The sequence below is a fragment of the Mesorhizobium robiniae genome (genome assembly GCF_040545535.1).
Taxonomy (GTDB): domain Bacteria; phylum Pseudomonadota; class Alphaproteobacteria; order Rhizobiales; family Rhizobiaceae; genus Mesorhizobium; species Mesorhizobium robiniae.
The window spans coordinates 727,027-784,697 of record NZ_JBEPMC010000001.1 but is presented as its reverse complement, the minus strand read 5'-3'; the positions used below and the strand labels follow the sequence as shown (position 1 = coordinate 784,697).

48 protein-coding genes (2 of these 48 only partly in view) are annotated in these 57,671 nt (G+C 63.4%); 25 read left to right on the top strand and 23 right to left on the bottom strand.

Annotation, left to right across the window (positions count from 1 at the left end; genetic code table 11):
• The 5 genes from ABID19_RS03845 to ABID19_RS03825 all read right to left on the bottom strand — a co-directional run.
• Positions 1 to 151, bottom strand: the 5' end (the start) of a protein-coding gene (locus ABID19_RS03845) for an ABC transporter permease (RefSeq protein WP_354488075.1). Its footprint begins 1,007 nt before the window's first position; 151 of the gene's 1,158 nt are visible here — the first part of the coding sequence; the start codon lies at positions 149 to 151; its stop codon lies beyond the left edge, outside the window.
• 12 nt (positions 152 to 163) lie between these two features.
• On the bottom strand, positions 164 to 1,198 hold the full coding sequence (locus tag ABID19_RS03840; protein WP_354488074.1) for an ABC transporter permease: 1,035 nt from the start codon (positions 1,196 to 1,198) through the stop codon (positions 164 to 166).
• A 225-nt stretch (positions 1,199 to 1,423) separates the two neighbouring features.
• On the bottom strand, positions 1,424 to 3,079 hold the full coding sequence (locus ABID19_RS03835; RefSeq protein WP_354488072.1) for an ABC transporter substrate-binding protein: 1,656 nt from the start codon (positions 3,077 to 3,079) through the stop codon (positions 1,424 to 1,426).
• Between the two features lie 352 nt (positions 3,080 to 3,431).
• Positions 3,432 to 9,479: a translocation/assembly module TamB domain-containing protein gene (locus ABID19_RS03830; protein ID WP_354488071.1), complete on the bottom strand. Its 6,048-nt coding sequence runs from the start codon at positions 9,477 to 9,479 to the stop codon at positions 3,432 to 3,434.
• Entirely contained in the window at positions 9,479 to 11,407 is a 1,929-nt protein-coding gene (locus ABID19_RS03825) for an autotransporter assembly complex protein TamA (protein ID WP_354488070.1), read from the bottom strand. Before ABID19_RS03825 ends, ABID19_RS03830 begins: the two co-directional genes overlap by 1 nt.
• Before the next feature lie 376 nt (positions 11,408 to 11,783).
• Here ABID19_RS03825 and ABID19_RS03820 point away from each other — a divergent pair, with 376 nt between their 5' ends.
• The 6 genes from ABID19_RS03820 (at position 11,784) to ABID19_RS03795 (ending at position 23,739) form a co-directional block, all read left to right on the top strand.
• Positions 11,784 to 17,273, top strand: coding sequence for an alpha-2-macroglobulin family protein (locus ABID19_RS03820; protein ID WP_354488068.1), 5,490 nt, complete (start codon positions 11,784 to 11,786; stop codon positions 17,271 to 17,273).
• Between the two features lie 19 nt (positions 17,274 to 17,292).
• Positions 17,293 to 19,383, top strand: coding sequence for a penicillin-binding protein 1C (pbpC, locus tag ABID19_RS03815; RefSeq protein ID WP_354488067.1), 2,091 nt, complete (start codon positions 17,293 to 17,295; stop codon positions 19,381 to 19,383).
• A 410-nt stretch (positions 19,384 to 19,793) separates the two neighbouring features.
• Entirely contained in the window at positions 19,794 to 20,822 is a 1,029-nt protein-coding gene (locus ABID19_RS03810; RefSeq protein WP_354488066.1) for a sulfate ABC transporter substrate-binding protein, read from the top strand.
• 23 nt (positions 20,823 to 20,845) lie between these two features.
• Complete coding sequence (cysT, locus tag ABID19_RS03805; protein ID WP_354488065.1) at positions 20,846 to 21,697, top strand: sulfate ABC transporter permease subunit CysT; 852 nt, start codon at positions 20,846 to 20,848, stop codon at positions 21,695 to 21,697.
• Positions 21,690 to 22,574 carry a sulfate ABC transporter permease subunit CysW gene (gene cysW / locus ABID19_RS03800; protein ID WP_354488063.1) on the top strand — a complete coding sequence of 295 codons (885 nt, stop codon included), beginning with the start codon at positions 21,690 to 21,692 and terminating at the stop codon, positions 22,572 to 22,574. Before cysT ends, cysW begins: the two co-directional genes overlap by 8 nt.
• A gap of 124 nt (positions 22,575 to 22,698) precedes the next feature.
• The gene (locus tag ABID19_RS03795; protein ID WP_354488062.1) at positions 22,699 to 23,739 is read left to right on the top strand and encodes a sulfate/molybdate ABC transporter ATP-binding protein; all 1,041 of its coding nucleotides are present in this window, start codon (positions 22,699 to 22,701) and stop codon (positions 23,737 to 23,739) included.
• An 11-nt stretch (positions 23,740 to 23,750) separates the two neighbouring features.
• Here ABID19_RS03795 and ABID19_RS03790 read toward each other — a convergent pair whose 3' ends face one another.
• Both ABID19_RS03790 and ABID19_RS03785 read right to left on the bottom strand, forming a co-directional pair.
• Positions 23,751 to 24,149 (bottom strand): type II toxin-antitoxin system VapC family toxin, encoded by a 399-nt coding sequence (locus ABID19_RS03790; protein ID WP_292394004.1) that lies wholly within the window; start codon positions 24,147 to 24,149, stop codon positions 23,751 to 23,753.
• Positions 24,150 to 24,422, bottom strand: a complete 273-nt coding sequence (locus ABID19_RS03785; protein ID WP_354488060.1) for an antitoxin — start codon at positions 24,420 to 24,422, stop codon at positions 24,150 to 24,152.
• 281 nt (positions 24,423 to 24,703) lie between these two features.
• On the opposite strand from ABID19_RS03785, the gene ABID19_RS03780 reads away from it, so the two are divergent.
• Positions 24,704 to 25,690 carry a sulfate ABC transporter substrate-binding protein gene (locus ABID19_RS03780; protein WP_354488059.1) on the top strand — a complete coding sequence of 329 codons (987 nt, stop codon included), beginning with the start codon at positions 24,704 to 24,706 and terminating at the stop codon, positions 25,688 to 25,690.
• 251 nt (positions 25,691 to 25,941) lie between these two features.
• Positions 25,942 to 26,391, top strand: coding sequence for an RrF2 family transcriptional regulator (locus ABID19_RS03775; RefSeq protein WP_006202816.1), 450 nt, complete (start codon positions 25,942 to 25,944; stop codon positions 26,389 to 26,391).
• A gap of 33 nt (positions 26,392 to 26,424) precedes the next feature.
• On the opposite strand, the gene ABID19_RS03770 is transcribed toward ABID19_RS03775, so the two are convergent.
• From ABID19_RS03770 to ABID19_RS03725, 10 genes are all read right to left on the bottom strand, one after another.
• Positions 26,425 to 26,952, bottom strand: coding sequence for a gluconokinase (locus ABID19_RS03770; protein WP_352936902.1), 528 nt, complete (start codon positions 26,950 to 26,952; stop codon positions 26,425 to 26,427).
• A gap of 29 nt (positions 26,953 to 26,981) precedes the next feature.
• On the bottom strand, positions 26,982 to 27,968 hold the full coding sequence (locus ABID19_RS03765) for an ABC transporter permease (RefSeq protein WP_352936903.1): 987 nt from the start codon (positions 27,966 to 27,968) through the stop codon (positions 26,982 to 26,984).
• Entirely contained in the window at positions 27,965 to 28,945 is a 981-nt protein-coding gene (locus ABID19_RS03760) for an ABC transporter permease (protein WP_354488058.1), read from the bottom strand. Before ABID19_RS03760 ends, ABID19_RS03765 begins: the two co-directional genes overlap by 4 nt.
• A gap of 13 nt (positions 28,946 to 28,958) precedes the next feature.
• A complete protein-coding gene (locus ABID19_RS03755) occupies positions 28,959 to 30,551 on the bottom strand; it encodes a sugar ABC transporter ATP-binding protein (RefSeq protein ID WP_354488057.1) in 1,593 nt (530 codons plus the stop codon).
• 69 nt (positions 30,552 to 30,620) lie between these two features.
• The gene (locus ABID19_RS03750) at positions 30,621 to 31,745 is read right to left on the bottom strand and encodes a sugar ABC transporter substrate-binding protein (RefSeq protein ID WP_354488056.1); all 1,125 of its coding nucleotides are present in this window, start codon (positions 31,743 to 31,745) and stop codon (positions 30,621 to 30,623) included.
• A gap of 312 nt (positions 31,746 to 32,057) precedes the next feature.
• A complete protein-coding gene (gene gntR, locus ABID19_RS03745) occupies positions 32,058 to 33,086 on the bottom strand; it encodes an HTH-type transcriptional regulator GntR (protein WP_354488054.1) in 1,029 nt (342 codons plus the stop codon).
• A gap of 264 nt (positions 33,087 to 33,350) precedes the next feature.
• Positions 33,351 to 33,671 carry a hypothetical protein gene (locus ABID19_RS03740; RefSeq protein ID WP_435528684.1) on the bottom strand — a complete coding sequence of 107 codons (321 nt, stop codon included), beginning with the start codon at positions 33,669 to 33,671 and terminating at the stop codon, positions 33,351 to 33,353.
• 38 nt (positions 33,672 to 33,709) lie between these two features.
• Positions 33,710 to 34,120, bottom strand: coding sequence for an SRPBCC family protein (locus ABID19_RS03735; RefSeq protein ID WP_354488053.1), 411 nt, complete (start codon positions 34,118 to 34,120; stop codon positions 33,710 to 33,712).
• Positions 34,117 to 34,440 carry an ArsR/SmtB family transcription factor gene (locus ABID19_RS03730; protein WP_354488052.1) on the bottom strand — a complete coding sequence of 108 codons (324 nt, stop codon included), beginning with the start codon at positions 34,438 to 34,440 and terminating at the stop codon, positions 34,117 to 34,119. The genes ABID19_RS03735 and ABID19_RS03730 overlap by 4 nt, the downstream gene beginning before the upstream one ends.
• Positions 34,441 to 34,710: 270 nt before the next feature.
• Positions 34,711 to 35,883: an MFS transporter gene (locus ABID19_RS03725; protein ID WP_354488300.1), complete on the bottom strand. Its 1,173-nt coding sequence runs from the start codon at positions 35,881 to 35,883 to the stop codon at positions 34,711 to 34,713.
• Positions 35,884 to 36,121: 238 nt separating this feature from the next.
• On the opposite strand from ABID19_RS03725, the gene ABID19_RS03720 reads away from it, so the two are divergent.
• Positions 36,122 to 36,409, top strand: coding sequence for a DUF3175 domain-containing protein (locus ABID19_RS03720; protein ID WP_354488051.1), 288 nt, complete (start codon positions 36,122 to 36,124; stop codon positions 36,407 to 36,409).
• 104 nt (positions 36,410 to 36,513) lie between these two features.
• Here ABID19_RS03720 and ABID19_RS03715 read toward each other — a convergent pair whose 3' ends face one another.
• Complete coding sequence (locus tag ABID19_RS03715) at positions 36,514 to 36,834, bottom strand: hypothetical protein (RefSeq protein WP_354488050.1); 321 nt, start codon at positions 36,832 to 36,834, stop codon at positions 36,514 to 36,516.
• Positions 36,835 to 37,028: 194 nt separating this feature from the next.
• Here ABID19_RS03715 and ABID19_RS03710 point away from each other — a divergent pair, with 194 nt between their 5' ends.
• Together ABID19_RS03710 and ABID19_RS03705 are read left to right on the top strand one after the other, a co-directional pair.
• Complete coding sequence (locus ABID19_RS03710) at positions 37,029 to 37,712, top strand: Crp/Fnr family transcriptional regulator (protein WP_354488049.1); 684 nt, start codon at positions 37,029 to 37,031, stop codon at positions 37,710 to 37,712.
• 2 nt (positions 37,713 to 37,714) lie between these two features.
• The gene (locus ABID19_RS03705) at positions 37,715 to 39,058 is read left to right on the top strand and encodes an adenylate/guanylate cyclase domain-containing protein (protein WP_354488048.1); all 1,344 of its coding nucleotides are present in this window, start codon (positions 37,715 to 37,717) and stop codon (positions 39,056 to 39,058) included.
• A 14-nt stretch (positions 39,059 to 39,072) separates the two neighbouring features.
• Here ABID19_RS03705 and ABID19_RS03700 read toward each other — a convergent pair whose 3' ends face one another.
• Positions 39,073 to 39,870: a FadR/GntR family transcriptional regulator gene (locus ABID19_RS03700; protein WP_354488047.1), complete on the bottom strand. Its 798-nt coding sequence runs from the start codon at positions 39,868 to 39,870 to the stop codon at positions 39,073 to 39,075.
• A gap of 96 nt (positions 39,871 to 39,966) precedes the next feature.
• Positions 39,967 to 40,863: an NAD-dependent epimerase/dehydratase family protein gene (locus ABID19_RS03695; protein WP_354488046.1), complete on the bottom strand. Its 897-nt coding sequence runs from the start codon at positions 40,861 to 40,863 to the stop codon at positions 39,967 to 39,969.
• 147 nt (positions 40,864 to 41,010) lie between these two features.
• On the opposite strand from ABID19_RS03695, the gene ABID19_RS03690 reads away from it, so the two are divergent.
• Positions 41,011 to 41,949 (top strand): NAD(P)-dependent oxidoreductase, encoded by a 939-nt coding sequence (locus ABID19_RS03690; protein WP_354488045.1) that lies wholly within the window; start codon positions 41,011 to 41,013, stop codon positions 41,947 to 41,949.
• Positions 41,950 to 41,957: 8 nt separating this feature from the next.
• Here ABID19_RS03690 and ABID19_RS03685 read toward each other — a convergent pair whose 3' ends face one another.
• Positions 41,958 to 42,755 carry a FadR/GntR family transcriptional regulator gene (locus ABID19_RS03685; RefSeq protein ID WP_354488044.1) on the bottom strand — a complete coding sequence of 266 codons (798 nt, stop codon included), beginning with the start codon at positions 42,753 to 42,755 and terminating at the stop codon, positions 41,958 to 41,960.
• A 135-nt stretch (positions 42,756 to 42,890) separates the two neighbouring features.
• Positions 42,891 to 43,880 (bottom strand): sugar-binding protein, encoded by a 990-nt coding sequence (locus tag ABID19_RS03680; RefSeq protein ID WP_292218363.1) that lies wholly within the window; start codon positions 43,878 to 43,880, stop codon positions 42,891 to 42,893.
• Between the two features lie 431 nt (positions 43,881 to 44,311).
• On the opposite strand from ABID19_RS03680, the gene ABID19_RS03675 reads away from it, so the two are divergent.
• From ABID19_RS03675 to ABID19_RS03620, 12 genes are all read left to right on the top strand, one after another.
• On the top strand, positions 44,312 to 45,052 hold the full coding sequence (locus ABID19_RS03675) for an ATP-binding cassette domain-containing protein (RefSeq protein ID WP_352687474.1): 741 nt from the start codon (positions 44,312 to 44,314) through the stop codon (positions 45,050 to 45,052).
• Positions 45,053 to 45,088: 36 nt separating this feature from the next.
• Positions 45,089 to 46,087, top strand: coding sequence for an ABC transporter permease (locus ABID19_RS03670; protein ID WP_126105818.1), 999 nt, complete (start codon positions 45,089 to 45,091; stop codon positions 46,085 to 46,087).
• 32 nt (positions 46,088 to 46,119) lie between these two features.
• Positions 46,120 to 46,887, top strand: coding sequence for an SDR family oxidoreductase (locus ABID19_RS03665; protein ID WP_354488043.1), 768 nt, complete (start codon positions 46,120 to 46,122; stop codon positions 46,885 to 46,887).
• Positions 46,888 to 47,060: 173 nt separating this feature from the next.
• Entirely contained in the window at positions 47,061 to 47,888 is an 828-nt protein-coding gene (locus tag ABID19_RS03660) for an AraC family transcriptional regulator (RefSeq protein WP_354488041.1), read from the top strand.
• A 135-nt stretch (positions 47,889 to 48,023) separates the two neighbouring features.
• The gene (locus ABID19_RS03655; protein WP_354488040.1) at positions 48,024 to 48,467 is read left to right on the top strand and encodes an SRPBCC family protein; all 444 of its coding nucleotides are present in this window, start codon (positions 48,024 to 48,026) and stop codon (positions 48,465 to 48,467) included.
• Positions 48,468 to 48,483: 16 nt separating this feature from the next.
• Positions 48,484 to 49,275 (top strand): FAD binding domain-containing protein, encoded by a 792-nt coding sequence (locus ABID19_RS03650; protein ID WP_354488039.1) that lies wholly within the window; start codon positions 48,484 to 48,486, stop codon positions 49,273 to 49,275.
• A gap of 50 nt (positions 49,276 to 49,325) precedes the next feature.
• A complete protein-coding gene (locus ABID19_RS03645) occupies positions 49,326 to 49,808 on the top strand; it encodes a (2Fe-2S)-binding protein (protein WP_354488038.1) in 483 nt (160 codons plus the stop codon).
• A 14-nt stretch (positions 49,809 to 49,822) separates the two neighbouring features.
• Positions 49,823 to 51,190, top strand: coding sequence for a xanthine dehydrogenase family protein molybdopterin-binding subunit (locus tag ABID19_RS03640; RefSeq protein ID WP_354488037.1), 1,368 nt, complete (start codon positions 49,823 to 49,825; stop codon positions 51,188 to 51,190).
• A gap of 1 nt (position 51,191) precedes the next feature.
• On the top strand, positions 51,192 to 52,202 hold the full coding sequence (locus tag ABID19_RS03635) for a xanthine dehydrogenase family protein molybdopterin-binding subunit (protein ID WP_354488036.1): 1,011 nt from the start codon (positions 51,192 to 51,194) through the stop codon (positions 52,200 to 52,202).
• Between the two features lie 9 nt (positions 52,203 to 52,211).
• On the top strand, positions 52,212 to 53,093 hold the full coding sequence (locus ABID19_RS03630; protein ID WP_354488035.1) for an AAA family ATPase: 882 nt from the start codon (positions 52,212 to 52,214) through the stop codon (positions 53,091 to 53,093).
• A 53-nt stretch (positions 53,094 to 53,146) separates the two neighbouring features.
• Entirely contained in the window at positions 53,147 to 54,223 is a 1,077-nt protein-coding gene (locus ABID19_RS03625; protein ID WP_354488298.1) for a vWA domain-containing protein, read from the top strand.
• Complete coding sequence (locus ABID19_RS03620) at positions 54,223 to 55,110, top strand: amidohydrolase family protein (protein ID WP_354488296.1); 888 nt, start codon at positions 54,223 to 54,225, stop codon at positions 55,108 to 55,110. The genes ABID19_RS03625 and ABID19_RS03620 overlap by 1 nt, the downstream gene beginning before the upstream one ends.
• Before the next feature lie 157 nt (positions 55,111 to 55,267).
• On the opposite strand, the gene ABID19_RS03615 is transcribed toward ABID19_RS03620, so the two are convergent.
• The gene (locus ABID19_RS03615) at positions 55,268 to 56,701 is read right to left on the bottom strand and encodes a DHA2 family efflux MFS transporter permease subunit (protein WP_354488034.1); all 1,434 of its coding nucleotides are present in this window, start codon (positions 56,699 to 56,701) and stop codon (positions 55,268 to 55,270) included.
• 218 nt (positions 56,702 to 56,919) lie between these two features.
• Between ABID19_RS03615 and ABID19_RS03610 the strand changes: the two genes are divergently transcribed.
• On the top strand, positions 56,920 to 57,671 hold the 5' portion of the coding sequence (locus ABID19_RS03610) for an ornithine cyclodeaminase family protein (protein WP_354488033.1). It continues 250 nt past the right edge of the window; 752 of the gene's 1,002 nt are visible here — the first part of the coding sequence; its start codon is at positions 56,920 to 56,922; its stop codon lies beyond the right edge, outside the window.

Here is a 57,671-nt window from a genome sequence, read left to right as displayed (position 1 = left end):
CGCTGCTGTCGAAGAGCTGACCATAGAGGCCAAGCCTCTTCTTGTACGCGAAACTCGCCCCCATCACTAGGACGAGAGCGATCCAGACCGGCCAGAAACGCGCAAGCACGCCAAGCACCACGTTGAAGGCGCCGATATATTCAAGCTGCATCCGCCCGATCCCCTATTGAACTCTGATACGCGGATTGAGAAACGCGTAGCCGACATCGGAAATGAGCTGCGTGATCAGGACGATGAACACCGAGACCAGGGAGCAGCCGAGCAAAAGATCGATGTCGTTGTTGCCGGCCGCCTCGACCAGCGTGTAGCCGAAGCCCTGATAGCGGAACATCACCTCGACGATGACGACGCCGGTGAGCAGCCAGGGGAATTGCAGCATGATGACGGTGAACGGCGCAATCAGCGCGTTGCGCAGCGCGTGCTTGACCACCACGCTTCCGAAGGAGAGGCCCTTCAACCGGGCGGTGCGGATATATTGCTGCGTCATCACCTCGACCATCGAGGCGCGGGTCATGCGGGCGATGTAGCCGATGCCGTAGATCGCCAGCGTCATGACAGGCAGCGTAAAGTTGTAGAAGGTGATGCCCCGGCTGGCCGAGGCCGCCGAACCGTTGAGCCAGCCGAGCCATGAGGCGAAAATGACCGTGAAGATGACACCCGAAACATATTCGGGCGTCGCCGTCGAGGCAATCGAGGCGACGGACAATGTCCGGTCGGTTCGAGAGCCCTCGCGCATGCCGGCGAGGATGCCGATCAGAAGCGAGATCGGCACCATCACCACAAGCACCCAGAACATCAGGATCCCGGTGGCACTGAGCGCCGGGAAAAGCTTCGACGCGACCGTCGTCTTGAATTTGGTCGAGCAGCCGAAATCGCCCTGCAACACGCCGGAGAACGTCGGCTCGACAGGATCGTTGCAGAAGGAAAAACGTCGCGTGGGTTTACCCGTTGCCGGATCTGTAACCGGCTGCTTGGGCACGATCCCCAGCCATTGGCCGTAGCGGGAGAAGAAATTCTGGCGGTAGCCATGGTTGACCAGCCAGCTTTCGAGCTGCTCGGCCGAGGTGTGCATTTCAGTCTGGCTGATGGCCAGCTTTTTCAGATTGGGATCGAGATTGATCAGGAAGAACACGACCATCGTCAGGCACAGCATCGTCAATGCCATGGTACCGAGGCGTCGAAGGATGAAAGAAAGCATGGCGGTCCCCTGCCGGTCTGGTTGGGGTTGGGATCGGCTTGCAACCAGCTCAGCCGCTGGCGGCAGAGCTGGCTGTCAAACGGACCTCAGAATGCGATCAACCCTGTCTTGTCGCACACCCCAATCCGAAGTGTTCGCGCCTTGTTTGCTGCGCCGACTTTCGGTTGCGGAATCATGCGTGGAGTGGATGGAAGGGGCGAACCGCCCCTTCCACGATCGATTCGATCAGGCCTCCTCGTCGAGCCAGACTTTGCCGTAGTCGCGCTCGAAGGTCGGGTGCATCTTGTAGTTTTTAACCGCGGCGACCGAATGGCTGTAGAGCTTGCGCCAATAAGGCTGAATGATGATACCGGAATCCTGCAGGATCTGCTCGATGTCCTTCATCATTTCCTTGCGTTTGGCGGGATCGGCAACGGCGAGCGCAGCGTTGAGCTTGGCATCCCACTCGGGATTCGACCAGCCCGTCTCGTTCCAGGCCTCGCCGGTGCGGTAGCCGATCGCCAGAACCTGGACGCCGAGCGGCCGCATGTTCCAGTTGGTCATCGACAGCGGATATTTGGTCCAGTCGTTCCAGAAGGTCGAACCCGGCAGCACCGTACGCTTGACCTTGATGCCGGCGTCGCGCATCTGCGCGGCGATCGCGTCGCCGGTGTTCTTGTGCCAGTCTTCGTCAACTGTGATCAGCTCGTGCTCGAAATCAGCCTGGCCGGCTTCCGCCATCAGCGCCTTTGCCTTGGCCGGGTCGCGAGCAACCTTTGCCAATTCGTAGTATTCCGGATGGATCGGGGCAACATGGTGGTTTTCGGCGACTGTGCCGGCATTGCCGTTGCCAAGCTGGAGGACGACAGCATTGTCGACCGCGAGCTGCAGCGCGTTGCGGACCTTCTGATCGTCATAAGGCTTGTTGGTCACATTGGTGCGGCAGACGATCGTCGAAGCGGTGACGACCTCGGACTTGACCAGATCGATACCGTCGAGGATCGACACGTAGTCGGCCGACGTCTCGAAATTGGTATGGACTTCGCCAGCTTCGAAAGCGCTGACCATGGCCGCCGGATCGGTGCCGTAGTCGATGAACTCGATGCCGTCGAGGAACACCTCGCCGTCCCACCACTTGTTGTCTTCGCGGCGCTTGTAGACGACCTTCTGGCCGACATCATAGGACACCAGTTCGAACGGGCCCGTGCCGATCGGGCAGGCTTTGAAATCGCCACCCTTTTCGTCAAACGTCTTGTGGACGACGAGGCCGGGGTAGTCGCACACGTTAGGGATGAGCGCGATGTCAGGCGTGCTGAGCTTTAGCTTGATCGTGTGGTCGTCGACCTTGGTGACTGCGCTCTCGTCCAGCTTGTCGTCCTTGACCAGAGAGCCGAGACGACCGGGCATGGAATTGCCTTCGGCTTTCTTGTCGCCCCAACGCTTTAGGTTGAAGATGACATCGTCCGCGGTGAAGGGATCGCCGTTGCTCCAGGTGACGCCCTTGCGCACATGCAAGGTGTACTCCGTGGCGTCGTCGTTGACGTCCCAGCTCTCCAGCAGATAGGGGCGGAACGTGTATTCGGTCGTGTACTTGACCAGCGGCTCGAGCGCCTGGCGCTCGGCATTGGCGATCTCCGACCAGTCGGCCTTGCGCGGATCCTTCGGATCCTTGATCCACTGGGCGACCTTGAGTATGCCGCCCTTCTTGCCCTGTACGTCCTGCGCTCTCGCCGGCGTTGGATCGGCGAGACCGAGCATTCCATAGGCCATGGCAGTGGATGCGCCGAAGACGCTGGCCAAAGCGAGAAACTCGCGGCGATCGACACGTCCCGCCCTGGCTTCTTCGGCCATTGCGTGGATGTGATCCGGAACGCGATCACCATTACTCCTAAAGATTGTCATCACGAACTCCCATTGTTGGCTTTCTGCCTTTTACCATTCCGCATCCGGGCCATGATGTCAAAAACGGCACGGATTGGGAACATCCCAAGGAATGTGCAACTTTGGAAGGGAAGCGGTTCGCGTGATAACGACAGTCTTGGCGCAAAATTGCTACTGCCCGGCAGATTTCGTCCGAATCTCCGGCATCGATTAAACTGAGACATTCGCCGCGGCGCCGAGCCTCGCTCGGCGCGGTAATCTTGGACACATCCTTTCGAAACCGATCCGGTGTTCTGGGTCATGGCCCAGGGCTTGCACAGCGCCAGCCAATCCCGACCATGGTGCCAAAACCGTGCCGCCTTGCCGGCTGGCTTTAATATTCGCGTTCGTAAAAAACGCCGCCCTTGGCTTCGCCGGCATCGGTGGCCTCGCCGCGCAATTTGACGCCGCGCCCGACATTGAAATCGATCGCCGCCCTGCCCGAACCCGGTTTATCGCCCTTCTGGATCGTCACATAGGTACGGTCGTTCAGATATTTGCCCGCCGAGACGGCGGTGCCGCCCTCCTCATCCGTGATGACGTCGAGATCGTCGACGCCGATCGCGCTGCGAAGGTTCTGAAGCAGCGAGGTCGAGCCGCCGACACCGGCCAGTTGCGCGGCGGCTTCGGCAAGCTGGGCAATCTGCAGCGGCGACAGGTTCGACATAGAGCGGCCGAAGATCAGCTGCGCCAGAACCTCGTCTTCCGGCAGCGCCGGCACCGACGAGAAGTTGAATTTCGGATTGGTCGCCTCGCCAGACACCACGATAGTGACGGTGGCGCTGTTCGTCGTCGATGTCGCTGTGAGATTGAGATAAGGCACCAGCGACCCTGAAAAGCCGACCGTGCCCTCGGTGAAGGTCAGCCGCTTGGCGAGGATCGTCAGCCGCCCGCGCTGCAAATCAAAGGTGCCGACCGCTTGCGGCGACGATGCCGGGCCGGTCAGCCGCAGCGAACCACCAAGCTCGGCATCGACACCCCTGCCCTGGATGAAGATCTGGCTCGGCGCGTTGACGGTGACGTCGAGGTTGAGGCCGGTGCCGCCACTGCCGCCGCTCGCCGTCGCCGGGCGCAACGCCTTGTCCTGCGCGCGTACTGCGGCCGGCGCGTTCCTGTGCTTGACATCGAGCGCGGCCAGCGAGCCCGGCAGCTTTTCGGGAACGGTGATCACGGTCTTGGCTAGGTTGATCGTGCCCGAAATTACCGGCGCCGACGCGAGCGGCCCTTTGATCGTCAGGTCGCCGCCGAGATTGGCGGTGACCACCCTGCCGTCGGTGTAGCGGCCGTCGACGAGCTTGACCGACAGGTCGGCCGGAAAACCCTGCGCCGGAACGATGCCGACGGTGCCGCTGGCCGACAGGCTGCCGCGCGTCGACAGCGTGCCGGTCAGGCGGTTGATCCTGGCGACGCCACCGCCGATCGCGACATCGGCGGCGATATCGTTGACCGCAAGGCCCGAGCGTGCATCGATCAGGCGAGCGCCTGACGTGCGGACCGTGCCTGAGATCACCGGCGATGTCGCCGGGCCGCGCACCTGCAGATTGACGTCGGCCGCACCGCTCAACGACAGGCCTTGCGCGGCGAGCGTTCGGGTGAGGAAGGCGAACGGCACCTTGCCGGAAAAGTCGAGATCAAGAGTGGGCGTGCCTGATGTCGCCACCGTGCCGCCGCCCTTGAGGCCGAGGCCGGCGCCGTCGCTCATATTGGCGTCGAAGGCCAGTCTGTTGCCCGAATACGTGCCGGAGGACGAAACACCCATGCCGCCGAAACCGGCGCCGCGGGTCTGTGACGTCTGAACGCCTGCGGCGTCGATGTTGAAGGCAACGGCCGGATTGGCCGGCGCGCCCGTCACCTTCACCGTGCCCGAAATCGAGCCGGCGGCATCGAGGCCCGGCGAAAAACTATTGGCCAGCGAGATCGGCACCCGCGCCAGCGTCGCGTTCAGATCGAGCGCCTGCCCGGCCTTGCCCGAAACCGTTGCCGTGCCGCCGCCGAGGTTGAGCACGACCCTGTCCAGGCTGGTCGTGCCGTTGGCGATGGTTATGGTCGAGGCCTGGGCGATCGCCGCCTTGATGCCGCGCATGGTCGCCTCGCCCGAGGTGAGCTCGACCGTCGTCGTGCCCTCGGCGATCCTGACGCGGCCGGCGGCCCTGGCTGGAATGTCCTTGACGGTGGCGCCACCGGAAAAGCCGGTCCAGTCGCCGTCACGCTTGAGATCGACGTCGATGCCGCGAATGACGGTGCCGCCGGAAGTGACGCTGTCGGCACGAATTTTTCCGGAGATCACCGGTGCCGCGAGATAGTTGGCGATCTGCGCATCGATGTTGACCGTCTTTGCCGAGAGATCGCCGCGCGAAATCGAAGCCGTCGAAGCCCTGATGGTGACCTCAGGCGCATTGTTGGCTTTCGAGAAGACAATCGTGCCGCGCACGTCGCCTTCCGCCTTTTCCAGCGCAAGGGCTGCGAGCGGTCCGATGTCAGGCAGGTCGAGCGCCACGGTGCCATCGGGCACGAAGGCATTATCGAGTGCCAGGTCGCCTGATATCCGGTTCTTGCCGAGCGACAGCAGAAGCCCGTTGATGGCGCGCTTGCCGTCTGAGGTCGCCAGCACGGCACTGCCTTGCAGGGGCTGGCCCGCGACATTTCCGGTCAGTCGTACATCGGCCGCCGGGTTGGCGGCATCGGCTTTGCCGGTTGCGGTGAGCCTCAGCCCGGTGATTTCGCGTTCGGCCACCGAAAGCCGGTCGCTGTTTACCATCAGCGACAGGTCGGGCGCAGTGCTGGCGCCTTGCGCGTTCAGCGCGAAAGCGATGGCGCCCTTGGCATCCCTGGACAGAAGCGAGATGTCGGCCAGCGCGCCCTTGATGTCGGCGGCGAGTTTGTTGTCGGCAAGGCTGGCCTGCCCGTCGGCGGTCAGCGCGCCGGACACCAGCCGGATTGCGTTGGCGGTGACATTGCCATTGGCGTCGCGCTTCAGCGCGGCACTGAGTTCCGTCCGCTCGGCCAGCACTCCGCGGGCTGCCGCGGGTAGTGCTGCGGAGGCCGCATCCGCCCTGAGGTTGAGATCGATGGCGCCGTCCGCCAGCGAGACCCTTCCGTTGAAGGCGCTGTTCAGCGCGTCGCCGACCACCGAGCCGCTCTCGATGACAATGGTGTCAGTGGCGAGGCTTCCGGCAACCTTGGCGGTGACCTTGCCGGCAATCAGCGGCGCGATGGTCGGATTGTCCAGGCCGATCTTGTCCGCCGTCACCGTGCCGGAGATCGGCCCCGTCCGGCCTTTTACGTCGAAGGCGTCCGAGTGCAATGAAAGGGTGAGCCTCTCGACCTTGGCAAAATTCGTCGCGACCGAAGGCAGGACAGCGGAGATATCGAGCTTCGGCTGCGTGCCCTGCCCCGCAGCCTTTACCGAAAGCGCCTGCAGCTCGAGCTTGATCGGGCTTTCGGTGCTGCCAAGCGCCAGCGGCAGGTTCGGGCCGGTCGAGGCCAGGTCGAGCGCAAAATCGCTGATACCGTTTGGATTGATGGTGCCGGCGGCCTTGCCCGAAATTTTGTCGCCGGCGAGCGTCGCTCGATCTATGGCAATGCCGCCGGCGGAGGAGAAACTCCCTGCCGCATCGACATTGAGCGGACCGAGCCCTGCCCTGCGCGTCTGGCTGGTTTCGGCACCGTCGAGTTGCGCATTGAAACGAATGTCCGGGGCAGCCGACGGCCCCGTCACTTCAGCTGTTCCGCTGAGCGTGCCCGCGGCGTCGAGGCCGGGTGAAAAATCATTGGCAAGGGCGGCCGGCAATGCGGAAAACTCTGCCGCGAGGTCGAGCGTCTGTCCGGCGGTGCCGGACACATTGACCGATCCGCCGCCGACATCGAGCATCAGCTTCTCGATGCTGGCCGCGCCGTTGGCGATGCTCAAGCTCGACGGCTGCGCAATCGCTGCCTTGATGCCGCGGATGGTCGCTTCGCCCGAGGCGATCTCGACATTTGTCGTGCCGTCCGCGATCTTCACCCTGCCTTCGGCCGTCGCCGGAATCCCGGCCACGGTGGCGCCGCCTGTAAACCCGGTCCAGTCGCCGTCGCGCTTCAAATCGACTCCGATGCCGCTGATCACGGTGGCGCCTGATGTGACCGTATCGGCCTTGATCGTGCCGGAGATTGCCGGGCCCTTGAGATAGTTGGCGACCAGCGCATTGACGGCAATAGTCTTGGCCGCCAGGTCGCCGCGCGAAATAGATCCACTTGTCATGTCGATGGCAACTGCCGGCGCACCGCCATCATTCGAGAACCGGATACTGCCCCGCACGTCGCCCGCAGCCGTCTGCCCGGCAAGCGCGGCCAGCGGGCCGATATCGGGCGCTTCCAGGGCCAACGTCCCCAGCGGCAGCAAGCCGTCGCCGAGAGCGAGATCACCCGAGATCTTGTTGTCGGCCAGCGACAGGCTAAGCCCGCTGAGCGAACGCTTTCCGTCATTCGTGACCAATGATGCCCTGAGATCGAGCGGCTGGTCGTCGACAGACCCGGTAAGGGAGACATCGGCGGCAGGATTGGCGATGTCGGCCTTCCCTGTCGCCGTCAGCTTGATCGTCTTCACCGTACGACCGGACGCCGTCAGGCTGTCGCTGTCGGCCGAAACCGAGAAATCCGGCGCCGAGCGCGCGCCGCTCGCCGTCAGCGCGAAATCGACGGCCCCGCTGACGGGTACGCCGACCATGGGCGACAGCACCGAAACGTCGCCGAGCGTGCCTTTGATGTCGGCCTGAATGTCGGTGCCGATCGCGCTGGCGGTGCCGCTGGCGCTGAGCGAGCCCGAGGTAAATTGCAGCGCATTGGCGGCAAAGGAACCCTGCGGGTCACGCGTTGCTGTCGCCGAGAACGTCACGCGCTCGCCGAGAACCGAGCGGATCTGCGGCGGCAGCGCCGTCGAGACGGCATCGGCATTCATCTTGAGCGTCATCGCCAGATCGGCCAGCGTCACATTGGCCGTCACCGAGGCATTGAGCGCGGCACTGCGCAGCGTGCCTTGATCGAGGAGAATCTCCTCCTTGCTGACCGATCCGGCGAGATCCGCGGTCACCCTGCCGGTCACCAGCGGCGCCAGCGTCGCCACGTCGGTGTTCAGACCGCCCGCCGCAAGCTTGATCGTAACCGGTCCGCTGCGGTCCTGGATGTCGAAGCCGTCGGAATGGATTTCAGCCGCCAGATCGTCCACTCGCGTGCCGCCCGCCACCACCGAGACCAGAGACGCGCCGATATCGACGATCGGCGCCTTGCCGCCGCCGAACGCGCGGGCCGTGGCGCCGGTGATCGCGACGGTCACCGGCTGCGCCGCAGTACCGAGGCTGAGGACGATCGGCGGACCCTTGGCAGCGAGTTCCACCGAAAGATCGCTGGCGCCATTGGGATCGATGATGCCCGCGGCGGTGCCGTGCACGGCATCGCTGTCGATATTGGCGCGCTCGACTTCGACGCCGCCCGTCACGATCGCGGTTCCGGCGAGATCGAAGCTGGTTTTGCCGGTAAACAAGGGTTCCAGATTGTCGGGTATGAAGCGCTGGAAGTCGCCGTCGCCCTTGGCCTCGACATAGTTGCCCTTATCGGTGAGCTGGTGGCGGCCGGTGAGTTGGGTGACGATCTGGCCGTCGACGACGAAGGTACCGATGCCGCTCCAGTTGGCGACCGGCCCCGTGCCCGTGACGACGATGTCGATCGGAGGCGCATCCGGCAGCTTGAGCAGATTGGCGATGATGCCGCCGGCCGGCTCGGATGCTTTCAGATCAAGATCGAGCTTGTTGTCGGCGGGCGCGAAATGGATGTTGGCGTCGACCTTACCTTCCTTGCCATCGTGGCGGGTGATGTTGAGGCTCGTTTCGAGCGCCAATGGCGCAGCGTCCGCCTTGAACGAACCTTTGGCCGCGAGTTCTGCGATACCGCTGCCGGCCAGGGCCTGCCCAAGCGCGATTTCGGGCAGGTCGATCTGCTTGATGTCGAGCGACACCGGCAGCGTGGTGGCGCCTTGGCTCGGCTGTGTGCTCGCCACCGGCAACCGCGCCAGTTCGATCCGATCGGCGGCGATGCGGCCGGCGCTGAAGTTTTTCGACAGAAGGGCAAGCGGCGACCAGTCGACTGCCACCTTGCGCGCCACCAGCCAGGCGCCCTGGCGATCCTCCAGCACCACATGGTCGACAGTCAGCGCGCCGGACCAGATGCCGTCGATGCCGCTGACCGTGACCTTTCGGTCATCGGTCGACGCCATGGCCGAGATGATGCCGGCGAGATTGTCGCGGCCGCGCTCCGTCTTGGTCAGCACGACGAGCGCACCGACCACCGCCGCCACCACGACGAGCAGCGTGTAAAGGACAATGCGGAGGATGCGCTTGAACATTGCCATCAGAACGCCTGACCGATGCCGGCATAGATGCCGAAACGCGGGTCGTCGGGACCCCGATTGAGCGGCACCGCCGCATCGACGCGCAGCGGCCCGAACGGCGTAATATAGCGCAAGCCGACGCCGGCGCCGACCTTCATGTCGGAAAAATCCGGGAATTGCTCGGTCGAGACAGTGCCGGCATCGACGAACGGCACGACGCCGATCGTATCGGTGACGGCAATGCGCATCTCGAGCGAGGTTTCGAAGAAGGAGAGCCCGCCGATCGGCTGTCCGTCGATGTCCTTCGGACCGATGCCCTGATAGGCATAACCGCGCACCGAGCCGCCGCCACCGGAATAGAAGCGCCGGTCCGCCGGAACATCCTGAAGGCCGGCACCGATGATCGAGCCAATGGCGACGCGTTCGGCCAAGATGAATTTGGAGGCCGTGTCGAGCGACTGATAGGCCGATCCCTCGCCCCTCAGCTTGACGAAGGCCGCGCCGTTCAAAATATCGTAGCTCGGCTCGGCATAGGCCAGCAGCCTGAATCCGTTCGTCGGGTTCAGCCGGCTATCGCGGTTGTCATAGACATATCGCAGCGGAACGCTGGCGATCAGATAGGTGTGCTTGCCGAAAGAATCGGTGATCTTCGAATAGTCGAGCGCGACTTCCGCGGAAACCGTCTGCTGCTTGTCGAGTTCATAAGACAGGCCGGTATTGCCCTTGACCGAGAAACGGTCATACGCATCGGGATGCTCCAACACGGTGTTGACGCCGGCGAAGAACTTCGATGCCGGCCCGACCACACCCGGCTTTTCGAACATGATGCCGGCATTGTAGTTGAGCTCGGTCAGGTCGTTGCTGCCGATGCCGCTGATTGCACCCTCGATGCGCAGCTTTTCGGCACGGCCGAACAGATTGCGGTGGCCCCAATAGCCTTCGAGGCCGAGCCCCTCGGTGTTGGAGAAGGTGCCGCCAAGGCCAAAATAGCGCGGCTTGCGCTCGCTGACTTCGACGCCGATCGGGATGTTGCCGTCGGCGTCGAGACTGTCGGCCTCCTTCAGCGTCACGCTGTTGAAAACTTCCAGCCCGAGCAGCCGGTCGCGCGCCTCGTCGACCTCTTCCGGCGAATATTGGCGGCCGCGCTCCAGGCCGGTCATGTATTCGGTGAAATCGCGGTCGACCTTCTCGGTCCCCTCGACCGTGGTGTCGCCGTAACCGGCAACCGGCCCGGCCGCCACGGTCAGCGTCACGTCGAGCGTAGAGGTGGCGTGGTCGGCAATGATCTCGCGGTCCGTCACCTTGGCCAGCGGCCTGCCTTCCTCTTTGAGCGCCCGCACGATCGAGACCTCGGCCTTGAGCACGGCACCGGAACCGGCATCGCCGCCGGCGATCAGGCCGAAGTCGGCGCTCGCCAGTCCCGCCGCATCGCCCTCCAGCCTGATGTCGCCAAGCGTGAATTTCGGCCCGGTCGCAACGTTGATCACCACCGGGATAGGCTGCGGACCGGAAAATTCGGCGTCGGGCGGCAAATCGTCGAGCGGCTTGCCCTCGATCGTGATGGTGACGACGCCCTCGTAGCGGGCGTCCGCGTAAAGTGCGGCGATAAGCTGATCGCGGTCGCCGCGCGCCTTGGCCATCAGGCCGAGCGAACCGGAGACCGGACGTTCTTCGTCGGCCTTCAGCGCCGAGGCATTTTCGAGCTTCTTGACGAGATCCTCGTCGGCGTCGGGCGCCTCGATGGTCACCGCATAGCGCAGCGGATCGACGATGTCGGCGTCTTCATCCTCCGACGATCCCCACAGCTTGATGCCGAAGATCTCGAAAGCGGCCGCATTTCCGCTCGTGGAAACCAATGCAGTCGAGCACAGCAAGGCGAAAAGCAAGGCGTGCGAAAGCACGCGCCGTGGCGCTTTTCCTCCCGACATCTGCCTCTCGTACTCCAACATTACAACTCTACACTAGCTCCCAAAGCTAAAATTGGAATGAACTTCTGAATTGCTCGTAAAGGAGCCACAATCCAATTGTCTGAAATAGACAGGGCTTGGAATTCACACCTTCTGCGTCGCCGCAAGAAAGCGTGATCCCTGCCCTATGGAGGTACTACCGGCGATCGGCCGGAAAGGAAACCGTCGGCAGGCGGAACTTGCCGCGTCCTCGTGTTGACAAGCCTGATTGAAGCTTGAACATGTCTGGACGTTAGAGCGACGTGGGTCCATTCGGACGCACAAGGTACGCTCCAAGACTTTGAAGTGTCGCATCGTGCTTTCCGAAAACCGATTTCGATTTTCGGGCCGATGCGAAAACGGCGCCTGGAGGGGTGTTATGGCAATGCGCGCGGCTCGTGGTCTATCGATCCTTTTCCTGCTTTTTTTCGCCTGGGGCAGTGTCGCGCAAGCGGCCGAAGCACGCCGGGTGGTGACATCGGACAATTCCGATTATTTCGGTTTCGATCTCAGATCCGACCAGAATGTCAGTCTCGACCAGTGCAAGACGACATGTCTCGGCGATCCAGCCTGCCGCGCCTTCACCTACAACCCCAAGGCCAAATGGTGTTTTCTCAAATCCGACTATAATTTGCTGAAGCCCTTCAAAGGCGCCGTCGCCGGAAAGATCGTCAACATCGAAGGCGACCCCGATATCGGCGCGCCGCCGAACCTCGCCTTTTTCCCCGCCTGGATGGCCGACCAGGCCCAGCAATACCGCAACAGGCTCACAGGCCCGGCCTACACCAAGCCCACCGAAGGGCTGGCGGCGCTGAAGGCGGCGGCCGAACAGGCGTCGCTGACCGGCGACCACCGCTCGGCGATGCAAAAATACGAGGCTTTGGTTTCGGCATTGCCCGACGATGGCCAGCTCTGGTTCGAACTGGCGCAGGAAACGCTTGCCGTACAGCCGACCGCCAACAGCGCGGAGGCGTCTACCTTGCCTGCGAACGCCACCTCCGCCGGCTTCAACGCCTACAAATTGCTGCGCACCACCAAGACGCGCGCCGACGTGCTGGCCCTGCTCGCCGCCGGGCTCGATCGCCGCGATCTCTCCCGACCCGCCCTGCAGGCTTACGAAGCGAGCCTCGCGCTCGTCAATTCGCCGGCGGTCAAAGCCGACTATGAAGATTTGAAAGCGCGCAAGGGTTTCCGCGTCGTCGATCACACGGTCGAGGCCGACACCAGCGCACCGCGCATCTGCGCGCAGTTTTCCGAGGAATTGGTCAAGACCGGCGTCGACTATTCGCAATTCGTCACCGTCGACAACGCCGCCCCCAAAGGCGTCGAAGCCAAGGACAAGCAGATCTGCGTCGAAGGGCTCGAGCATGGCCAGCATTACGACGTGACCTTCCGCCCCGGCCTGCCGGCCGCCATCGGCGAGGTGATCACCGCCCCGGTGGTGCTGTCGATCTATGTGCAGGACCGCGCCCCGTCCGCCCGCTTCACCGGCGACAGCTTCGTGCTGCCCGCCGGCGCGCGCCGCGGCATTCCGGTCGTCACCGTCAACATGAACGCCGCCGAAATGAAGCTCTACCGCATCGGCGACCGCTCGCTGACTCAGCTTCTGTCCGGCTACCAGTTCCTGCGCCAGCTTGACGGCTACGACATCTCCAACATCTCCGGCCAGATGGGCGAGCCGGTCTGGCAAGGCCAGCTCGACATCGCCAACGACCTGAACAAGGAAGTCACCACGTCCTTCCCGGTCGACGAAGCGCTGCCGCAGCGCAAGCCCGGCGTCTATGTGCTGACCGCGCAACCGGTCGACGAGAATGACGATGACAACGAAGACTATGATTCGCGCGCCACGCAATGGTTCGTCGTCTCCGACATCGGCCTGTCGACCTATACCGGACAGGATGGGCTGAACGTCTTTGCCCGTTCGCTCGGAACCGCCAAGCCGATATCAGGTGCCGAACTGACGCTGCTCGCCAGAAACAACGAAATCCTCGGCACTGCGATCACGGATGCAGAAGGCCGCGCCGTCTTCAACCCCGGCCTGACGCGCGGCGACGGCGGCATGGTGCCGGCTGTACTGACAGCCAAGCAGGGCGACAGCGACTTCGTCTTTCTCGACATGGGCCGCGCCGGCTTCGACCTGTCCGACCGTGGCGTCACCGGGCGTCCGGCGCCGGGCGCGCTCGACGTCTATGCCTGGACCGAACGCGGCATTTACCGCGCCGGCGAAGACGTCCATGTTGCAGCGCTTGCCCGCGACAGCGCCGCCAAGGCGGTCGAGAACCTGCCGCTGACCTTCATCTTCACCCGTCCCGACGGCGTCGAGAACCGTCGCATCGTCAGCGATGGCGCATCGGCCGGCGGCCATGCCGTCGACCTGCCGCTCGAACCCAACGCAATGCGCGGCACCTGGACGGTGGCGATCCACACCGATCCCAAGCAGGCGGCGGTCGCCAGCCACATGTTCCTGGTCGAGGATTTCGTGCCTGATCGCATCGAGTTCGACCTCGCCTCCGACAAGCAGGAGATCGCGCAGGGCGAAACAGCCAACGTCACCGTCGACGGCCGCTTCCTTTATGGCGCGCCGGCCGCCGGGCTGGCGCTCGAAGGCGAGCTGACGCTGTCGACCACCCGCAACTGGGACCGTTTCAAGGGCTATTCCTTCGGCCTCGCCGACGAGCAGTCGGCGGAACCGTCGGTCACGCCGTTTGCCGGCCTGCCGGTGGTTGGCGAGGACGGCAAGGCGACCTTCCCGGTTTCCGTCGATCAGTTGCCCTCGACCACCAAGCTCGTCGATGCCAAGGTCACGGTCAGGATGCGCGAGACCGGCGGCCGCGCCGTCGAGCGCTCGCTCAACATCGGCATCCGGCCGCAAGGCCATATGATCGGCATCCGTCCGGATTTCGACGGCGACGAGGTGCCGCAAGGCGGCACCGCGAAATTCGGCCTGATCGCCGTCGATCCCGACGGCAAGCGCGAGGCGCTGCAGGGAGCGCAATGGTCGCTGGTCAAGGTCGAACGCAATTACCAATGGTACCGCTCGAGCAATTCCTGGAACTACGAGCCGGTCACCTTCACCAAGTCGGTAGCCAACGGCCAGGTCGACCTCACCGCCGACGGCGAGGCCACCGTTTCGCTGCCGGTCGACTGGGGCCGCTACCGGCTTGAGATTGAGACATCGGATCCGGAAGGCCCGGCGACCAGTTACGAGTTCGACGCCGGCTGGTACGTCTCCTCCACTACCACCGAAACGCCCGACGGTCTCGAGATCGCCCTCGACAAGGACATGTATGCGGCGGGCGAAGTGGCCAAGCTGAAGGTTTCGCCGCATTTTGCCGGCGAGCTGCTCGTCACCATTGGCGCCGACAAGCTGTTAAAGACCGTCACGGCAACCGTGCCGGCCGGCGGCAGCAGCATCGACATCCCGGTCGGCGACGACTGGGGCGCCGGCGCCTATGTCACGGCAACGCTGTTCAGGCCTGGCGATGCGCAGGAAACGCGCATGCCGGCGCGCGCCATCGGCGTCAAATGGCTGAAGGTCGATCCGGGCTCGAAGAAGCTCGCCGTCACCTTGACGCCGCCGGACAAGACCATGCCGCGCCAGCAGCTGTCGATCCCGGTTTCCGTGGCCGGCGTGCAGCCGGGCGCCAATGCCTATGTCATGGTCGCGGCCGTCGATGTCGGCATCCTCAACCTGACCAATTACAAGGTGCCGGACCCGGAGACCTGGTTCTTCGGCCAGCGCATGCTCGGCCTTGAGGTACGCGACCTATACGGCCGGCTGATCGACGGCTCGCTGGGCACGTCAGGCAAGCTGCGCACCGGCGGCGACGGCGCCAACATGCAGTCGCAAGGCAGTCCGCCGACCGAAAAACTGGTCGCCTTCTTCTCCGGTCCGGTCCAGCTGGACGCGGATGGCAAGGCGCGGATCGACTTCGACATCCCGCAGTTCAACGGCACCGTGCGCGTCATGGCCGTCGCCTGGACCAGGGACGGGGTCGGCCATGCCCAGTCCGATGTGATCGTGCGCGATCCGGTGGTGATCACCGCCGGCCTGCCGCGCTTCCTGGCGCCCGGCGATTCGGCCGTCATGCGGCTCGACGTCACCGACGCCGACGGTCCGGAGGGTGACTATGCGCTTACCATCGACACGACAGGCGATCTTTCGACCGGCAATGCCACCCTGCCCGAAAAGCTGACGTTGGCCAAAGGCAAGCGGCAGACGCTGACCGTGCCGCTGATGGCTCAAACGCCGGGCAACGCCTCGATCACCGTCAAGCTCGCGCATGCCGACGGCACTGCTGTCGAGCAGACGCTCTACGTGCCGGTGCGCCCGGCGCAATTGCCTGTCACCACCCGCATGGTGGTCGATCTCAAGGGCAATGGCGGGTCGCTGCGCGTCGACAAGGAACTCCTGGCGGCAAGCCTGCTCGACGGCGCTTCGGTCAGCGTCGGCGTTTCACAGGCGGCGGCCTTCGACGTGCCGTCGCTCTTGATGACGCTTGACCGCTACCCCTATGGCTGCGCCGAGCAGACCACCAGCCGCGCCATGCCGCTTCTCTATGTCAACGACATGGCCTCGGGCATCGGCATGGCCAGCGACCCCGACCTGCGCGGCCGCATCCAGGACGCCATCTACAAGGTGCTGAGCTATCAGGCCTCGGCCGGCAGCTTCGGCCTGTGGGGTCCGGGCTCCGGCGATCTATGGCTCGACGCCTATGTCACCGATTTCCTGACCCGGGCGCGCGAGCAGAAATACGACGTGCCGGCCCTGGCGATGAACCAGGCGCTGAGCAATCTGCAAAACTCGATCGGCTACGACCAGGATGTCAAGGATCGCGGAAGCGAGATCGCCTATGCGCTCTATGTGCTGGCCCGCAACAAGAAGGCCTCGATCGGCGATCTGCGCTACTATGCCGACACGCAGCTCGAAGCCTTTACGAGTCCGATGGCCCTTGCCCAATTGGCCGCGGGCCTGGCGCTCTACGGCGACACGCAGCGCTCGGAAGCCACCTTCCAGGCCGCGCTGCAGCTGGCCAGTTCAACGTCCGCATACGACTACTACAGGTCCGACTATGGCTCACCGCTGCGTGACGGCGCGGCGATGCTGGCGCTTGCCGCCGAATCGAAGCCGGTGCCGACGATCGTGCCGGCGCTGATCAAGCTGGTGACGAAGGAACGCGCCGCCGTCAGGTGGACCAGCACGCAGGACGAGTCCTGGATGCTGCTGGCGGCCCGCGCGCTGAAGGCCGGCAATGATGCGATCGCTCTGACCATCAACGGCGCGCCGCATGCCGGCGCCTATTCGGAGCAGATCGCCGGCAGCGACCTGCTCGACAGCCCGCTGACCGTCGCCAATACCGGCAGCAACCCGCTGCAGGCGGTCGTCACCACGGTCGCCTCGCCGATCCAGCCGCTGCCGGCCAGCGGCAATGGCTTCACCATCGGCCGCATCTACTACAAGCTCGACGGCACCGAAGCCAACGTCACCGAGGCGACCCAGAACGAACGCTATGTCGTCGTGCTCAACATCTACGAGCAGAACAAGTGGCCGTCGCGGCTCGTGATCACCGATCTGCTGCCGGCCGGCTTCGAGATCGACAATCCGGGCCTGGTTTCCAGCGCCCAGTTGTCGAACTTCTCCTGGCTGGCCCAGACCGACGCCGCCCATCTCGAATTCCGCGACGACCGTTTCGTCGCCGCCTTCAATCCGAACGATGGCGACGGCGACCGAAACATCACGCTCGCCTATGTCGTGCGCGCGGTGACACCGGGCACCTATGCCCATCCGGCGGCAACGGTCGAGGACATGTACCGGCCGCAATATTCGGCCCGCACCGCGACCGGCATGATGGAGGTCAAGGCGCCGTAAAGGGCCGATGGTGGCGAACATGATCATGACGACCGCGCTGCGCCGATCGGCCATCGCCGCCGTCTCCCTCGCCGGCTTTGCAGCAATCGCCGCGGGCGGGCTTTGGCAACTCGACCGCGCCTATCCTCCGCCGCTGCCAGCCGCGGCGACGGTGTCGACCGAAGTGCAGGACCGCGACGGCCAGCTGTTGCGGGCCTTCGCCACGCCGGACGGTTATTGGCGGCTGGCCACCCGGCTCGATCAGGTCGATAAGCAGCTCGTCGATATGCTCGTGGCGTACGAAGACAAGCGCTTCTGGGACCATCAAGGCGTCGACGTGCTGGCGCTGGCCCGCGCCGCCGGCCAGTTCGTGACCAATGGCCGTATCGTCTCCGGCGGCTCGACACTGTCGATGCAACTCGCCCGGCTGGCAGAGCCGCGCGACAGCCGCAGCCTCGGCTCGAAGATCAGGCAGATGCTGCGCGCCCTGCAGATCGAGCGGCGGCTCACCAAGCGCGAGATCCTCGAACGCTATTTGACGCTGGCCCCCTATGGCGGCAATCTCGAAGGCGTGCGCGCTGCCTCGCTGGCCTATTTCGGCAAGGAGCCGAAGCGGCTGACGGTCTCTGAGGCGGCGCTGCTCGTCTCCCTGCCGCAATTGCCGGAAAAGCGACGGCCCGACCGCAACCTCGCAATCGCTCACGCCGCCCGCGACCGGGTGCTGACGCGCATGGTTTCATCAGGCCTGCTTGGCGAACGCGAGGCCGTACGTGCTGCGCTCGACGAAGTTTCCAGCATACGCCGCACGCTGCCGGCGCTCGCCGCCCATGCCGCCTATGCGGTGCTGCCCAAGGCCGTTCCTGGCCAACCCCTGCAACTGACGATCCGCAAAAGCGTTCAGGAAGGGCTGGAACAGGTGGCTAGGGATGCCGCCACCAGGCTCGGCCCCCGCCTGTCCGTCGCCATGGTGATGGCCGACGCCCGCACCGGCGACATCCTTGGCGAGGTCGGCTCCGCCAACTATTTCGACGCCAGCCGTTCCGGCTGGATCGACATGACCAGGATCGTCCGCTCGCCCGGCTCGACGTTGAAACCGTTCATCTACGGGCTCGCCTTCGAACAGGGACTGGTCGCGCAGGAAACGCTGATCAACGACAGTCCGGCGGATTTTTCCGGCTACCGGCCGAAGAATTTCGACATGGGCTACCAGGGAGACGTCAGCATCCGGCAGGCGCTGCAACTGTCGCTCAACGTGCCGGCGATCAGGGTGCTTGACGCCGTCGGGCCGGCGCGGCTGCTGGCGCGCTTCCGGCAGGCCGGGGTCACGCCGGTCCTGCCCGCCGACAAGGCGCCGGGTCTCGCCATCGGCCTTGGCGGCGTCGGCACGACGCTGCACGACCTCGTCCAGCTCTATGCTGGGCTTGCCAATGGCGGCAAGGCGCACACGCTGCATGACGGCACCGAGCCGGCCAATGCCGAACGCTCCACCACTACCATCCTCGACGATCAGGCGAACTGGCAGATCACCGACATATTGTCGGGGGTCAAGCCGCCCGAGGGCGCAGCACAGCGCGGCATCGCCTACAAGACCGGCACCTCCTATGGCTACCGCGATGCCTGGTCGGTCGGCTTCGACGGACGCTATGTGCTGGGCGTCTGGGTCGGTCGTCCCGATGCCGGCGCGGTGCCCGGGCTGTCCGGCTATGTCTCAGCCGCACCCATCCTGTTCGAGGGCTTTGTCCGTTCCGGCCTGGCTGCCGTGCCGCTGCCAAGCCAGCCGGCCGGCGTCATCAGATCCAGGCGCGACGATCTGCCGGTGACATTGGCGCGCTTCGGTTCTGGCGCTGACGGGCTGGTCCAGGCGACGCCGACCGAGCCCGCTCCGACGATCGTCTTTCCGCCCGACGGCGCCCGCGTCGATCTCGGCACCACTACCGCCGAGGCCTCACCGCTGGTGCTGAAACTGCAAGGCGGCCGCGCGCCGTTCCGCTGGCTGGCCAACGGCAAGCCGCTGGTCGGCATCGACCGGCGGCGCACCGCGACCTGGCAGCCGGACGGCGCCGGCTATTCGACCCTGACTGTGATCGATGCGGCCGGTCGCGCGGCCAGCGTGAAAGTCTTCGTTGAATAGAATGCGCCAAAAGATTCAGCGCATTGGCTTTCCATAGGTCAGCGGACAGCAGGATCCTCGCAATGCCAATTGCGAGACACCCCTCTGCCGGGCAGGCAGAGGGGTGCCGAAACGAAACGAGCCGTTTCCAAAGCAGCGCTTCGATTTTCCCGTCACCGCCGGCTGAACCACTGGCCGTCGCGAAAGTAAATCGCGTCCGGATCACATCCAGCCATTGCCTAGTCCCGACCTGTCTCTAGATAGATCGCTTCATGAGGCCGGATTCGGCACCGTGGCGCCTAGAGGAAAGAATTTCTTCATGATGCCAAAGATCAGCGAAAAATTGCTTCAAAGGCACGAAAAAAGCAACATTGAGTGCATCTAATTTCTACCAATTCAGTAGATTTGCGGTGATCTCAACGGAGGCGTAAATGACCAATCCTCATTTCAGGAAACTGCTCGGCGCCCTTGTCGCTGCATCGGTCCAATTCGGAACACTCGGCTTCGCGTTTGCCGATACCACCATCCTCAACGTGTCCTATGATCCGACACGTGAGCTGTACAAGCAATTCGACGAGGCCTTTGTCGCCCACTGGAAGGCCGAGACCGGTGAGACAGTAACCGTCCAGCAGTCGCATGGCGGGTCGGGCGCGCAGGCGCGTGCCGTGATCGACGGTCTCGACGCCGACGTGGTGACGCTGGCGCTCGAAGGCGACATCAATGCCATCGTCTCGAAATCGCAGAAGATCAATCCCGACTGGCGAACCAAGTTCGAGAACAATTCGGCGCCCTACACTTCGACCATCGTCTTCCTCGTCCGCAAGGGCAACCCGAAGGGGATCCAGGACTGGGGCGATCTGGTCAAGGACGACGTCCAGGTGATCACGCCGAACCCCAAAACTTCGGGCGGCGCGCGCTGGAATTATCTCGCCGCCTGGGCCTATGCCAACGCCAAGAATGGCGGCGACGAGGCCAAGATCAAAGAATTCGTCGGCAATCTCTACGCCCATGTTCCGGTGCTCGACACCGGCGCGCGCGGCTCCACCGTGACCTTCGCCCAAAAGGGCCTGGGCGACGTGCTGCTGGCCTGGGAAAACGAAGCCTATCTGGCACTCGACGAGTTCGGCGCCGACAATTTCGACATTGTCTACCCGCCGACCTCTATCCTGGCCGAGCCGCCGGTTGCCGTGGTCGACGCCAATGTCGATGCCAAGGGCACGCGAAAGGTCGCCGAAGCCTATCTGAGCTACCTCTACTCCAAGGAAGGCCAGACGCTGATCGCCAAGAACCACTATCGCCCGTCGAAGCCCGATTTGGTGCCGGCGGAGGACCTCGCCAAACTGCCGGAGATCAAGCTGATCACCATCGACGATCCACTTTTTGGCGGTTGGAAGAAGGCGCAGCCTTACCATTTCGGCGACGGTGGTATATTCGACCAGATCTATAAGCCGGCCCAGTAAGCTAAACTCTAGATCAGGACGACATGACCACAGCACCCGCCAAGGCGGGGTGGCGGTTCAGACAGCCGAGCGTCATTCCGGGTTTCGGATTGACGCTCGGCTTCTCGCTTGCCTACCTCACGCTCATCATCCTCATCCCCCTCTCGGGGCTGATCTGGCGATCGGCCGCGCTCGGCTGGACCGATTTCTGGGCGATCGCCACCGATCGCCGCACCATCAACGCGCTTCAGATCAGTTTCGGCACCGCCTTCGTTGCCGCCGCGGTCAACGTCGTCTTCGGCACGATCGTCGCTTGGGTGCTGGTGCGCTACAACTTTCCTGGCCGCCGCATCGTCGATGCCATGGTCGACCTGCCCTTCGCGCTGCCGACGGCCGTCGCCGGTATCGCGCTGACCACGCTCTACGCGCCGAATGGCTGGCTCGGCAGCCTGCTGGCGCCACTCGGCATCAAGGTCGCCTACACGCCGCTCGGCATCGTCATCGCGCTGATCTTCATCGGCCTGCCTTTCGTCGTGCGCACCGTCCAGCCGATCATGGAGGAGATCGACAAGGAGGTCGAGGAAGTGGCCGCCACGCTCGGCGCCAATCGCTTCCAGACCATCTCCCGGGTTCTGCTTCCAGGCCTCGCGCCGGCCATTGTCACCGGCTTCGCGCTGGCTTTCGCACGCGGCGTCGGCGAGTACGGCTCCGTCATCTTCATCGCCGGCAACCTGCCCTACAAATCCGAGATCGCGCCGCTGCTGATCGTCATCCGGCTGGAGGAGTACAATTATGCTGCGGCGACTGCGATCGCGGCAATCATGCTGGCTTTGTCGTTCGTGATGCTGCTGGTCATCAATCTGGTGCAGACGTGGAGCCGCAAGCGCTATGGCTGACCCCGAGATCAAATCCTACGCACCGCACCACGAAAGCCAGTCGGCGGCAGTAACCGAAAGCCGTCCGGCGAAAGCCGTTCTGATGATCGTGACCTTTGGCTTCCTCGGCGTTTTCCTGCTCTTGCCGCTAATCGTCGTCTTCAACGAAGCCTTCGCAAAGGGTCTCAGCGCTTATACTGAGGCGCTGACCAGCCCCGACACGCGCTCGGCGATCCACCTGACGCTGCTGGTGGCGGCGATCTCGGTGCCGCTCAACGTCGTCTTCGGCATCTCCGCCGCCTGGGCGATCGCCAAGTTCGAGTTCAAGGGCAAGGCCTTCCTGACCACGCTCATCGACCTGCCGTTTTCGGTCTCGCCGGTCATTTCCGGCCTGGTCTATGTGCTGTTGTTCGGCGCACAAGGCTTGTTCGGCGCCTGGCTGAAGGCACATGGCATCGTCATCCTGTTTGCCGTGCCAGGCATCGTGCTGGCCACCATCTTCGTCACCTTTCCCTTCGTCGCCCGCGAACTGATCCCCTTGATGCAGGAACAGGGCAATGGCGACGAGGAGGCAGCCCTGTCGCTCGGCGCCAATGGCTGGCAGGCCTTCTGGTACGTGACGCTGCCCAACGTCAAATGGGGCCTGCTCTACGGCGTCTTGTTATGCAATGCCCGCGCCATGGGCGAATTCGGCGCGGTCTCAGTCGTGTCGGGCCACATACGCGGGCTGACCAACACCATGCCGCTGCATGTCGAAATCCTCTACAATGAGTACAATGCCGCCGCCGCCTTCGCCGTCGCTTCGCTGCTTGCCGGCCTAGCGCTCGTCACGCTGGTCTTGAAAACACTTCTAGAAATGCGCTACGGCGCCGAGATCGCCGCGACGCGCGGACATTGAATGCATCTCGCCCCAAACTGCGTAGCGATTTTGGGCGAAATGCATAAACAAAGATTTTGATGTCGCCCAAAAGTGCGTAGCGGTTTTGGGATAACGACATGCATCGACAAAAAAGGGACGGTTGATGGAAGTTCGCGTTGCCAACGTGCGCAAGGAGTTTGAGCGGTTTCCGGCCCTCCACGACGTTTCGCTCGACATCAAGTCCGGTGAGCTGATCGCCCTGCTCGGGCCTTCCGGTTCCGGCAAGACGACGCTGCTCAGGCTGATCGCCGGGCTGGAGCGGCCGACGAGGGGAAAGATCTTCTTCGGTGAGGAGGACGCGTCGCACAGGTCGATCCAGGAGCGCAATGTCGGCTTCGTCTTCCAGCATTATGCGCTGTTTCGCCATATGACGGTCGCCGACAATATCGGCTTTGGCCTCAAGGTCCGGCACGGGCCGACACGTCCGTCGGCGCAGGAAATCCGCCGCCGCGCCTCCGAGCTTCTCGACCTCGTCCAGCTTTCCGGCTTGGAAAAGCGCTATCCGGCGCAGCTTTCGGGTGGCCAGCGCCAGCGCGTGGCGCTTGCCCGCGCCATGGCGATCGAACCGGCCGTGCTTTTGCTCGACGAGCCGTTCGGCGCGCTTGATGCCCAGGTCCGCCGCGAGTTGCGCCGCTGGCTGCGCGACATCCACGACGCCACCGGCCACACCACGGTCTTCGTCACCCATGACCAGGAAGAAGCGCTGGAGCTTGCCGACCGCGTCGTGGTGATGAGCCAGGGCCGCATCGAGCAGGTCGGTACCGCCGACGAAATCTACGACACGCCGAACTCGCCCTTCGTCTACGGCTTCATCGGTGAATCGAGCTCACTTCCGGTCAAGGTCGAGGACGGCCAGGTCTGGATCGCCGATCGCCCGATCGGCCTCTCCGCGCCACAGGCGCCGCAGGGCGAAGCGACGCTGTTCTTCCGCCCGCACGATGTCGAACTGGTGGACGAATGCAATGGCTGCATCGCCGGCACGGTCGCCGCCAGCCGCCGCGTCGCCGGCACCAGACGGGTGGAACTCGAAATCGGCGGCGAGCGCCAACGGGTAGAGATCGAGCTGCCCGTCGACCACCCCGCGGCGCAAAAAAGCCGGGTGGCGTTCAGGCCGCGGCGCTGGAAGCTTTTTCCAGCCGCATGATCCTCTATCCGCTACACCAGCCAGTTCTCGACCTTCAGGCCCTTGATCCGATTGAACTCTCCCGTGTTGGCCGTCACCAGGGTCGTGCCCAGCGCGTAGGCGTGGGCAGCAATAAAAAGGTCGTTTTGGCCAATGGTCTGGCCAATGCGTTCCAGCTCGGCGCGAATCGCGCCGTACTTGGCATCCACTGGCACATCGAGCGGCAAGACAGGAATCTCAGCCAGCAATTCCTCGACTTTCTTGAGCAGCTTGACCGATCCCTTCCTGACGCAGCCATATCGCAGTTCCGAGGCGACCACGATGCTGGTACACACGGCGGCGTCTCCCACACGCAGGATGGCGCTGGCGGCTCTGCCTGCCGGGTTTCGGATCATGTCGCTGATAATGTTCGTGTCCAGCATGAACCGCATTTAAAAAAATTCCTCGGATTTGACAGGCGCGTCGTCGATCTCGGGGAAGTCGTCTTCAGGACCGAGCGTCGGCTCCTTCGCCCATTGCGCGAGCAGCGCCGTAAGACCAGGTTTTCGGACCGGCTCGATGACCAAGCGGTCGCCTTCACGGCTGATCAACACCTTTTCGCCGGGAAGCTCGAACTCGACAGGAATGCGCACGGCTTGGCTGCGATTGTTGCGAAACAGCTTCGCCTCTTTCGGTGGTGTTGTTGAGTGGCGGTTCTGGGGCATAGTGACGGCTCCTTGTATATGCCATTTGTATATGCCTGATGAAGCCGTGATGCAATCGTCTTGCCAGCACGTATTGGCCGGCCGCGAACTATCGTGAGCGCGAAAACGATTGCTGCCAAGTCGCCTGGGAAGCACCGGTGCGGAAGAAAATCCTAATAACCGGGCCCGGAGAAAATATTATTCTCACGATGGCGTGGCAGAACCGGGCTACATACCTCGTCGCGTACGATGCCTTGCCGCTATGGTACGGGAATAAGCGTATTGCATTGGAGCCTGTTTTCATGAAGCGATTTTTGCTCGGCGTTGCCACATTGGCCGGCCTGTTCCTCGCATCCTCCCAAGCCTGGTCGGCCGACAAGCTGCTGAACGCGTCCTACGATGTCGGCCGCGAATTGTTTGCGCAGGTAAACAAGGCCTTCATCGCTGGGCACCCCGGCGTCACCGTCGATCAGTCGCATGCCGGAACGTCGGCGCAGGCGCGTGCTATCGCCGAGGGTCTCGGCGCGGATGTCGTCACCTTCAACCAGGTCCTCGACATCGACTTCCTGGTCTCGAAGGGTCTTGTGTCCGCCGACTGGCAGAAGGATTTTCCCGACAACGCCTCTCCTTTCTATTCGCTGCCGTCCTTCCTGGTGCGCGCCGGCAATCCGAAAAACATCAAGGATTGGAACGATCTCGTGCGCGACGACGTGCAGGTGATCTTCCCCAATCCGAAAACATCGGGCAATGCGCGCTACACCTATCTCGCGGCCACCGCCTACGCCAAGGAAGCCTTCAAGGGCGACGATGCCAAGGTGAAGGAATTCGTCACCAAGCTCTTCAACAACGTGCCGATCTTCGACAGTGGCGGACGCGCTGCGACCACCACCTTCGTGCAGCGCGAGATCGGCGACGTGCTGATCACCTTCGAGTCGGAAACGCGCGGTATCAGCAGGGAGTATGGCGAGGACAAGTTCGAGCAGGTGACGCCTTCGGTCAGCCTTTTGGCCGAATTTCCGGTGGCGATCGTCGACACGGTCGCCGACGAACACGGCACACGCGAGCTGGCCAAGACCTATCTCGACTTCCTCTATACGCCGGAGGGCCAGGACATCGCCGCCCGCAACGGCCTGCGGGCCCGCGACGCGGCGGTCGCCGCCAAATACAAGGCTGAGTTTCCCGACGTCCGCCTGCTGACAGTGGAAGACGTCTTCGGCGGCTGGACCAAGGTCCAGGCCGAGCATTTCGCCGCTGGCGGACTGCTCGACCAGACCTATGGCAGTCGCTGAAGCGAGCGATCTTCAAACCTGAAGCGAAAGCCGGCTTTTGCCTGCTTTCTTCGTTTTTCCGCTCCGCAAAGCTGATTTCCCGCTTTCCGCGCGCCTGCCGTCCAAAACGTCACGAAGAATCAACGTGTTTGTGCCTACTGTTCCTTCAGACGGCTTGTTCGCGAAACTGCATAGCGCGATCAAAACGTCATGATTTGCACACAAACAACCGCCAGATGCGGGCGGTTGGGGTTTCATGAACTGACTCGGGCATGCTTACCAAAAAAGGCAAATACGGCCTCAAGGCCCTCGTGCATCTGTCCGGCCTGCCGGTCGGCCAGCTCGCATTCGTCAACGACATTGCGGTCGCCAACAACATCCCGAAGAAATTCCTGGATGCCATTCTGGGCGAATTGCGCAATGCCGGCTTCGTCCAGAGCCGCAAGGGCAAGGAAGGCGGCTATCGCCTCGCCCGGCCGGCCTCCGAGATCAAGATCGGCCATGTCGTGCGTGTCCTCGACGGGCCGCTGGCGCCGATCCCTTGCGCCAGCCGCACGCAATATCAGCGCTGCGAGGATTGCGACGAGGCGACATGCCAGGTCCGGCACATGATGCTGGAAGTGCGCCAGGCGATCGCCGAGGTGCTGGACAATCGCAGCCTCGCCGCCATGCGCGATGCCGACAATGACGATTTTCCGGTCGAGCTGACGTCGCAGATCTGATCGGGCGTCCTGAAGCGGGATCCGCGAGACCGTTCATGAATTCGCTTCGAACAGGCCCGCGGCATCGGCGACAATGTCGGCGACCGGACGCCTCGCGTCGAGCGTCAAAGCCCGCTCGTCCGCTGCCGGCGCTTCGAGCGTCGCGAACTGGCTGTCGACCAGGCTTGCCGGCATGAAGTGGCCCTGGCGGGAGCCGACGCGCTGCTTTGCCGTCGCGGGATCGATTTCCAGGTAGAGGAAAACGATGTCCTGGCAAAAGCCGCGCAGGCGCTCGCGGTAGCTGCGCTTCAGCGCCGAGCAGGCGGCGACGACGCCCTGCCCCTCGCCGACCGATCCTGCAATGCGCCGGCCGATCGCGTCGAGCCAGCCTTCGCGCAATGCGTCGGTCAGCGGCTCGCCGCGCGCCATGCGCGCGACGTTTTCGGGCGGATGCAGCCTGTCGCCCTCGACGAAGATGGCGCCTAACGCTGCGGCCAGCGCTTCGCCGACCGCCGACTTGCCGCAACCGGCGACGCCCATCACCACGACCGCCGGTGCGGACCGAACGGGACCCCTGTGCATTTGTGCTGCCTTTTCGTCCACGATGCGGGTCAGCGGCTGGCCGGCGCGCGGCCGTAAAGCAGGAGCATGGCAACGATGACGACGCCATAGATGATCTGGCGCCCCGCCTCAGGCATCTGCATGACCGAAAGAATGGATTGCAGGAGCGTGATCAGGATGACGCCGGCGACCGTGCCGAGATAGGAGCCGCGCCCGCCGAGGATCGAGGTGCCGCCAAGGACGACCGCTGCGATCGACGGCAGGAGATAGGCATCGCCCATCGACTGTGCCGCCTTGGAAGCATAGCCGGCCAGAAGCACGCCGCCGAAGGCCGAGAGCCCGCCGGACACGGCGAACGCGATCATTACGATACGCCGCGTATCGATGCCGGAGAGGTAGGCAGCGCGTTCGCGGTTGCCGATGCCGTAGACGGTGCGGCCGAAGCCGGTGCGGGTCAGCACGAAGACCATCGCCGCACCGATCAGCGCCCAGATGATGACGGCGTTGGGCACGCCCGGAACGGCAAAGCCGGTCGCCAGATAGCGCATCGCCCGGGTCGCCGAATCCTGCGGCGAGAATCCGCCCGTATAGACCACCATCAGCCCTTGCGCGACGGCATTGGTGGCGAGCGTGATGATCATCGACGGAATGCGCAGATAAGCGACACCGATGCCGTTGACGATGCCGATCGCGACACCGCAGAAAATGCCGAACGGGATAGCCAGCGCCACGCCGACCGGGCCATAGGCGGCGGCCGCACAGGCCATCATTGCGCCCGCCGCCACCGACCACGGCACCGACAGGTCGATCTGGCCGAGCAGGATGACCAGCATCATGCCGGTGGCGATGACGCCGAGAAACGAGGCCACTTTGAGCTGCTGCAGCAGATATTCCGGCGACAGGAAGCTGCGCGAGTAGAGGCTGCCGACAAATAGCAACAGCACGATGCAGGCAAAGGCGGTCAGCACCGCCGGATCGGCGCGGCGGATGAATTTCGGCATGCGGCCGGCGATGCCGCCGATGGTCGTTTCGCTCACAGGAACCACTCCAGGCGGTTGCGGACCCTGAACAGGGCGAAGGCACCGAGGCTGACCGCGATCAGCAGGATGACGCCCTGGAACAGCGGTTGCCACAGCGGATCGAAATCGAAGACGAAGAGCAGGTCGCCGATGGTGCGGAAGGCGAGCGCCCCAAAAATCGCGCCGATGGCACTGCCCTTGCCGCCGAACAGCGAGACGCCGCCAAGCACCACGGCGGCGATGGAAAACAGCGTATAGGCATTGCCGCTGGCATAGGCCGCCTCGCCCGTATAGGTGAAGAAGGTCAGGAACAATCCGCCGATCGCGGCCAGCAGGCCGGCCAGCGCATAGGCAGCGAATTTGCCGCGGCGGATCGGCACGCCGGACATGTAGGCCGCCATCTCCGACGATCCCGCAGCATAGGCCGCGCGGCCGAGCACCGAGCGGCTGAACGGCACCCAGACGACGAGCACGACGGCCAACAGCACCACCAGGCTCGCCGGCACTACGCCAAACAGCCGCCCGGTCAGCGCGTCGGCGAGATCCTCGTTGACCGAGCCGCCCGGAAACGGTCTCAAAAGTAGCGCGATTCCGAAATAGACCGCACCCGTGGCAATGGTGGCAACGATAGGCTGCAGCCGTCCATAGATGACGATGGCGCCGTTGATCGCCCCGCAAAGTAGCCCGGCGCCAAGCACCGCGACGACGCCGAAGGCGGTCTCGATGCCGGTGCCGACGACCAGCCATGAGGCCAGGCAGTTGGTCAGCAGAAAGATCATGCCGACGGATAGGTCGATGCCGGCCGTGATCACCACCAGCGTCTGCGCCATGGCGACGAAGGCGAGCAGCACGCCCTTGTTCGAGGCCGTCTGCACGACATTGGCGGTAAAGCCCGCCGGATGGTTCGAGGTGTAGATCGTAAACATCACGATGAAGATGCCGAACGCCAGCAGCGTTCCGCGTTGTTCGGCAAGCCAGTAGCGCCAATCTTTCACGCTATGATCCCTTTCACGCGTCCGCTCCTCGGGCTGGCGTCTTCGCCATGCCTCGGGCTGGCGTCTTCGCCATGCCGCCAACAACCATCTCTTCGCCATGGATGTTAAGCGCGCTTGATATCAGCGCCCGCTCGGTGATCTCGGCGCCGACCAGCTCGCGCTTGACCGCCCCGTCATAGAGCACCAGCACCCGGTCGCAGCAGCCGATCAGCTCGTCATAGTCGGTCGAGTAAAACAGGATCGCCGCACCTTGGTCGGCAAGCTTGCGCATCAGCTGATAGAGTTCCTGCTTGGTGCCGACATCGATGCCCCGCGTCGGGTCGTTGAGCAGGATGATGCGCGGCTGCCGCATCAGCCATTTGGCGATGACGACCTTCTGCTGGTTGCCGCCGGACAGCGCACCGACCGGAATGTCGAGGCCGGCCGTCTTGATCGCCAGCAGACCGACCATGTCGTCGATCAGCCGCTGTTCGGCAACGCGATCGATGATGCCGGCCCTGGAAAGCCGGTCGAGCGCGGCGAAGGAGAGGTTTTCGCGCACCGTCATTGGCAGCATCAGGCCTTCCGTCTTGCGATCCTCGGGGATCAAGGCCATGCCGATCCGGTCGTCACGCGCCTTGGCTGGGCTGGCGATCGCCACCGGTTTGCCATCGATCAATATCTGGCCGGAAAGGCCGCGCAGCACGCCGAAGAAGGCGAGCAGCAATTCACGCTGGCCCTGGCCGTCGAGACCGCCGAGACCGACGACCTCGCCTGCCCCGACCGTCAGCGAGACATTGTCCAACCGGTCAGTCCAGGACAGTTTTCGCGCCTCTAGAACGGGCGCGGCGGTGGCCGGCGCGCGCACCGGCTTTGGCGGAAAGATGTGACTGTATTCGCGGCCGATCATCAGCTCGACGACTTCATTGTCGCTCTTCGTGCCTGCCGCATAGCTGGCGACATTGCGGCCGTTGCGGAACACCGTGCACTGGTCGGCAAGCTCGGCGATCTCGTTCATGCGGTGCGAGATGTAGAGCAGCGCCAGCCCTTCCGAGCGCAGCCGCTTCAAGACGCCGAAAATCTTGGCGACGTCGGCCGCGGTGAGCGCCGAGGTCGCCTCGTCGAGGATCAGGATTCGCGGCTTCCTGGCAAGCGCCTTGGCGATCTCGACCATCTGCCGTCTTGAAAGAGGAAGATCCTTGACCAGCGCCAGCGGGTGGATGTCGGCGGCGCCCGCACGCGCCAGCGCCTCCTCGGCGATGCGTCGCTGCGCCTTGCGGTCGATCATGCCGAAGCGCTTGGGCGGATCGGAAATAACGATGTTGTCGGCAACGCTGAGTTCGGGAACGAGCGACAGTTCCTGGAAGATGCAGACGATGCCGGACTGGTTGGCCGCGGCCGGCGAAGCGAAGGTCACCTCGCTTCCGTCCAGCGTCATGCGACCTTCGTCAGGCGCGACGACACCGGCCATGACCTTGATCAGCGTCGATTTACCGGCGCCGTTTTCGCCGAGAATGGCGTGAATGCTGCCTGACGTGACCGAAAGCTCGGCCTTTTCCAGCGCCCGCACACCGCCATAGCGCTTGGATATGCCTTCCATCCGGAAGAGCGGAACCGCACCGTCCATCGGCCCCTCCCAAGGCGCTTGTTTTCGGGACTGGCGCCGCAGGATTAGCCCGCGGCGCCAGCGATCAGCCTATTGGTTTTCCTTGCTCTGGCCCATGATTTCCTGCGCGGTGAAATTGATGCCGCAGGTCGGGAAAGAATTGCCGACGAAGAAATTGTCGGACTGGTCGGGGAAATAGTCCTCGCCTTCCTTGAAGTTCGGATCCTCGACGATTGCCAGCGGCAGCTTCACCGCTTGCGGAACGACCTGGCCTTCAAGCGCGGCAATCGCCGTCTTGATGGCGACCGCGACCTGGGCGGGACCGGTTCCGGCCGACGAGCATTTCAGCCCGTCTGCGGCAAACTTGGCGCAGAATTTGCGAAAGCCATTCTCCGTTTCGCCGCCGAACGGCACGAACGGATGCTTGGCATCGATCATCGCCTGGACGATGCCGGTGTCGCCGCCCTGGCCGGTGACGCCGTCGAAAGGACCGTTGGTGGCGATCGCGTCGGCCGAAGCCTTTTGCGCCACGCCATCATCCCATTTGCCGATGACTTCGGTGACCTCCCACTTCTTACCCGAAGCATCGAAGACCTCATGGATGCCGTTGTGGCGGTCGGTATCGACCGACGTGCCGGCAACGCCGCGCACTTCGAGGATCTTGCCACCATTGGGAATATGCTTGATCAGCCAGTTGCCCCACAATTCGCCGAGGCCCTTCTGGTCGACATTGACGTTGATGGCGTCCTTGGTGTCGAGGATGTTATCGAATGCGACCAGCACGACGCCGGCTTCCTTAGCGCGCTTGATGACCGGCCCGAAAGCCGTCGGATTCTGCGCGTTGACGACGATCGCGTCATAGCCGGAATCAATGAAGTTGTTGATCGCCGAAATCTGCGCTGGCACGTCTTCGCCAGTGGAGACGACCTTGAACTCCTTCAGTTTCGCCGCGACCTCCGGCTGCGCTGCATAGGCCTTCGCCGTCTGCACCATCTGGATGCGCCACGTATTGGCGATATAGCCATTGGCGAGCGCGACGCGGTATGGGCCTTCCTTCTTGGGGAACTTGAAGAACTGTGTGTCGGCGGCCCATGGCGCAAAGCAGTCCGGCTCGGCGGACGGGCCAGTAACGATTTCGGGTTCGGCGAGCGCCGACGAGCTCAGCATGACGAATGCAGTAGCGGCAACGATGCCGCCAACGAGCGACTTGATCATCGATATTCCTCCCAGTTGCAGTTTTGCCAGTTGCAGTTTTTGATTGTTCTTACGCGTCTCGCGCGTTTGGCCCGGCACCTCCAGCCTTGCCCCTCGCGCATTTCAGGTGGCCGAATGCCGACCCGATCTCCTCCCTTGCCGCACGGCAACCGAAGTAAAAACTATCATATTATACATAATAAACAAGCATGAGCTGTCGCTTATATATAATAAACAGACTTCCGTCTTTGTCGCGCGTTTCGCCCGGAAGCAGATGGTAGCGCTACCATGGCGTAGTGTAAAGCGCCGCTTCGCAATGCCTGCTAAGTGCCTTCAGCGGGCCGTGCTCTCGCGGCGCTTGAGTTCGAAGCCGAGGTCGACGACCGGCTCTTGCGGCCGCTTGCCTGCAATCGCCGCGAGCGCCATGGCAACCGACCGCCGGCCGATCTCGTAACGAGGCGTCCGGATGCTGGTGACCGACGGAAAGGCCACTTCCATCATGTCGAGATCGTTGAAGCCGGTGATGCCGATCGTCTTCGGCACGGCGATCGAAGCGCGATGGCACTCGAACAGCACGCCGAGCGCGATGTCGTCATTGTTGCAGAAAACCCCGTCGAGCGTCGGCACCTTGGCCAGCGCGTCGCGGAACAATTCGCGCCCGAGCGTCACGCTGGACGGCACCGGCGTGGTGGTGATCAGCCGCGCGTCGAACAGACCGGCCGCTTCCATCGCCGCGCGATAGCCGGCCAGGCGCCGCTGCGAGCGCGGGTCCATGCGCGCGCCGATGAAGCCGATGCGGCGATAGCCCATTTCGATCATGTGCTCTGTCGCCGCTCTGCCGCCGTCGAAATGTGAGAAGCCAACCATCATGTCGACCGGATCGGGCCCGGTCTCCATCACCTGCACCACAGGGCAGCCGGCCGTCTCAAGCAGTCTTCGCGAAACTGGCGTCTGGTCGATGCCCGCCACGATCAGCGCCGCCGGGCGCTGCGGGCCGAACACCTGCAGCAGCCGTTCCTCCTCAAGGCCGGAATAATGGGTATTGCCGAGCTGGATGCGGAAGGAACTGTCGGACAGGCTGTCATAGATGCCGCGCAGCACTTCGGCAAAGACGCTGTTGGTGAGCGACGGCACCAGCACGCCAAATACTTCGGCACGCGCCGATGCCAGCGCCCGCGCATTCGGATCGGGCAGATAGCCGAGCTCATCGACGGCCGCCTGGATCTGGCGGCGCAGATCCTCCGAAACCCGCTCCGGCGCGCGCAGGGCGCGCGAGACGGTGATGGCGCCGACACCTGCCTTGCGCGCGACATCGGCGATGGTCGGACGGCCGCCGCCACGCCGCGAGCGCGGTTTGGTCACAGCCTTGTCCCGAACGCGGCGCCGTCGCCGAAGCGCGGCCGCGAAATGCTATTCAGCGTCTTTGCCACTGTCGCCATGCCAACCCGTACTTGCCCGAGATCCCGTACTTGCCCGAGATTATGACTGCCGCCGCACCCGTCTGGCGTCGCGCAGCCTTACCCCATTGTCAAGCGGACAGGCCGGGATGGCTACCTGAGCTCGGGTGGTGATTCAATTTCGGCTGTCGATGGATTCGCGGGCGTCTTGTCCGTCATGTTCGCGCTTTTACGCCGTGCGTCGTCCGCTGCGCCACCTGCCGGCATACGGCAACGCGAACAGGTACAGACCGCTGAGGATGAGCAAGGCGAGCGGGATCAACGGCATCAGATATACCCAGTAGGCGGGCTCCACACCTACGCCCAAGGTGATGAAGATGGCGGCGACGACCGCCGTAAAAATGATCGATAGCCAGCGGTGGAATTGCCGAATCCAAATATCCCAGTTCATGAGGACCTCCTCTGAAGACGAGCGGAAGCGGATCGGGCGACCCGCTTGGCGGCCTTGTTTACCACTTTGTTTGATTTTGATGGACGTCTTGCTGGGCATCGCATTCACCCGCGGATGCCTGTCGGTGCCGGCACGCCTTACTCGATTCGCGCCAGAACCTGCTCCAGGTTCGCAAAGAACCGCTGCCATCCGTACTGGGCCCCCTGATAGTACTGCTGCTGATCCGGCCGGAAGCCCAACTGCTCCATACGCAGATGGGTCCCGGTGCTAGTCGGGGTGAGCGTCCATGTGACGACACTCCTGAGATCCTTGGTGTCCCAGCTGTAGGACAGCGTCTTGTAGGGCTCGACTGCCTGGACCTGGCAGTCGACCGCTCCCCAGTCCGCGCTAAGATTGAAACGGTGACCCTCGTCTGGCTTGAAATCGTTCTTCATCAGCCACTCCTCGATCAGGTGCGATTGCGTAAGCGCGCGCCAGATCTTTTCCGGCGCAAAAGCGACCTCCCGTTCGACAACGACGGAGCGCGTTTCGGTCGCAGTATTGGTCATTGGTCCATCCTTTTGAGCAAATCTTCGAGGTCGTCGAACCGGCTTTGCCAAAATCCGGTCATTTGGTTTGTCCAGTCGGTCAGCGGCGCCAAGGCGCCGAGCTCCGCGCTATAGTGAGTGTTGCGGCCTTCGTGGCGGTCGCGCACCAACCCGGCCTGCTTCAGTACCCCAAGGTGCTTTGACACGGCCGGCTGCGAGACCCCGGCCCGAGCCGTCAGGGCCGCGACCGTCTGGTCTCCGTCGCGACACAGCCGCTCGAAGATGGCCCGTCGTGTCGGATCGGCAAGCGTTCTGAAAAGGATCTCGTGGGGCTGCGGCATTGCAATCGATAACTCACTGGCTATTGATCAATCCCATAACCGCCGAGATATGGGTAAGTCAAGCGGGGTATGGACCGGAACAATCATCGGTGTCACGGGAGCCACGATCCGGGAGCCACGATCCGTTGCTAAATGACGGCAGATATGCTAAGTATTCGGGCATGGTGCTGATTCGCGCCAGCAACCCGCCTTTGAGGCGGGTTTTTTGTACGCGGTGATAACCGGCTCTGCCGTCGACAGGCACGGCGGGTCTTGGATCCGTACTCCGCTTCAGGCCATTGCGGCGGCGCTGCGCCGTGCCTTCCACAGCAGCAGCACCATGGCCGCTATGTTCAGCAGGTTCCAGGCGATGCCGTTGAGGAACGCCGCGGCATAGGAACCGGTCAGATCGTAGATCCAGCCCGACATCCAGCCGCCGATCGCCATGCCGAAGATCGTCGCCATGATGACGATGCCGACGCGCTGGCCGGCCTCTCTGGCCGGCATGTATTCCCGCACGATGATGGCATAGCAAGGCACGATACCGCCTTGCGACAGGCCGAAGATCAGGGAGACGACGTAGAGCGAGGCGAGCCCGTCGAAGGGGATGTAGAGCAACAGCGACAGGGCTTGCAGCACAGAGCCGATCAGCAGGGTTTTCACGCCGCCGATGCGATCGGCGAGAAAGCCGGACGCGAGCCGGCTGACGACGCCCGCCGCCATCATGATCGACAGCATGTCGGCGCCCCGCGCAACGCCATAGCCGAGGTCCATGCAATAGGCGACGATATGGACCTGAGGCATCGACATCGCCACGCAGCAGGCAAGGCCGGCGACGACGAGCAGTACCTGCAGGGCTGCTGGCGACAGCGATATAGGTTGGACGGGCCGGCTGCCGGGTGAGCCGGGAGCGGCGGCGCGTGGTGCGCCGCGCCTGAGCAGCAGGGTCAGCGGCACCATGGTTGCGAGGCAGACGACGCCGATCGCGGCATAGGTGAAACGCCAACCTTCGCTCTGCATGACATAAGGCATGACAGTGGGCCAGATCGCCCCGGCGAGATAGCTGCCGGCGGCGGCGGCCGACACCGCGACGCCGCGCCGGCGGTTGAACCAGTGCGAGATGTCGGCGATCAGTGGCCCGAAGATCGCCGAGGTGCCGATGCCGATCAATAGCCCCTGGACAACAGTGAACTGCAGCACCGAGGTGGTCAGCGACGCCAGCAGGAAACCGGCACCGAGCGCCACCGAGGCCACGAGCGCCGGGATCCAATAGCCCATGCGGTCGATGGCGCGACCGACCACGACATTGCCGACGGCGAAGCCGACCATGGTCGCGGTGTAGGGCATCGACGCGGCGGCGCGATCGACGCCGAATTCCGCCTGAACGGCGGGCAGCACCACGACCACCGCCCACATGCCGACGCCGCCGATCGTCGACAGCAGCATCGAGATGCCGAGCCGCATCCAGGCATAGGCGCTGTCGACGCCGGCGCTGCTTGCCTGGCTGGAGACGGTTGTGATCAAGGCGTTTCCTGTCCGCGGTTCTCAAGAATCGACCGGTTCGACACCACTAACGGCACATTGGCGGCGCCGTGCAGCGCCACATCACGCAAATCCGTGGCTCCAGGGATTTGAGCTGCAGCGGAACAGCGGCCGCCATCCCGGAGTTTTCCATCAACGCACCAATGGAAGGAGTTTTATCATGACCGCGAAAAGGAAATGGTCGGCCGAGGTGACCGAGCACAGCGATGCGCTGGACCTCGAGGAACACGTCTTCGAATCCGACGATCCCAAGAAAATCGCAGCCTCGCTCAAGCGATCGGCCGAGCACAGCGACCGGCGCAAGGCCGAGCCCTTCCAGTCCGCCATGTCGATGCTGAATTTCTACATCAACCGTGCCGGCAAGAACCTACCGGCCAAGCAGAAGAAAGTGCTGGAGGACGCCAAGGACGAACTGCGCGCCGCGTTTGGGCGCCCGAGAGAAGACTAGGGCGCAGGCAGGAATTTCGCAGGCGCTACAATCACATCGCACCGGAAAAAGGCCCGGCAATTATTGGCCGGGCCTCGATATGGGTGCGTTTGTCCAAGCTATGGTCAATCGCAAATCCAGATCCTCTTCCAGAAAACACCGTGCTTGGTGAAAATCTTCTTCTTTGTCCAGCAGCTATATTCTGGGTAATCATAGATTGGATAGTAGTCGTAGAAACCGTGGCCGAAACGCTTGTGCCAACGATGGCCACCGTGGCCATGGCGGCGGTGATGGCGATGGCCGACCTTGACGACGAAGTCGCCGGCAGCTTGGCTCTGCTGCCCAGTGTTGCCGAAGGCCGCCAGTGGCGCTGCGGAAGCCGTCGATGCGAGCGCTGCAATGGCGATGGTGGTTGCTGTTGCGATGCCGATAAGTTTGCTGGTCATGTTCGTATCTCCTTGAGTTTCCGAAGAGCGCCAATCGCCCTTCGATGGAGATGATCATGCCGCGTCCCGAACTTTCGTGATGTGCATTCGGTCACATCATGAACCAGGCCGCTCTCTGCTTGCCAGTCTGGCACGACGCGGCCACTATGCGTCAGAAGGGCCAGCGGAACTTTTTGCTGTTGCGGGAGGGGAAGATGACCGATCTGGATGCCATTCCAGTGTTCGAAACACTCGACGCCGATACGCGCATGCGCATTTCGCAGCGCTGCAGACGGATGAGCGTCGACGCCAACCAGATGGTCATCGATTTCGAGGATCCGAGCACCGATGTCTATTTCCTGGCGTCGGGCCGGGTCCGCATTCTCTACCGCTCTCCCGTCGGCAAAGAGGTGATCCTTGGCGAGGTGGGAGCCGGTGGATGTTTCGGCGAACTTGCGGCCATTGACGGCCGGCCGCGCGCTGCCAATGTCACCGCACTCCACCGTTCGGAACTGGTAGTGATGCCCGCTCCGATCTTTTCAGGTTTGCTCGGCAACAATCCGGCGTTCGCCCTGCATTTCCTCGCTTTGTTGGCCGAAAGGATACGGAGCCTGAACACGCGCCTTGCTGAATATTCCTTCCTTCAGGTGAGGCCGAGGCTTTTGTGCGAATTGCTGCGCCTGTCGCGACAGCGAACCGGGAGCAGCGGGGAGCGGATAATTACGCCACCGCCGCTGCAGAACGACCTCGCCGCGCGCATCGGTTCCCGCCGTGAGGTGGTGTCACGCGAATTATCGGCGCTTGTTCGGGACGGGCTTATTGCGAAGGCGCGCGGTGCGCTCGTTCTTACAAACCCGGCGGAACTCAACCGGCGTATCTCGGTCGCGATGAATGCCTGACGATGGCCGGTCTGCGCGAACTCATCCCCAAGAGCAGATCGCGCCGGCGTCAAACCCCGCCCTGGATTTCGCGCCTCGTCCAGTTGGGTGTCACGGCTGAAAATCCCTATATCCGCCGGCGGCAGATTTTCACCAATATCGGCGCGTTCGCCGTCGCGCTCAACGCCTTCTCGCATCTGTTGCTAAATGCCGTCCTCTTCCCCTGGGAATTGATGCCGCTGCATATCTACAATGCCGTGGTGACCGTTCTTGCCCTGTCGATACACCGGCTGCACAGTTACGGTGAGAATCTGGGAGCGATCGCGCTGTCGACCCTGATCATCGGCGGCCATACTTATGTGGTTCTGGCGCTCGGTCTGAACAGCGGTCTTCAAATCTACTTTACGCTTGCCGCTTTCATGTTGTTCATTTTCGGCATCGAGCATTGGCGGCAGTTCTCGATCTTCTACGCAGCGGCGTTCCTAGCGTTGATCGCGACGCTTTATTTCGGGCACCCAGCTGGCTTCATCATGCCTCAACAAACCGAGTTTCGCGAAACGCTGGCCGTTCAGGCGCTCATAAACACGATGATCATCAACGTCCTGTTGATCGCCTACGCACTCACCGCGCTGCGGCGTGCGGAGATCGAGCTCTCACAGGAATTCGCCCGCTCGGAATCCCTGATCGACGTGATCTTGCCGCGGGCGATAGCGGCACGCCTCAAACACGGGGAAGAACGGCGCATCGCCGACAAAGTGTCGTCGGCGAGCATCATGTTCGCCGACCTCTCGGGCTTCACGGCCGCAAGCAATGCAGTCGGCCCCGATGAACTGGTCGGATGGCTCGACGAGTTGTTCTGCAGTTTCGACGGGCTCTGCACCCGCAACGGCGTCGATAAGATCAAGACGATCGGCGACAGCTATATGGCCGTTGGCGGCCTCGACGGCGGCGCTCGACGCGGCGCCATCGCGATCTGCCGGCTGGCACTGGAGATGCAGCAGGAAATGAGCCGGCACAAGGCGTTGGGCAGTCACCGGCTTTCCTTGCGCATCGGCATCCACAACGGCCCGGTTGTCGCCGGGGTGATTGGTGACCTTCGCGTCGCCTACGACGTTTGGGGCGACGCGGTGAATGTCGCTCAACGCATGGAAGCGCATGGAGAGCCGGGCCGAATTCAGGTCTCCGCCCAATTGGTGGCGATGGTCGGCCATCGCTTCGCCTTCGAACGCCGCGGCAGCATCGCCCTTAAGGGATTGGCTGAAACGGAAACCTGGTTTTTGACCGGCGCGCTTACCGATGCCGACAGGGAGCCTGCGAACGGCAAGATTGCGGACGGCGCGGATGATCGAGACGACGCGCTGCGGTGATCCGGCGAGTTTTATCAGCGCGACTTGATGACACCGTCGGTATTGGCCAACAGCTTGCGGACCGCGTTGCGCGCCGCATCCGGCCGCTGCAGGCGGATGTTCCTTTCGATCGCCTCGTGCAGTTTCTGCGCGTGCTGCAAATCGTCCAGCTCCCGCGTCGTATAGGCAAACAGATGATCGAAAGCCGATTCGATCAACACGCCGAGCGGCACCAGGAGATCGTTGCCGGAGGCGCGCAGGATGGCCAGATGAAAACGGGTATCGGCGCGGGTGCGCTCCTGCAGCGTCGTCGCCTCGCCCATCTCCCGGCAGGCTCGGCTGATCTCGGCCATCTGCTCGTCCGTGCGGCGCATCGCGGCAAAGGCGGTCGCTTCCGGCTCGATAATGTGGCGGAACTCCTGCACCGTTTTCAGGAACACCTCGCGGTCGGGCGAGGTTGCGTACCAGGCCAGCACGTCGCGATCGAGCAGGTTCCAGCGTTCTTTCGGCTCGACCCAACTGCCGATCTTCGGACGCGAGGCGAGCAAGCTCTTGGCCATCAGCATCTTGATCGCCTCGCGCACCGCCGAGCGGCTGACGTCGAAGGTCTCCGACCATTTGGCTTCGTTGGGCAGGATGGTTCCCGGCGGATAGTCGCCGCGCACGATCCTGAGGCCGATCTCATTGGCCAGCGACGCATGCACGCTCGACCCAGGCATGCGCGTCGCGTCAGCACGGCGAACGCCGGCCTGGGCATGGCGAACGGTGGTCGGGCGCTCGGCGAGCGCCGCCTTGGTCGGTGTTTTTCCCTTATTCGGCTTGCCGTCCCGCATGTGCTCACAAAGTCCGGATTCCGAAGACTGTCAAGCACGGGAAAAGAGGCCGGGTTGGAACCCGGCCGCCGTGCACAGATCAGGATCGGCGCTCTGTCAGGCCGTCTTGACGTATTTCCGCCAGCTATGCTCCGGACGAAAGCCGAGCACGTCCCGCGCCTTGCGGTTGGAGAGCAGCGTCTCGTATTCGCCGAGTTCGCCCTTAACCGGCACGTCAGGATAAAACCGCCTCAGCAGTTCGACCGTCGGCAGGTCGGACGAAGTGTCGTCATTGGCGGCGTTGAACACCTGATAGCCGAGCCCGTCCTTCTCGATAGCGCGCAACGTGATCTGGCCTAGATCGCGCGCGTCGATGTAGCTCCAGGCGATGCGCTTGCGGAAACCCGGATCGGCGAACCATTTCGGAAACAGCGAATATTCGTGCGGCTCGATGACGTTGCCGATGCGCAAGGCGTAGATGTCGATGCCGCTGCGCAGCGCGAAGGCGCGCGCAGTCTTCTCGTTGACGATCTTGGACAGCGCATAACTGTCCATCGGATCGACATCGTAGTCTTCGTCGAGCGGGAAATGCGTTGGGTCGCGCGGCTCGTTGGCAAAGACCAGGCCGTAAGTTGTCTCGCTGGAAGCGATCACCACCTTGGGGATGCCGAGCTTCACCGCCGCCTCGATGACATTGTAGGTGCCAAGCGCGTTGATGCGGAACACCTCGTTGTCGGGCGTGATCATGATGCGCGGGATCGCCGCGAAGTGCACCACGGCGTCGACCGGCTGCGCGCGCAGCGACGGGTCGAACTCATGCAGGCCCATATAGCTCGACAGCGCGTTGAACACCTGCCCGCTGTCGGTGATGTCGGTGACCAGCGTGCGTACCTTGGGATTGTCGAGCGGCTTGGTATCGATGTTGAGCACCTGACAGCCTTGCTCGACCAGATACTGCACGACATGACGCCCGGCCTTGCCGCTGCCGCCAGTGAACATGATCCGCTTCGTCATTTTGCTCTCCCTGGAATTCATGTGTATTGTCAGACAATACTGAACTCTGCAATCGCCTATCACTGCCTGCGGCAAAAACCCGCTTCAACAATTCGCCTGCCAAAGCGCAGCACCGTCATCGATACCAGCAACACAGGACGACACGATATGAATACGACTGCCGCGAGCGAAAAGATCGGCTTCATCGGACTTGGCCTGATGGGACACGGGATCGCCAAGAACATCGTCGACAAGGGCTATTCCCTGACATTTCTCGGCCGCAAAAACCGCGCTCCGGCGGAAGACCTGCTCGGCCGTGGCGCGAAGGAAGCGGCAACCGCACGCGACGTGGCAGTGGCGTCCGATATCGTCTTCATCTGCGTCACCGGCTCGCGCGAGGTCGAAGCCATCGTCCGCGGTCCCGGCGGCCTCAAGGAGGGCCTGAAGAAGGGCTCGGTTGTCGTCGATTGTTCGACCTCGGATCCGACCTCGACGGTGGCGCTTGCAGCCGAACTCAAGCCACTCGGCGTCGACTATGTCGATGCCCCGCTCAGCCGCACGCCGAAGGAGGCCTGGGAAGGCACGCTCGACGCCATGGTCGGGGCATCAGACGCGGTCTTTGCCCGGCTGCAGCCGGTGCTCGACACCTGGGCCGGGCGCATCGTCCATATCGGCGACACCGGCGACGGCCACCGCATGAAGCTGCTCAACAATTTCGTCTCGCTGGGCTATGCGGCGATCTATTCCGAGGCGCTGGCGCTGGCGCAGAAGGTCGGCATCTCGCCGCCGCGCTTCGACAGCGTCATCCGTAACGGCCGCATGGATTGCGGCTTCTACCAGACCTTCATGCGCTGGACGCTTGAAGGCGACCGCGACGCGCACAAATTCACCATCGCCAATGCCTTCAAGGACCTCACCTATCTCGAATCGATGGCGGGTGCTGCCGGTATCGCCAACCCGCTCGGCAATGCCACCAAGAACGCCTTCGCCGGCGCTTTCGCCACCGGGCCCGCCGATCAATATGTGCCGATGCTGGCGACGCATATCGGCAAGGTCAACGGTGTCGATCTGACACCGAGCAAGGACGGCAAGCGGCAAGAGGTTTAAGGGCCGCTTTAGCGCCGCGACCGTCCGATAACGTCGTCAGTGTTGGCGAGCAGTCTGTGCACTGCGCTGCGGGCTGCGGCCGGCCGCTGGAGGCGGATGTTCTTCTCGATGGCCTCATGCAGCGCCTGCGCCCGAGGCTGGTCACTGGTTTCGCGCGTGACGAAAACGAAGAGGTGGTCGAGCGCCGATTCGATCAGCACGCCGAGCGGCACCAGGAGATCGTTGCCCGAGGCGCGCAGGATGGCCAGATGAAAACGGGTATCGGCGCGGGTGCGTTCCGGCAGCGTCGCCGCCTCCCCCATCTCCCGGCAGGCCTGGCTGATCTCGGCCATCTGCTCGTCGCTACGCCGGATCGCGGCAAAGGCGCTGGCTTCCGGCTCGATGATGTGGCGGAACTCTTGGACGGTGCGCAGGAACATTTCGCGATCGGGGGCCGTCGCGTACCAGGCGAGCACGTCGCGATCGAGCAGATTCCAGCGCTCCTTCGGCTCGACCCAGCTGCCGATCTTCGGGCGTGAGGCGAGCAGGCTCTTGGCCATCAGCATCTTGATCGCCTCGCGCACCGCCGAGCGGCTGACGTCGAAGGTCTCCGACCATTTGGCTTCGTTGGGCAGGATGGTTCCCGGCGGATAGTCGCCGCGCACGATCCGCAGACCAATCTCGTTGGCCAGCGACGCATGCACGCTCGATCCGGGGATCAGCGCCGCGTCGGCACGGCGAGCGCCGGCCGGACGGGCGGTCCGTGCCTTGATCCTGGCCCGTTCCTTGACCGGGGTAAGTCGCTTTTTCGGTCTTGCTTCCGGCATCCACGTTCCCCGGTGCAGGCTGAACTCAAGGCACGGCAAAGCAGGAGCGATTCGCCCCGGCAAATGTCGCCTCGCACGTTTCATGAACCGGCGTAACGGGGCGCCCGTCGATCGGACGCCCCGAAAACTGCGAACCTACTTTTGGATGCAGGTGTCGACCGTATCTTTGGTGCACTCGTCGAGACCGGTGAAGACCGGATCGGCTACGGGCTTGCCTTCGACCAGGTCGATCATCACCGAGGGCGCCTTGTAGCCCATCTCGAACGGCCGTTGGCCGACCAGCGCGGTCACCAGACCCTCCTTGGCAATGGCCACTTCATCACCGATCGTATCGGCGGCGCCGATGACGAACTCGTTCTTGGCGATTTTCTCAGCCATCGGCTTGAACAGGTCGCGATAGGGCTGCGGCGCGCCGAACAGCGGCCAGCCGCCCATGATGCCGAAGGCGTCGAGATCGGGATTGGCGGCGAGGATATCGGTCATCGCCTGCACGCCCTTGGCGCCGTCGTCATTGGTGAACACCGGGCAGCCGGCAACCTCGGTCCAGCCGCCCTCGCCGGCGAGCGCCGGGAGATCCTTCTGGCCTGTGAGCGCGTCGCGCATGCCCTGGGCACGGCGCAGGATGTTGTCGGCCGCCGGATTGCCTTGGATGGTGCAGATCTTGCCGCCGTCCGGCTTGCCCTTCTTGATGTACTCGCCGATCTTGTATCCCATCAGGTAGTTGTCGGTGCCGAGATAGGTCTTGCGTAGCCCCGCATCTTCCTTGCTGAGGTCGGCGTCGAGCGTCATGATCGGGATCGACGGATTGGCGCTTTTGATCGTCTGCGCGATCAGCGGCGCGTTGGACGGCGAAATGGCCATCGCCACTGTATCGGGCTTGCTCAGCATGTCCTGAACGATCTGGGCTTCGCCGGCCTCGTCCGAGGTCGATGCCGGGCCGGTGTAGAAGCACTCATACTCCGAGCTGGCATTTTCCTTGTTCCATTTCTGGCAACCCTGGTTGATGGCCTCGAAGAACGGATTGTCGAGCCCCTTCACCACGATAACGAGCTGTTTCTTGGCCAAAGCCGGCCCGGCACCCAACGCCATGACGGCGACGGCAGCGAGCAATAGTGATTTCCTCATGTCAGTCCTCCCTTGAAACAGACGGACACGGCGTGTCCGCCACACAGACCAGCCCGGATCAAGCGATGACAGAGGTTCGTTTCGCGAGCGCTCGTGTCGCCAAGTCGGGCCGATAAGCATTTCCAGATGCGGTCGCAGACCAGCGCGATACGGGCGCTGCCAGATCCTCGACCGATAAACCTCCGCCTACTCCGCCCGGCGAGCCGGAACAGGAGATCGGCACAATCTCCTCCGGCGCTTAGCTAATATCGGCTTGCGGCGAACGTCAATTGCTATTTGTCCTACAAAACGGATTTTTCGAAAGAAGCCGCTGTTGACGCCAAGGGGGCATGTGCGTAAATGGGCGAAAGCGCTGTTTCCGGGAGGGGCCGGGAAAGAGCGAGGGCCGCGGCAGAACCGCCGGCCGCAAAGCACGGGGAGGAAGCAGTCTGGTGGCGGTTCTCGAACTCACCAATATCTCGAAACATTTCGGCGCCATCCAGGCGGTCAACGACGTTTCGCTGTCGATCGAGGCCGGACAGGTGGTCGGCCTGATGGGCGACAACGGTGCCGGCAAGTCGACGCTGGTCAAGATGATTGCCGGCAATTTCCCCCCGAGCCACGGCACGATGCAGATGGACGGCAAGGAGCTGATCCTGCACAAGCCGGTGGAGGCGCGCCAGCACGGCATCGAGATCGTCCACCAGGACCTGGCGCTGTGCAACAATCTGACGGCCGCCGCCAACGTCTATCTCGGACGCGAGCTGCGCCGCGGCGTCGGCCCGTTTCGCATCCTTGACTACGCCGCGATGTACAAGCGCGCCGGCCAGATCTTCGCCGAGCTGAAATCCGAGACCCGCCCGCGCGACCTGGTCAAACAGATGTCGGGCGGCCAGCGGCAAGCGGTGGCGATCGCCCGCACCATGCTTTCGCAAGCCAAGATCGTGCTGATGGACGAGCCGACGGCTGCGATCTCGGTCCGGCAGGTCGCCGAGGTGCTGAACCTGATCCGCCATCTGCGCGACCAGGGCATTGCGGTCGTGCTGATCAGTCACCGCATGCCAGACGTCTTTGACGTTGCCGATCGCGTCATCGTCATGCGGCGCGGCCGCAAGGTCGCCGACAAGACGATCGCGTCGAGTTCGCCCGAGGAAGTCACCGGGCTCATTACCGGCGCCATCGAACAGGTTTGATGTCAGCGGGCTCCAACACGCAAGCAAAGGTCGACGATGGCAGTAACTCTTGACCAGACGATCGCGCAGAAACAGCACACTTTGCTGAGCAGGGTGTTTGCCAGCCAGACCTTCTGGGTGGTGATCGCGGTCATCCTCGCCTGTCTGTTCCTGTCCGTGGCCACGGATTCCTTCGCCACGACCAAGAACCTCTACAACATCACCCGCAACGTCACCTTCGTCGCCATTGTGGCGCTCGGCATGACGTTCGTCATCATCACCGGCGGCATCGACCTGTCGGTCGGCTCGGTGCTTTGCCTATGCTCGATGGTGCTGGCCGTCACCATGCATGCCGGCTACGGCATCGAGGTCGGCATCGCCGCTGCGATCGCGACAGCGCTGATCATCGGCGCCTTCAACGGCATCCTGATCGCCTATCTCGGTTTTCCGCCCTTCGTGGTGACGCTCGGAATGCTGTCAATCGCCCGCAGCCTGGCCATGGTCGCCTCCAACAATACCGTCGTCTTCCAGTTCGGGCCCGATCACGACAAGCTTTTGGCGCTGGGCGGCGGCGCCTGGGTGTTCGGCATCGCCAATCCGGTGCTCTACACCATCTTGCTGGCGCTGATCACCGGCTTCGTCCTGCGCTGGACGAAATTCGGCCGGCACATCTTCGCCATAGGCGGCAACGAGCATGCGGCGACGCTGACCGGCGTTCCGGTGCGCCAGATCAAGGTCGCGGTCTACATGATCTCGGCGCTGGCAGCGGGCGTTGCCGGCATCATTCAGACCGGCTGGCTGGGCGCCGTCACCACCAATCTCGGCAACGGCATGGAGCTTCAGGTTATCGCCGCCACGGTCATCGGCGGCGCCAATTTGGCGGGCGGCATGGGTACGGCCTTTGGCGCCGTCGTCGGCGCAGCGCTGATCGAGGTGATCCGCAACAGTCTCGGCCTGCTCGGCATCAATGCGTTCTGGCAAGGTACCTTTATTGGCGGCGCTATTCTGATGGCGGTCCTGTTCGACCGGCTACGCAATTTCAGGCGCAACGAATAGGACCGGATCCCGGAACCGAAGGAGGCGACCCGGTGACGAAATCGTTGTTCAGCCTCGACGGGCGGCTGGTGCTGATCACCGGTTCCGGCCAGGGCATCGGCTTTGCCCTGGCGCGCGGCTTTGCCGAACATGGCGCGAGCGTGGTGCTGAACGGCCGCGATCCGGGCAAGGTCGCTGACGCCGTGGCAAAGCTGCGCGACACCGGCTTCAAGGCGCATGCCTCGATCTTCGACTTGACCGATTTTCGTTCGGTCGATGAGGATATTGCCCGGATCGAGGCTGAGATCGGCACCATCGACATTCTCGTCAACAATGCCGGCGTGCAGTTCCGCGCCCCGCTCGAGGATTTTCCCGAGGATCAGTGGGAGCGCCTATTCAGGACGAATGTCTCGGGCGCCTTCCACGCCGGCAAGGCGGTGGCCCGGCACATGATCCCGCGCGGCAAGGGCAAGATCATCAACATCGGCTCGGTGCAGAGCGAGCTCGCCAGAACCGGCATTGCCCCCTACACCGCGACCAAGGGCGCGATCAGGAACCTGACCAGGGGCATGTGCGCCGACTGGGCGAAACACGGCCTGCAGATCAATGCGATAGCACCCGGCTATTTCCGCACCGAGATGAACCAGGCGCTGGTCGACAATGCGGAATTCTCCGCCTGGCTGGAAAAGCGCACGCCGGCCGGGCGCTGGGGCAATGTCGACGAGTTGATCGGCGCTGCCGTCTTTCTGGCCTCCGACGCCTCCTCCTTCGTCAATGGCCACACGCTTTATGTCGACGGCGGCCTGACCGCGTCAGTGTAGCCATACCAGCCTGGAAACATTCACCTTCTTCCTATCGCTCAGTCTGAAAATCGGCCGGCGCGGCCCATGGCGGGCGCCAGGCGTGCGCATGTGCCTTGACGCGGACATGAAGCCCGCCGCACTATCTCCATTGCAGGCGAAGGGAGGCCAGTCGTCTGCGGGAGGATATACCCATGACGGAAGCGATCAGGCTCTACTGGGGCCGGTTCGGACATGTTTCTGTCCTGAACGTCGCCAGCAACTTCGTCACCCATGCCCATGTCGAGGCGCATATCATCATCTGGCTGGAAGGCACGGCCGGCGAGATGACCATCGGCCGCGAGACGGTGCGGCTTGGACCCGGCACCGCCGCCGGCATCAATTCCTTTCAGCCGCACAGCCACGCTTTGTCCCGCGACGGCCGGCCCGGTCTGTTCCTCGCCTTCTACATCGATCCGGATTGGGCGCGACGGCGCCGCGATCTGCCGCCCGCTGCGCCACTGTTCTCGACGCCGGCGATCGTGCTGGAGCCATGGCTGTACAAGGCGGCGGCCAACCTTCTCGACCATCTCAGCGACAATGAGAGCATCGACGACATCGCCAATTACGAGATCGAGCGTTTTATCGACAGCGTGCTCGACGCTGCCGACGCCTCGGCCCCGCCGGTGACGCGCGCCCGCGTCCATACCATGCAAGATTTCCGCGTCCGCAAGGCGATCCAGCTGATGAAGGCAAATGTCTGCGAGCGCATCTGCTTCGACGACGTTGCGCGCAGCGTCGGCCTGTCGCGGCCGCATTTCTTCGCGCTGTTCAAGGAGCAGACCAATCTGACCCCCAACGTCTATTGGAACACGCTGCGCATGGAGGAAGCGGTGCGGCAGTTGCAATGGTCGCAGGAGCCGCTGATCTCTGTCGCCTGCAATCTAGGCTTCACCACGCAGGGCAATTTCTCGCGCTTCTTCCGCGACCATGTCGGCGTTCCGCCGACACTCTATCGCGAGGCGGCGCGGGCCATTTCCTGAACCATTTCAGACTGCCCGAGCCGCTCGGCGGGGCGTTTTTCAGACTATTTGATAGGCGTTCAAGACGCATTGATAAGCGCCGCCGGGCTCGCCGCCCTACCCTCGCGACATAGATATTCGCAAGGGAACGATCATATGGCGAAAGTCACCATCTCCAGCGTCATCGACGCACCGGTCGAAAAGGTCTGGGCGCGCATTCGCGACTTCAACGGACTGCCGAGCTGGCATCCGCGCATGGTCGAAAGTCATATCGAGGACGGCAAGGACGCCGGCACGATCGGCTGCGTGCGCAATTTCGAACTCGCCAGCGGCGCCCGCATCCGCGAAAAGCTGCTCGACTTCTCCGACGACGATTTCCTCGTCAGCTACTCCATCCTGGAGACGCCGCAGCCGCTGACCAACCACAAGGCGACGCTGCAGTTGCGCCGGGTGACCGATGGCGACCGCACCTATGCCGAATGGACCGCCAGCTTCGACGCCGCTCCGGAGGAGGCCGACAAATTGGCCGAGGGAATGGGCGCCAACGTCTTCCAGGGCGGTTTCAACGCTTTGAAAAGCCATTTCGCTGGCCAAAGCTGAGCCAAGGGAGCGTACCATGGCGCTTGCACTGCAGACTTTTTCGACGGTGAAGGACGCGAATGCGGCGCTGAAATCCGCCGGCACCCGTTATCTCGGCGGCGGCACCCTGGTCGTGCGCGCCGCCAATGAAGGCGATGTTTCAGTCTCCGGCCTCATCAGGTCGACCGAGCCTTCGCTGTCGGCCATCACCGTTTCCGGCACCGAGGTCCGCATCGGCGCTTCGGTGACCATGGCGGCGATCGCCCGTCATCCGGATCTCGCTGCGCTTAGCAGCGCGGCGCGCGCCGTCGGCGGCCCGGCGATTCGAAACATGGCGACTGTCGGCGGCAATCTCTTCGCCCCGGCACCCTATGGCGATTTCACCGTCGCTCTGCTGGCGGTGGATGCAATTGTCAGCACCGATAACGGCGAGATGCCGATCGAAACCTTCCTGGCAAAGCGTGAAAGCAACCACGCCATCGTCACGGCAGTTGGATTTACGCTTCCAACGGAAGGCTTTCGCTTCCTGAAAGTGTCGCGGGTCAAGCCGAAGGGCGTTTCGGTGCTGAGCATCGCGGCCGTGCTGGAGCAGGCGCCGGACGGCACCGTGTCCTCGGCGCGGATCGCCCTTGGCTGCATGGCCGACCGTCCGATGCGTGCCAAGGCGGCAGAAAAGGCGCTGCTCGGCAGGAAACTCACAAGGGACGGCATCGCGCCGGCGCTTGCTGCGGCCGCCGACGGCACCTCGCCCGTCACCGATCCGATCGCCAGTGCCTGGTATCGCAATGAAGTCCTGCCGGTCCATCTCGGCCGGCTTTTGCTCGCCTGAAATACCCATCGGGGGAGCGCGCTTGCTTGGCTGCGCGCAAGGAGGAAAACATGGCAAAGGTCCCGGTTCAGTTCACGCTCAACGGCGCGGAGAAGGCCGAATTCATCGACAGCGGCACGACGCTGCTCAACGCACTGCGCGACAAGATCGGCGACACCTCGCCGAAAGGCGGCTGTCACCAGGGCACCTGCGGCGCCTGCTCGGTTATCATCGACGGTGAACTCAGGCTCTCCTGCCTGACGCTGGCCGAAACCTGCAGCGGCGCAGCCATCACCACGACATCGGGTCTCTCGGAAGGTGGCGTGCTGCATCCGTTGCAGCGCGCCTTCCTCGACGCCTTCGCCACCCAATGCGGCTTCTGCACACCGGGCATGATCATGGCCGCCAAGGTGCTGCTCGACCACACGCCGAACCCCAGCCGCGAGGATGTAGTCGAGGCGCTGTCGGGAAATATCTGCCGCTGCACCGGTTACGAGCCGATCATCCAGGCGGTGCTGACCGCCGCGCGATCCAATTCGCAGAACGCGGCTTGAGGGGAGTCAAAAAGATGGAACTCCGCAAGAGCTATTTCGCCGACCAGCGCAAGGACGATCTGCACGAGATCGGCCAACCCCGTCCGCGTTCGGACTCACCCGGCCATGTCACTGGCAAGACCGCCTATTTCGCCGACCGCAACTTTCCCGGCATGCTGCATCTGAAGATGGTGCGCAGCCCGCACCATCACGCCCGCATCCGCAGCATCGACATATCTGAGGCCAAGAAGCACCCGGGCGTGGTGAAAATCCTGACCGCCAAGGATGTGCCGCACAATGTCTACACCATCCTGATCCTGATCCAGATCGGGCCGGAGGACGAGACGGTGCTGGCCGACGGCAAGGTGCGCTGGAAGGGCGAGGCGGTGGTGGCGGTGCTGGCTGAGACCGAGCGTGCCGCCCAGGAAGCCGCCGCCAAGGTCAAGGTCGATTATGAGGTGCTGCCGGCCGTCTTCGACATGGAGGAAGCGCTGAAGCCCGGCGCGCCAATAGTCAACGAATATCACGGCCAGAATTATTACCTCTACGACAGCGGCGAATGCCGCAAGGTGCGCTTCGGCGATGTCGAGGCCGGCTTCGCCGGCGCCGATCATATCCTGGAACAGACCTACCAGTCCTCGCCGATCGAGCATGCGCCGACCGAGACGACAGGCTGCATCGTCGCGCCGGAGGGCAATGATCGCTTCACCTGCTACACCAACACGCAGGCTATGTTCTTCACCCTCGACAACACCTCAATCATCCTGCAGATGCCCGGCAGCAAGCTGCATTTCGTCGGCGGCACTGTCGGCGGTGGCTTTGGCGGCAAGGTCGACGTCATCGTCGAGCCGATCGCCATCCTCGGCGCCAAGCTGACCGGGCGTCCGGTCTCCTTCATCTACAGCCGCGAGGAAGAGATGCAGATCTCCTCGCCGCGCGCAGCGGAAAAGGTCGTCATCAAGGACGGCGTCATGAACGACGGCCGCATCGTCGCCCGCAAGGTCACCGGCTACACTGATGCCGGCGCCTATTCACGCCATTCGCCCTATGGCGCGCAGAAGGGCGCCGGCCACTATCCCGGCCCCTACACGGTCCCGAATGTGTGGATCGACACCTACTGCGTCTACACCAACCGCACCCCCTCCTCCGCAATGCGCGGCTTCGGCGTCACCATCGGCGATTTCGCGCTGGAGGTGCAGATGGACAAGCTCGCCCGGCTGATCGGCATGGACCCGCTCGAATTCCGCTTCATCAACGCTTACCGCGATGGCGACATGAAAGCGCATCGCCAACCGACCGAAGGCGCTGCGCTGATCGAGTGCATGCAGGAAGCCTCGCGCGCCGCCAACTGGCCGGTGGCGGAAAAGTTCATGGCGATGTCCTCCTACGCGAAAGGAGCTTGAGATGGCGATCAGGCGCGGACGCGGCGTTGCCGCAATCAACTATCCGACCGGCATGAATCTCGGCGGCGACCCGACCCAGGCGCTGGTGCATTCGACGCCGACCGGCAACTTCATGGTCACGCTCTCCAGCGTCGATCTCGGCCAAGGCATGAAGCAGATCATGGCGCAGATCTGCGCCGAGACGATCGGTGTGCCGACCGACCGCGTCGTCGTCGACACCGCCGACACCGACACCGGCCCGCACTGCATGGGCACCTTCGCCTCGCGCGGCACGCATCGCGCCGGCAACGCCGTCATCCAGGCGGCCAGGGAAGCCCGCCAGGTGATGCTGGAAGTGGCGGCCGAGGAGCTGGAAGTGAATGCCTCGGACCTTGAGACCGACGGCCAGGGCAACATCCTAGTCAAGGGCGCGCCGCAGAAGTCGATCTCGATCTTCGACGTCGCGCTGTCGGCGCATTTCAAGCGCGGCCGATCGATTTCCGGCCGCGGCATGTTTTTGATCCCCCGCTCCTACCCGGAGAAAGAAAACGGCGCGATGAAGCCGTCGACCTGCTATGCGCATGCCTGCACGGTGGCGGAAGTCGAGGTCGACGACGAAACCGGCGAGGTCACCGTGCTGACCGTCAAGAACGTCTTCGAGATCGGCCGCGCGCTCAACCCGAAAATGGTCGAGCAACAATTGGTTGGCGGCTCATGGATGGGCATCAGCCACGCGCTCTACGAGACGACGGAACCGTATTATCCCAATCGCGATCATGGCGGCACCGACTTCAACCAATATCTTATGCCGGGCCCGGGTGATCTCGCGCAAACCGAGATCATCGTGCTGGAACGGCCTTCGGCCGATGGGCCGTACGGCGCCAAGGGGCCAGGCGAAATGTGCGCCAACCCGCAAATCCCCGCGGTCGCCAATGCCGTCTTCGACGCCGTCGGCGTGCGCATCGACACGCTGCCAATCACGCCGGAGCGCATCCTGCGGGCGCTGAAGGCGCAAGCCGGCGCGCCAAACTGAGTGTTGGAAATGCCCAAGAGAAGTGCCGAAACTGTCGCGACCTCGCCGGAGGCGGTGGCGTCGCGCCTCGCAGCCTCGCGCTATCTGGCCGATGAAAGCCTGGCCACCGCCATCTTCCTGGCGATCAGGCTGGGCAAGCCGCTGCTGCTCGAAGGTGCGCCGGGGGTCGGCAAGACGGAAGCGGCGAAGGCGATAGCCGATGTGCTTGGGCGCGATCTGGTGCGGCTGCAATGCTATGAGGGCATCGACGCCGCGCACGCGCTCTACGAATGGAACTACCAGCGCCAGCTGCTCGCCATCCGTCATGCCGGCGAGCATGAGGTCGACATCTATGACGACCGTTTTCTGATCGCGCGGCCGCTGCTGCAGGTGCTGAAGGCGCCAGAAAAGAGCGTGCTGCTGGTCGACGAGATCGACCGTTCGGATCATGAGTTCGAAGCGCTGCTGCTGGAATTCCTTTCCGATTTCCAGATCAGCATTCCCGAGCGCGGCACCATCCGCGCGACGGCGCAGCCGATCGTCATACTGACCTCGAACCGCACGCGTGAACTGGCGGAAGCGCTGCGGCGGCGCTGCGTCTACCACTGGATCACCTACCCCGACGCCGAGCGCGAGGCCGAGATCATCATGCTGCGCGCCGGTGAGGTTGCCGAGGCGACCGCACGTGCCGTGGCTTCTGCCGTGCGCGACATCCGCGCGCGTCCGCTGGCCAAACCGCCCGGCATCGCCGAGGCGGTCGAATGGGCCAATGCCGCCACCATTCTCGAAAAGGGCGGCAGCCCGTGGCCGGAAGCTTTCCGCCGCGCCATCGGCGTGCTGATCAAGGACGAGGAGGATCTGTCCTACATCGCGCCTGAGCTTGGACGGATCGTCGAGGAGGCACTGGCGTGAGCGCCGCGGCCCTACCTTGGGCGGCAGCACCCTTGCTCGGCTTCGGACGGCTGCTGCGCCGCTACGGCTTTCCGATAGCGCCGGAGCAGGTGTCAGGCTTCATGCAGGCGGTGACGCTGCTCGGGCCCCGCTCTATGGCTGATATCCACGAGGCGGCCCTTGCCACGCTGGCGCCGCCGCCCGACCGACGTGATGAATTCGAGGCGCATTTCCAAAGCCATTTCTACGGCAACACCGCGGCAGTGGTCGAAGGCGAGGCCGACGAGGAAACCCGCATCAAGGACGACGGCGGCACCAGCGATGAAGAGAGCGAGGTGGCGCGCCGAGAGGAAGGCGGCGAGCTATCATCCAGCGCCGAACAGTTGAGCACCCGTGACTTCCAGCGCGACGGCGACGGCTTGTCGACCTTCCGGCGCAAGCTGGCCGCTGCCCTGCCCGCCCGCCGCTCCTTCCGCACCGTGCGCACGCACGCGCGCGGCAAGCTCGATCTGCGCCGGTCGCTGCGGGAAATCGTCAGCGCCGACGGCGACGTGCCGTCGCCGCTGCTGCGCCGCAGGCAGACGGTGCCGCGCAAGCTTTTGTTGCTGATCGACGTGTCGGGCTCGATGAAGCTGCACACATCGGACTATCTCAAACTGGCGCATGCGGCTGTGCAAGGCACAGACCGAGCTGAGATTTTCACCTTCGGCACGCGGCTGACCCGCATCACCGGGGCGTTGCGCATACGCGAGCGCGACCAGGCGCTGGCCCGCGTGGCAGCACTGGTCGACGACTGGGATGGCGGCACCCGAATGGGACCGACGCTGCTCGCCTTCCTGTCGGTGCCGCGCTTTTCCGCATTCGCGCGCGGGGCCGCGGTCGTCATCCTGTCCGATGCGCTGGAGCGCGGCGACCATGCCGAGCTGGAAATGGCGATGCGCCGGCTGAGCGCCCGCGCCTTCCGGCTTTCGCTGGCGACGCCGCTGGCCGGCGATCCGCGTTTCCAGCCGGCGACGGCCGCCCTTCGCGCCATCCTGCCCATGCTCGACGATCTGGTCGACGGCTCGTCGATCTCGGGCCTTACCGATTTCATCCTGTCGCTCGCCCGCCCTGCCCCGGCGGCCGCGGCAATCTGGAAAAGGGTTTCATGATGCAAAAGGCGATCGACGCGCATTTCCACATCTGGCGCCAAAAGGACCAGCCCTGGCTGGTCGGACCGATGGTGCCGCGCATCTTCGGACCCTATGAACCGATCCGCCGCGACTATCCGATCGAGGAATTCCTGGCCGACCAGCAAGGCTCAGGCGTCGAGAAGGCTGTCTATGTCCAGACCAACTGGGCCAAAGAGGATTTCGAGACCGAGGTCGCCTTCCTGCAGAAGACAGCTAACGAAACCGGCTGGCCGCATGCCATCGTCGGCTATGCCGACATGACGGTGGACGACATCAGGCCCCAGATCGATCGCTTGAAAAGATATCCGCTGCTGCGCGGCGTGCGCATGCAACTGCATTGGCACGAAACGCCGGCCTTCCGCTTCGCCGTCTCCCCCGATCAGGTCATCGACCCGAAGGTGCGGGCCAATGTGGCGCGGCTGAAGGACTACGGCCTGTCCTTCGACTTGCAGCTCTTCCCAGCCCAGATGAAGGACGGGCTGACGCTTGTCGGCGAAAATCCTGAGACCAATTTCATCCTCACCCATGCCGGCATGCTGACCGGCATGGAGCTGGAGACCACCGAGGCGTGGAAGGCCGGGCTGCGCACGCTGTCGGAGGCACCCAACCTCTACGCCAAGCTCTCCGGCCTCGGCACCTTCGTCCACCGCAACGACCCGGCGCTGATCGCCTACATCGTCGACAACGCGATCGACATCCTCGGCAGCGATCATCTGATGTTCGGCTCGAACTTCCCGATCGAGAAACTTTGGACCAGCCACGCCGAACTGATCAAGGCTCACCGCGAGGCGGTGGGCAAGCATGGTGCGGCGGCAGAGTCGGATATCTTCTGGAACACGGCGGAGAAGGTATATCGGCCGGTGTAGCGCGGCGTTTCCCTTTACTCCCTCACGTCAAACGTTTGATTCTCCGTACGAACAGACGTCGCTAATGCACGGCCGCGCAAATAATTTTTTCCTTTGTCACTTCCGCCTACTCAGGACAGCCCCTAGGCGAAATTAGTGCCTTCGGCTGCCGCCGATTTCAATTCCGCGGAAGATGGCCCGAAACCTCGGCGCCCGCGGTGGCCGGCAGCGTCAGGAAGCGGAACGAGGCTGCGAGCCCGATAGCGCCGATCGCCAGGAAGGCGAGGCGGAAATCGACGAGGTCGAGTATGGGCCCGCTTCTCGCGATCTGCGACAGGTTGAGCAGCGCCGCCGCGACCGCCACGCCGAACAGCATCGCCACCTGCTGCAGCATGCTGGACAGCGTCGCCGCCGAACTGCGCTGCGACGAGGTGACGTCGGCGAAGGCCAGCGTGTTGAGCGCAGTGAACTGCATCGAACGCGACAGCCCGGCGATCAGCATCAGCGCTACCACCAGCGCTTGCGGCGTCTGCGGCGAGATCGCCGCGCAGGCCATGATCGACAAAGAGGCGATCACGCCGTTGACGACCAGCACAGAACGGAAGCCGAAGCGCTTCAGCGTCGGCGTCGTCACCGCCTTCATACCGAGATTGCCGAGGAAATAGGCCAGGATCATCATACCGGCATCGACCGGGGTCAGCCCGAAGCCGACCTGGAACAAAAGCGGCAGCAGGAACGGCGTGGCGTTGATGGCGATCCGGAAAATGGTCCCAGCTGACAGCGTCGATAGGGCGAAAGTCTGCACCTTGAACGCTGTGAGATCGACCAGCGGATTTTTGGCGCGTGCGAGATGCCGCACGGCCAGCCAGCCGACCAAGATGCCGGCGGCAAGCAGCGCTATGGTCGGCAAGGCGCCGTCTTCCGCATGCGCGATGCGTTCGAGACCGTAAAGCAAGCAAGCAAGCCCGACTGAGGTCAAAAAGAAGCCTGGCCAGTCTAGCGGCTTGGTCTCGGACTCGCGGTCACCGGGAATGAAACGGGCAACCAGCGCCAGCCCGGCCACGCCGAGCGGAATGTTGATGAAGAAATTCCAGTGCCAGGACAGATAAGTGGTGATGAAGCCGCCAAGCACCGGCCCGATCACCGGCGCGAACAGCGCCGGCCAGGTGATCAGCGCCGTGGCGTTGAGGAGCTCGGACTTCGGTGCGTTGCGCAGCACCAGGATACGGCCGACCGGCGTCATCAGCGCACTGCCCAGGCCCTGCACGGCACGTGCAGCGACGAACTGGGTCAGGTTCTGCGAGACGCCGCAGGCGATCGAGGCCAGCGTGAACAGCGCGATCGCTACGAGGAAGATGTTGCGCGCGCCGAAGCGGTCGGCAAGCCAGCCTGACAGCGGCACGAACACCGCCATGGTCAGCATATAGACGGTGATGCCGATGCTCATCGCCACCGCCGGCACGCCGAAGGATTCTCCCATCTGCGGCAGCGATGTCGAGATGATCGTCGAATCCAGAAGCTGCATGAAGAACGCAACGGCGACGATCAGCGCCACGCGCCGCGCCTGTGTCGCGCTTTCGGGCAAGGCTTCGTTTTCGGGAATGGCGGTCATGCGCAGAACTGTACGAGAGTTTTTTCCCGCGCCACTGGGAACCAGGCAATTGTCCGGCTAACCGATGACGCACCGGTTTGAACAGCATTTGGGCGGCGCCGTCCAGACATGGCCCAACAAACTTTCGTGTCGCGTGATGGCCTGTTATGCAATGAATTGACCTTGAGCTCGCGTTCACGACCCACGGCTCGTTTCGTTTCATCAGGACCGATCTGCGCATGAAACCCATCTACATCGATTATCTCAACGCCCTCGATATCGAAGCGCTTGATATGACCGATGCGGAAATCATCGGAGCGGTCGAGGCCGGGCTGGTGGCGCAGGGCAACGGCCAGACGGTGATCGAGCCGCGCGTCCATCTCGAGCCGGATCCGTCCTTCAACGGCCATTTCAACGTCCTGCGCGGCTACGTCGCGCCGCTCGATGCGGCCGGCGTCAAGATCGTCGGCGATTACGTCGACAACTACCTGCACGGCTTGCCGTCGGAATTCGGCATCCTCAACCTGTTCGATCCGCGCACCGGCACGCCGCGTGCCATCCTCGATGCCACCGTGATCACCGATATGCGCACCGGCGCCGTCACCGCCATCGGCGCAAAACATCTGGCGAAAAAGACGTCCAAGGTTCTCGGCCATATCGGCGCGCGCGGTACCGCGTACTGGAACGTGCGCCTGCTCAACCATCTCTTCGATTTCGACGAGATCCGCGTTCATTCGCGCCGGCCCGAAAGCCGCGACGGCTTTGCCGCCAAGCTATCCGCCGATCTCGGCAAGAAGGTCACGGCGGTCGCTGACTGGCGCGCTTGCGTCGAGGGCGCCGACATCGTCGTCGAAGCCTCGCGGCTGCCGGAACCGCAGCCCCTGCTCAAGACCGAATGGATCAAGCCCGGCGCGCTGGTGATGCCTTACGGCACGATGAGCGCGGTGGAGCTGTCGCTGACCGACATTATGGCCAAGATCGTCGTCGACGA

Excerpts from the sequence above, each read along its gene's own strand:
- ABID19_RS03840 (WP_354488074.1), bottom strand. The coding sequence starts at position 1,198 with ATGCTTTCTTTCATCCTTCGACGCCTCGGTACCATGGCATTGACGATG.
- ABID19_RS03835 (WP_354488072.1), bottom strand. The coding sequence starts at position 3,079 with ATGACAATCTTTAGGAGTAATGGTGATCGCGTTCCGGATCACATCCAC.
- ABID19_RS03830 (WP_354488071.1), bottom strand. The coding sequence starts at position 9,479 with ATGGCAATGTTCAAGCGCATCCTCCGCATTGTCCTTTACACGCTGCTC.
- ABID19_RS03825 (WP_354488070.1), bottom strand. The coding sequence starts at position 11,407 with ATGTTGGAGTACGAGAGGCAGATGTCGGGAGGAAAAGCGCCACGGCGC.
- ABID19_RS03820 (WP_354488068.1), top strand. The coding sequence starts at position 11,784 with ATGGCAATGCGCGCGGCTCGTGGTCTATCGATCCTTTTCCTGCTTTTT.
- pbpC (WP_354488067.1), top strand. The coding sequence starts at position 17,293 with ATGATCATGACGACCGCGCTGCGCCGATCGGCCATCGCCGCCGTCTCC.
- ABID19_RS03810 (WP_354488066.1), top strand. The coding sequence starts at position 19,794 with ATGACCAATCCTCATTTCAGGAAACTGCTCGGCGCCCTTGTCGCTGCA.
- cysT (WP_354488065.1), top strand. The coding sequence starts at position 20,846 with ATGACCACAGCACCCGCCAAGGCGGGGTGGCGGTTCAGACAGCCGAGC.
- cysW (WP_354488063.1), top strand. The coding sequence starts at position 21,690 with ATGGCTGACCCCGAGATCAAATCCTACGCACCGCACCACGAAAGCCAG.
- ABID19_RS03795 (WP_354488062.1), top strand. The coding sequence starts at position 22,699 with ATGGAAGTTCGCGTTGCCAACGTGCGCAAGGAGTTTGAGCGGTTTCCG.
- ABID19_RS03790 (WP_292394004.1), bottom strand. The coding sequence starts at position 24,149 with ATGCGGTTCATGCTGGACACGAACATTATCAGCGACATGATCCGAAAC.
- ABID19_RS03785 (WP_354488060.1), bottom strand. The coding sequence starts at position 24,422 with ATGCCCCAGAACCGCCACTCAACAACACCACCGAAAGAGGCGAAGCTG.
- ABID19_RS03780 (WP_354488059.1), top strand. The coding sequence starts at position 24,704 with ATGAAGCGATTTTTGCTCGGCGTTGCCACATTGGCCGGCCTGTTCCTC.
- ABID19_RS03775 (WP_006202816.1), top strand. The coding sequence starts at position 25,942 with ATGCTTACCAAAAAAGGCAAATACGGCCTCAAGGCCCTCGTGCATCTG.
- ABID19_RS03770 (WP_352936902.1), bottom strand. The coding sequence starts at position 26,952 with ATGCACAGGGGTCCCGTTCGGTCCGCACCGGCGGTCGTGGTGATGGGC.
- ABID19_RS03755 (WP_354488057.1), bottom strand. The coding sequence starts at position 30,551 with ATGGACGGTGCGGTTCCGCTCTTCCGGATGGAAGGCATATCCAAGCGC.
- ABID19_RS03750 (WP_354488056.1), bottom strand. The coding sequence starts at position 31,745 with ATGATCAAGTCGCTCGTTGGCGGCATCGTTGCCGCTACTGCATTCGTC.
- ABID19_RS03740 (WP_435528684.1), bottom strand. The coding sequence starts at position 33,671 with ATGCCCAGCAAGACGTCCATCAAAATCAAACAAAGTGGTAAACAAGGC.
- ABID19_RS03735 (WP_354488053.1), bottom strand. The coding sequence starts at position 34,120 with ATGACCAATACTGCGACCGAAACGCGCTCCGTCGTTGTCGAACGGGAG.
- ABID19_RS03730 (WP_354488052.1), bottom strand. The coding sequence starts at position 34,440 with ATGCCGCAGCCCCACGAGATCCTTTTCAGAACGCTTGCCGATCCGACA.
- ABID19_RS03725 (WP_354488300.1), bottom strand. The coding sequence starts at position 35,883 with ATGCGGCTCGGCATCTCGATGCTGCTGTCGACGATCGGCGGCGTCGGC.
- ABID19_RS03720 (WP_354488051.1), top strand. The coding sequence starts at position 36,122 with ATGACCGCGAAAAGGAAATGGTCGGCCGAGGTGACCGAGCACAGCGAT.
- ABID19_RS03715 (WP_354488050.1), bottom strand. The coding sequence starts at position 36,834 with ATGACCAGCAAACTTATCGGCATCGCAACAGCAACCACCATCGCCATT.
- ABID19_RS03710 (WP_354488049.1), top strand. The coding sequence starts at position 37,029 with ATGACCGATCTGGATGCCATTCCAGTGTTCGAAACACTCGACGCCGAT.
- ABID19_RS03705 (WP_354488048.1), top strand. The coding sequence starts at position 37,715 with ATGGCCGGTCTGCGCGAACTCATCCCCAAGAGCAGATCGCGCCGGCGT.
- ABID19_RS03700 (WP_354488047.1), bottom strand. The coding sequence starts at position 39,870 with ATGCGGGACGGCAAGCCGAATAAGGGAAAAACACCGACCAAGGCGGCG.
- ABID19_RS03695 (WP_354488046.1), bottom strand. The coding sequence starts at position 40,863 with ATGACGAAGCGGATCATGTTCACTGGCGGCAGCGGCAAGGCCGGGCGT.
- ABID19_RS03690 (WP_354488045.1), top strand. The coding sequence starts at position 41,011 with ATGAATACGACTGCCGCGAGCGAAAAGATCGGCTTCATCGGACTTGGC.
- ABID19_RS03685 (WP_354488044.1), bottom strand. The coding sequence starts at position 42,755 with ATGCCGGAAGCAAGACCGAAAAAGCGACTTACCCCGGTCAAGGAACGG.
- ABID19_RS03680 (WP_292218363.1), bottom strand. The coding sequence starts at position 43,880 with ATGAGGAAATCACTATTGCTCGCTGCCGTCGCCGTCATGGCGTTGGGT.
- ABID19_RS03670 (WP_126105818.1), top strand. The coding sequence starts at position 45,089 with ATGGCAGTAACTCTTGACCAGACGATCGCGCAGAAACAGCACACTTTG.
- ABID19_RS03660 (WP_354488041.1), top strand. The coding sequence starts at position 47,061 with ATGACGGAAGCGATCAGGCTCTACTGGGGCCGGTTCGGACATGTTTCT.
- ABID19_RS03655 (WP_354488040.1), top strand. The coding sequence starts at position 48,024 with ATGGCGAAAGTCACCATCTCCAGCGTCATCGACGCACCGGTCGAAAAG.
- ABID19_RS03650 (WP_354488039.1), top strand. The coding sequence starts at position 48,484 with ATGGCGCTTGCACTGCAGACTTTTTCGACGGTGAAGGACGCGAATGCG.
- ABID19_RS03645 (WP_354488038.1), top strand. The coding sequence starts at position 49,326 with ATGGCAAAGGTCCCGGTTCAGTTCACGCTCAACGGCGCGGAGAAGGCC.
- ABID19_RS03640 (WP_354488037.1), top strand. The coding sequence starts at position 49,823 with ATGGAACTCCGCAAGAGCTATTTCGCCGACCAGCGCAAGGACGATCTG.
- ABID19_RS03635 (WP_354488036.1), top strand. The coding sequence starts at position 51,192 with ATGGCGATCAGGCGCGGACGCGGCGTTGCCGCAATCAACTATCCGACC.
- ABID19_RS03630 (WP_354488035.1), top strand. The coding sequence starts at position 52,212 with ATGCCCAAGAGAAGTGCCGAAACTGTCGCGACCTCGCCGGAGGCGGTG.
- ABID19_RS03620 (WP_354488296.1), top strand. The coding sequence starts at position 54,223 with ATGCAAAAGGCGATCGACGCGCATTTCCACATCTGGCGCCAAAAGGAC.
- ABID19_RS03615 (WP_354488034.1), bottom strand. The coding sequence starts at position 56,701 with ATGACCGCCATTCCCGAAAACGAAGCCTTGCCCGAAAGCGCGACACAG.